At 67.8% G+C, this 57,671-nt stretch carries 42 protein-coding genes (1 of these 42 running past the window's edge); 17 read left to right on the forward strand and 25 right to left on the reverse strand.

From position 1 onward, the window contains the following. The 3 genes from ACRDPS_RS10220 to ACRDPS_RS10230 all read left to right on the forward strand — a co-directional run. Window positions 1-3,516 (forward strand): CDP-glycerol glycerophosphotransferase family protein (locus ACRDPS_RS10220; protein WP_431501526.1); only part of this gene is annotated, 3,516 nt, incomplete at its 5' end. Next, the gene (locus ACRDPS_RS10225; RefSeq protein WP_431501527.1) at window positions 3,507-4,604 is read left to right on the forward strand and encodes a glycosyltransferase family 2 protein; all 1,098 of its coding nucleotides are present in this window, start codon (window positions 3,507-3,509) and stop codon (window positions 4,602-4,604) included. The genes ACRDPS_RS10220 and ACRDPS_RS10225, both read left to right, overlap by 10 nt. A gap of 292 nt (window positions 4,605-4,896) precedes the next feature. Further along, window positions 4,897-6,945 carry a polysaccharide pyruvyl transferase family protein gene (locus ACRDPS_RS10230; RefSeq protein ID WP_431501528.1) on the forward strand — a complete coding sequence of 683 codons (2,049 nt, stop codon included), beginning with the start codon at window positions 4,897-4,899 and terminating at the stop codon, window positions 6,943-6,945. Between the two features lie 561 nt (window positions 6,946-7,506). Here the strand turns inward: ACRDPS_RS10230 and ACRDPS_RS10235 are convergent. Beyond that, window positions 7,507-8,448, reverse strand: a complete 942-nt coding sequence (locus ACRDPS_RS10235) for a GlxA family transcriptional regulator (protein WP_007079305.1) — start codon at window positions 8,446-8,448, stop codon at window positions 7,507-7,509. Window positions 8,449-8,555: 107 nt separating this feature from the next. On the opposite strand from ACRDPS_RS10235, the gene ACRDPS_RS10240 reads away from it, so the two are divergent. Beyond that, entirely contained in the window at window positions 8,556-8,867 is a 312-nt protein-coding gene (locus ACRDPS_RS10240; protein ID WP_006247389.1) for a putative quinol monooxygenase, read from the forward strand. A 1,025-nt stretch (window positions 8,868-9,892) separates the two neighbouring features. Here the strand turns inward: ACRDPS_RS10240 and ACRDPS_RS10245 are convergent. From ACRDPS_RS10245 to ACRDPS_RS10290, 10 genes are all read right to left on the reverse strand, one after another. Next, a complete protein-coding gene (locus ACRDPS_RS10245) occupies window positions 9,893-10,348 on the reverse strand; it encodes a hypothetical protein (RefSeq protein ID WP_431501529.1) in 456 nt (151 codons plus the stop codon). 2 nt (window positions 10,349-10,350) lie between these two features. Next, window positions 10,351-17,238 carry an RHS repeat-associated core domain-containing protein gene (locus ACRDPS_RS10250; protein ID WP_431501530.1) on the reverse strand — a complete coding sequence of 2,296 codons (6,888 nt, stop codon included), beginning with the start codon at window positions 17,236-17,238 and terminating at the stop codon, window positions 10,351-10,353. A gap of 137 nt (window positions 17,239-17,375) precedes the next feature. Further along, window positions 17,376-20,378, reverse strand: a complete 3,003-nt coding sequence (locus tag ACRDPS_RS10255) for a LamG-like jellyroll fold domain-containing protein (RefSeq protein WP_431501531.1) — start codon at window positions 20,376-20,378, stop codon at window positions 17,376-17,378. Window positions 20,379-20,631: 253 nt separating this feature from the next. Further along, window positions 20,632-23,511 carry a bifunctional glycosyltransferase/CDP-glycerol:glycerophosphate glycerophosphotransferase gene (locus tag ACRDPS_RS10260; protein WP_431501532.1) on the reverse strand — a complete coding sequence of 960 codons (2,880 nt, stop codon included), beginning with the start codon at window positions 23,509-23,511 and terminating at the stop codon, window positions 20,632-20,634. Window positions 23,512-23,786: 275 nt separating this feature from the next. Then, window positions 23,787-25,904: an acyltransferase family protein gene (locus ACRDPS_RS10265; RefSeq protein WP_431501533.1), complete on the reverse strand. Its 2,118-nt coding sequence runs from the start codon at window positions 25,902-25,904 to the stop codon at window positions 23,787-23,789. A 342-nt stretch (window positions 25,905-26,246) separates the two neighbouring features. After that, on the reverse strand, window positions 26,247-28,292 hold the full coding sequence (locus tag ACRDPS_RS10270) for an acyltransferase family protein (RefSeq protein ID WP_431501534.1): 2,046 nt from the start codon (window positions 28,290-28,292) through the stop codon (window positions 26,247-26,249). A gap of 30 nt (window positions 28,293-28,322) precedes the next feature. Next, complete coding sequence (locus tag ACRDPS_RS10275) at window positions 28,323-28,691, reverse strand: hypothetical protein (RefSeq protein WP_431501535.1); 369 nt, start codon at window positions 28,689-28,691, stop codon at window positions 28,323-28,325. Further along, on the reverse strand, window positions 28,691-29,443 hold the full coding sequence (locus ACRDPS_RS10280) for an SDR family NAD(P)-dependent oxidoreductase (protein ID WP_431501536.1): 753 nt from the start codon (window positions 29,441-29,443) through the stop codon (window positions 28,691-28,693). Before ACRDPS_RS10280 ends, ACRDPS_RS10275 begins: the two co-directional genes overlap by 1 nt. Beyond that, on the reverse strand, window positions 29,436-30,653 hold the full coding sequence (locus ACRDPS_RS10285) for an AMP-binding protein (RefSeq protein WP_431501537.1): 1,218 nt from the start codon (window positions 30,651-30,653) through the stop codon (window positions 29,436-29,438). Before ACRDPS_RS10285 ends, ACRDPS_RS10280 begins: the two co-directional genes overlap by 8 nt. Next, window positions 30,650-30,901: a phosphopantetheine-binding protein gene (locus ACRDPS_RS10290; protein ID WP_431501538.1), complete on the reverse strand. Its 252-nt coding sequence runs from the start codon at window positions 30,899-30,901 to the stop codon at window positions 30,650-30,652. The genes ACRDPS_RS10285 and ACRDPS_RS10290 overlap by 4 nt, the downstream gene beginning before the upstream one ends. Window positions 30,902-31,009: 108 nt before the next feature. On the opposite strand from ACRDPS_RS10290, the gene ACRDPS_RS10295 reads away from it, so the two are divergent. The 3 genes from ACRDPS_RS10295 to ACRDPS_RS10305 all read left to right on the forward strand — a co-directional run bounded on the left by ACRDPS_RS10295 (window position 31,010) and on the right by ACRDPS_RS10305 (window position 33,318). Continuing rightward, complete coding sequence (locus ACRDPS_RS10295; RefSeq protein WP_431501539.1) at window positions 31,010-31,570, forward strand: GNAT family N-acetyltransferase; 561 nt, start codon at window positions 31,010-31,012, stop codon at window positions 31,568-31,570. After that, window positions 31,567-32,622 carry a pseudaminic acid synthase gene (gene pseI / locus ACRDPS_RS10300; RefSeq protein ID WP_431501540.1) on the forward strand — a complete coding sequence of 352 codons (1,056 nt, stop codon included), beginning with the start codon at window positions 31,567-31,569 and terminating at the stop codon, window positions 32,620-32,622. The genes ACRDPS_RS10295 and pseI overlap by 4 nt, the downstream gene beginning before the upstream one ends. Window positions 32,623-32,688: 66 nt before the next feature. After that, window positions 32,689-33,318 carry a class I SAM-dependent methyltransferase gene (locus ACRDPS_RS10305; RefSeq protein WP_431501541.1) on the forward strand — a complete coding sequence of 210 codons (630 nt, stop codon included), beginning with the start codon at window positions 32,689-32,691 and terminating at the stop codon, window positions 33,316-33,318. Here the strand turns inward: ACRDPS_RS10305 and ACRDPS_RS10310 are convergent. Together ACRDPS_RS10310 and ACRDPS_RS10315 are read right to left on the reverse strand one after the other, a co-directional pair. Further along, complete coding sequence (locus ACRDPS_RS10310; RefSeq protein WP_431501542.1) at window positions 33,287-34,549, reverse strand: lipopolysaccharide biosynthesis protein; 1,263 nt, start codon at window positions 34,547-34,549, stop codon at window positions 33,287-33,289. The two genes, ACRDPS_RS10305 and ACRDPS_RS10310, sit on opposite strands and share 32 nt — an antisense overlap. After that, window positions 34,546-36,759 carry a hypothetical protein gene (locus ACRDPS_RS10315; protein ID WP_431501543.1) on the reverse strand — a complete coding sequence of 738 codons (2,214 nt, stop codon included), beginning with the start codon at window positions 36,757-36,759 and terminating at the stop codon, window positions 34,546-34,548. The genes ACRDPS_RS10310 and ACRDPS_RS10315 overlap by 4 nt, the downstream gene beginning before the upstream one ends. Window positions 36,760-36,821: 62 nt before the next feature. Between ACRDPS_RS10315 and ACRDPS_RS10320 the strand changes: the two genes are divergently transcribed. From ACRDPS_RS10320 to rffA, 5 genes are all read left to right on the forward strand, one after another. After that, window positions 36,822-37,511, forward strand: coding sequence for a WbqC family protein (locus ACRDPS_RS10320; protein WP_431501544.1), 690 nt, complete (start codon window positions 36,822-36,824; stop codon window positions 37,509-37,511). Further along, complete coding sequence (locus tag ACRDPS_RS10325; protein ID WP_431501545.1) at window positions 37,508-38,449, forward strand: glycosyltransferase family 2 protein; 942 nt, start codon at window positions 37,508-37,510, stop codon at window positions 38,447-38,449. The genes ACRDPS_RS10320 and ACRDPS_RS10325 overlap by 4 nt, the downstream gene beginning before the upstream one ends. Continuing rightward, complete coding sequence (locus ACRDPS_RS10330; RefSeq protein WP_431501546.1) at window positions 38,446-39,501, forward strand: sulfotransferase; 1,056 nt, start codon at window positions 38,446-38,448, stop codon at window positions 39,499-39,501. Before ACRDPS_RS10325 ends, ACRDPS_RS10330 begins: the two co-directional genes overlap by 4 nt. Further along, entirely contained in the window at window positions 39,498-40,334 is an 837-nt protein-coding gene (locus ACRDPS_RS10335; protein ID WP_431501547.1) for a class I SAM-dependent methyltransferase, read from the forward strand. Before ACRDPS_RS10330 ends, ACRDPS_RS10335 begins: the two co-directional genes overlap by 4 nt. A gap of 239 nt (window positions 40,335-40,573) precedes the next feature. Then, the gene (rffA, locus tag ACRDPS_RS10340; RefSeq protein ID WP_431501548.1) at window positions 40,574-41,731 is read left to right on the forward strand and encodes a dTDP-4-amino-4,6-dideoxygalactose transaminase; all 1,158 of its coding nucleotides are present in this window, start codon (window positions 40,574-40,576) and stop codon (window positions 41,729-41,731) included. A gap of 1 nt (window position 41,732) precedes the next feature. Here rffA and ACRDPS_RS10345 read toward each other — a convergent pair whose 3' ends face one another. Further along, window positions 41,733-42,719 (reverse strand): PseG/SpsG family protein, encoded by a 987-nt coding sequence (locus ACRDPS_RS10345; protein ID WP_431501549.1) that lies wholly within the window; start codon window positions 42,717-42,719, stop codon window positions 41,733-41,735. Window positions 42,720-42,891: 172 nt separating this feature from the next. Here ACRDPS_RS10345 and pseB point away from each other — a divergent pair, with 172 nt between their 5' ends. The 5 genes from pseB (at window position 42,892) to ACRDPS_RS10370 (ending at window position 49,558) form a co-directional block, all read left to right on the forward strand. After that, window positions 42,892-43,926 carry a UDP-N-acetylglucosamine 4,6-dehydratase (inverting) gene (gene pseB / locus ACRDPS_RS10350; RefSeq protein WP_431501550.1) on the forward strand — a complete coding sequence of 345 codons (1,035 nt, stop codon included), beginning with the start codon at window positions 42,892-42,894 and terminating at the stop codon, window positions 43,924-43,926. 9 nt (window positions 43,927-43,935) lie between these two features. After that, window positions 43,936-45,057 (forward strand): UDP-4-amino-4,6-dideoxy-N-acetyl-beta-L-altrosamine transaminase, encoded by a 1,122-nt coding sequence (pseC, locus tag ACRDPS_RS10355; RefSeq protein ID WP_431501551.1) that lies wholly within the window; start codon window positions 43,936-43,938, stop codon window positions 45,055-45,057. After that, on the forward strand, window positions 45,054-45,776 hold the full coding sequence (locus tag ACRDPS_RS10360) for a cytidylyltransferase domain-containing protein (RefSeq protein ID WP_431501552.1): 723 nt from the start codon (window positions 45,054-45,056) through the stop codon (window positions 45,774-45,776). Before pseC ends, ACRDPS_RS10360 begins: the two co-directional genes overlap by 4 nt. A 118-nt stretch (window positions 45,777-45,894) precedes the next feature. Further along, window positions 45,895-48,267, forward strand: a complete 2,373-nt coding sequence (locus ACRDPS_RS10365; RefSeq protein ID WP_431501553.1) for a hypothetical protein — start codon at window positions 45,895-45,897, stop codon at window positions 48,265-48,267. 130 nt (window positions 48,268-48,397) lie between these two features. Beyond that, window positions 48,398-49,558, forward strand: coding sequence for a putative sugar O-methyltransferase (locus tag ACRDPS_RS10370; protein ID WP_431501554.1), 1,161 nt, complete (start codon window positions 48,398-48,400; stop codon window positions 49,556-49,558). A gap of 64 nt (window positions 49,559-49,622) precedes the next feature. Here the strand turns inward: ACRDPS_RS10370 and ACRDPS_RS10375 are convergent, their stop codons facing one another. The 11 genes from ACRDPS_RS10375 to ftsH form a co-directional block, all read right to left on the reverse strand. Further along, entirely contained in the window at window positions 49,623-51,449 is a 1,827-nt protein-coding gene (locus tag ACRDPS_RS10375; RefSeq protein WP_431501555.1) for a hypothetical protein, read from the reverse strand. Beyond that, the gene (locus tag ACRDPS_RS10380) at window positions 51,446-52,321 is read right to left on the reverse strand and encodes a hypothetical protein (RefSeq protein WP_431501556.1); all 876 of its coding nucleotides are present in this window, start codon (window positions 52,319-52,321) and stop codon (window positions 51,446-51,448) included. Before ACRDPS_RS10380 ends, ACRDPS_RS10375 begins: the two co-directional genes overlap by 4 nt. Continuing rightward, window positions 52,308-52,691 (reverse strand): hypothetical protein, encoded by a 384-nt coding sequence (locus ACRDPS_RS10385; RefSeq protein WP_431501557.1) that lies wholly within the window; start codon window positions 52,689-52,691, stop codon window positions 52,308-52,310. Before ACRDPS_RS10385 ends, ACRDPS_RS10380 begins: the two co-directional genes overlap by 14 nt. Further along, entirely contained in the window at window positions 52,688-53,368 is a 681-nt protein-coding gene (locus tag ACRDPS_RS10390) for a hypothetical protein (protein WP_431501558.1), read from the reverse strand. The genes ACRDPS_RS10385 and ACRDPS_RS10390 overlap by 4 nt, the downstream gene beginning before the upstream one ends. Before the next feature lie 353 nt (window positions 53,369-53,721). Further along, window positions 53,722-54,315, reverse strand: coding sequence for a hypothetical protein (locus ACRDPS_RS10395; RefSeq protein ID WP_431501559.1), 594 nt, complete (start codon window positions 54,313-54,315; stop codon window positions 53,722-53,724). Window positions 54,316-54,330: 15 nt separating this feature from the next. Then, on the reverse strand, window positions 54,331-54,768 hold the full coding sequence (locus ACRDPS_RS10400; RefSeq protein WP_431501560.1) for a DUF3180 domain-containing protein: 438 nt from the start codon (window positions 54,766-54,768) through the stop codon (window positions 54,331-54,333). Between the two features lie 82 nt (window positions 54,769-54,850). Then, window positions 54,851-55,417: a 2-amino-4-hydroxy-6-hydroxymethyldihydropteridine diphosphokinase gene (gene folK, locus ACRDPS_RS10405; RefSeq protein ID WP_431501561.1), complete on the reverse strand. Its 567-nt coding sequence runs from the start codon at window positions 55,415-55,417 to the stop codon at window positions 54,851-54,853. Next, window positions 55,414-55,830 carry a dihydroneopterin aldolase gene (folB, locus tag ACRDPS_RS10410; RefSeq protein WP_431501562.1) on the reverse strand — a complete coding sequence of 139 codons (417 nt, stop codon included), beginning with the start codon at window positions 55,828-55,830 and terminating at the stop codon, window positions 55,414-55,416. Before folB ends, folK begins: the two co-directional genes overlap by 4 nt. Then, window positions 55,827-56,657 (reverse strand): dihydropteroate synthase, encoded by an 831-nt coding sequence (gene folP, locus ACRDPS_RS10415; protein WP_431501572.1) that lies wholly within the window; start codon window positions 56,655-56,657, stop codon window positions 55,827-55,829. The genes folB and folP overlap by 4 nt, the downstream gene beginning before the upstream one ends. 23 nt (window positions 56,658-56,680) lie before the next feature. Next, window positions 56,681-57,319 (reverse strand): GTP cyclohydrolase I FolE, encoded by a 639-nt coding sequence (gene folE / locus ACRDPS_RS10420; RefSeq protein WP_431501563.1) that lies wholly within the window; start codon window positions 57,317-57,319, stop codon window positions 56,681-56,683. An 11-nt stretch (window positions 57,320-57,330) separates the two neighbouring features. Continuing rightward, a protein-coding gene (gene ftsH / locus ACRDPS_RS10425) for an ATP-dependent zinc metalloprotease FtsH (protein WP_431501564.1) crosses the window boundary here: on the reverse strand, window positions 57,331-57,671 show its end. The gene runs 1,699 nt beyond the window's last position; the window shows 341 of its 2,040 coding nt (coding positions 1,700-2,040); the start codon falls outside the window, past its right edge; the stop codon is at window positions 57,331-57,333.

Below are 57,671 nucleotides of genomic sequence, written 5' to 3' on the forward strand. Positions count from 1 at the left end.
CTCGACCGCACGATGCACGTCGACTCCCGGCGGATCGCCCGTGCGGCCCGCCGCGAGGGACGCCGTGCGAAGTACGCAGTCGGGCTCGGTCCGAAGCCGATCCTCAGCGTGGTCATGCCGATCTACAACGTCGAGCAGTGGGTCGGGGCCGCTCTCGACAGCATCCTGACGCAGTCGCTGCAGGCGCTCGAGGTCATCGTCGTCGACGACGGCTCTCCCGACGGCTCCGCCGAGGTCGTACGCCGCATCGCCCGCCACGACCCGCGGGTCAGGATCGTCACCAAGGAGAACGGCGGCCTGGGCGCGGCCCGCAACACCGGCCTGGAGCACATCCGCGGTGACTACGTCGCCTTCGCCGACTCCGACGACATCATCCTGCCGGGCTCCTACGAGGCCATGGTGGACCTGCTCGAGCAGACCGGGTCCGACTTCGTGACCGCTGCCTTCGAGCGCGGCGAGCAGGGCCGGGCGACCCGCCCCAACTGGGTCAAGAAGCTGACCCGGGTGACCCGCACCGGGCTCACCATCGAGGACGAGCCGCTGGCGCTGCTCGACATCACCTCGTGGAACAAGGTCTTCCGCACCAGCTTCGTCGACGAGCACGAGCTGCTCTTCAGCGAGGGCGTGCGCTACGAGGACCAGGTGCCGATCACCCGCGCCTATCTCGACGCCACCTTCGACATCCTCGACCGCTGCGTCTACCTGTGGCGTACGAGGGACGACGGCACCTCGATCACCCAGCAGAAGGCGACGCTGCACGACCTCGCCGACCGCATCCTCAGCCAGGACCGCTGTGCCGAGCTGGTGCAGGACGCCCCGACCGAGGTTCGCAACACCTGGTTCGTGAAGCTGCTCGACTACGACTTCCCCAACTACGTCGAGGCCGCGATCGGCGCCGACAACGCCGAGTACGCCGACGCCGTACGCGAGCGCCTCGCCGTCCTGCGTGACGAGATCCCCAGCGAGATCTGGGCCCGGGTCCAGTTCCGCAACCGGGTCGTCTCCTGGGCGCTGAGCCACGACGACTTCGACCTGGTCGACGACCTGCGCGGCTGGTTCCAGCGGTTCCAGTCGGGCCGACCGATCGGGGTCGTCGACGGTCGTCCCGTCTTCGTGCTGCCCGAGGGGCTCGACAAGCGCGGCACCCTTCCGCCCGACACGCTGCGGGTCGAGGAGGTCGACCTGCTCCCCCGTGTCCAGCTGACCTCGGCCGCGTGGGACGGCGCCGACCTCGTCCTGCGCGGCTCCGCGTTCCTGCAGAACCTCACCGACGCCTACGCACCGCACCTGCTTCGCCTGCACGTGCGTGGCGTGGGTGTGGACGTCGAGATCCCGGTGACCCGGTTCACCGACCCGTGGCTCGACGAGGTCGCCAACCGGGCCTACGAGGACCGCGCGGCCGCCGGTTTCGAGGCCCGCATCGACGCCCAGAAGCTCGCCGAGGTGACCCCCGCCGGCCAGCATGATCTGGTGCTCGACTTCGAGCACACCCAGGGCGCCTTCACCCGCGTCTCGGGCCTCACCGGCCAGGTGCCGTCCGGCCCGGCCGGCTTCCGCGAGGGCCACGTGCTGGCCGACCGGCTGGTCCGTCTGGGCGGCAACGGCGCCAACGGCTTCCGCATCCACGTCCAGGACGACTGGGCACGCACCGCCGGCCACCAGATCAACCCCGACGGCTCCGTCGAGCTCACCGTCGTCGGCCCGCAGCGCAACCCGATCACCGGCACCGACTTCGGCAAGGTCGTACGCCGTGCCGCCGACGGCACGATGACCGTCCAGCTCCAGCCGCGCCGATCGCGCGAGCTCGAGGCGAAGCTGACCTCCGGCGGCTATGTCCCGGTCCGCTGGGCCGAGGAGGCCAACGTCCTCGGCGCCGAGGACGGCAACGGGCCCGACAGCGAGCCCCGCGACGAGCCCGGCCGGGCGTACGTCGTGCGCAGCGGCGGCAACACCGTCCGGGTGACCAACCGGCAGCCGTCGGTGGACATCACCGCGATCGACGCGACCGAGGAGCGGCTGGTGCTCCGCGGCGTCAGCCTCGGCGCCGCCGGCCACCGCCTGCAGCTCTCCTCCGAGCGCGTCGACGCCGTCGCGAGCCACGCCCTTCCGGCCGGCGAGTTCGAGATCGAGGTGCCGGTGGCGCGCGACGCCTGGCAGCTCGGCCGCACCGCGCTGCCGACGGGCCGCTACGAGCTGCGGCTCCTCGACGAGTCCGGCGTGGTGCGCGAGTTCGCCCACCTGAAGGTCGCCACCTCGCTGCGCGCGCACGGCCCGATCGACATCGAGATCAACGACGCCCCGGTGCGCATCGGCACCAGCAACTCGTGGAGCCTGATCGTCATCTCGCACGCCCTGCCCGTGGACGTACGCTCCGGGCGCAGGCAGCAGCAGCTGCGCGAGCGCTACCTCGAGCAGCGCCACGAGGAGCGCCTTCCGGTCGCCCTGCTGGAGACGTTCAAGGGCAAGATGGCCGGCGACTCCCCCGCGGCGATGGCGCGCGAGCTGCTGGCCCGCCACCGCGCCGGCGAGGGTCCGGAGCCGGTCTACAGCGTCAACGACCGCTCCGTGCTGGTCCCCGACGGGGTCCGGTCGGTCGTCCGCTTCTCACCGGAGTGGTTCGAGCTGCTCGCCCGGGCGCGGTATCTGGTCACCAACGACAACTGGCCGTTCTTCTTCGAGAAGGCCCAGGGCCAGGCGTACGTCCAGACCTGGCACGGCACCCCGCTCAAGCGCATCGCCAAGGACATCACCGACCCCAAGGGCGGGCTGTCGGTCCTCTACATGAGGACGATGGACGCCGAGGCGCGCGCCTGGGACCGGCTGATCAGCCCGAGCCCCTACTGCTCCGAGATCCTGCCGCGCGCCTTCGGGTTCGAGGGCGAGGTGCTGGAGTCCGGCTACCCGCGCAACGACGTCCTCGCCGCCGATGACCGCGACGAGGCCCGGACGGCCATCCGGAAGCGGCTCGACATCGCCGAGGACCAGCGGGTGCTGCTCTACACCCCGACCTGGCGCGACTCCTTCTCCAAGGTGCTCTATCTCGACCCGGCACAGGTCGTCGCGGCGCTGCCCGACGTGACGGTGCTGGTCCGTGGCCACGTGAACACGTCCACCGGCGCCTCGGTCGCCCCCGAGCTCGCCGGCCGGATCCGCGACGTCACCCTCTACCCCGACATCAACGACCTGTTCCTGGCCGCCGACGTGCTGGTGACCGACTACTCCTCGGTGATGTTCGACTTCGCGATCCTCGACCGGCCGCAGGTGTTCCTGGTCCCCGACCTGGCCGAGTACGAAGCCTCGCGAGGGTTCTACTTCGACTTCGCCGAGACCGCTCCCGGGCCGCTGTTCGGCGACAACGACTCGCTGATCGCACACCTGTCGGCCGGCCCGGCCGCTGACGAGGCCTATGCCGAGGCCCGAGCCGCCTTCCGGGAGAAGTTCGCTCCCTGGGACGACGGGGCCGCCGCCGCACGAGCCGTGGACGCACTGCTGTCCGCGGCCGAGGCATGCGACTGACCCGGAGGCGGCCGTTGCTAGGCGTCATCGTCCCTGCCTACAACATCGCGCCGCTGCTCCCCGCCGCCCTCGACAGCATCCTCGGGCAGACCTACAAGAACCTGCACGTGGTCGTCGTCGACGACGGGTCGACCGACATGACCGGCGTGATCGCCGAGGAGTACGCCGACCGCGACCCTCGCGTGAGCGTCCGCCGCACCGCCAACCATGGCCTCGGCGCGGCCCGCAACACCGGCCTGCGGCACCTGGCCGGCGCCGACTACATCACCTTCGCCGACTCCGACGACGTCGTCCCGCGGGCTGCGTACGCCACCATGGTCCGCACCCTGGAGAAGACCGGCTCCGACTTCGTGACCGGCTCCGTGTTCCGCTGGGAGGACGGCGAGCTCATCGAGCCCGTGTGGATGCAGAACTTCCACAACCCCGCTCGACTGGCCACCACGGTCGCCGCCGACCCGCGCATCCTGGGCGATGTGTTCGCGTGGAACAAGGTCTACCGGCGTACGTTCTGGGACGCGGCCGGGCTCTCCTGGCCCGAGGGGCTGCGCTATGAGGACCAGCCGACCCTGACGCAGGCCTATCTGGCGGCGACCACCTTCGACGTCATCCCCGAGGTCGTCTACCACTGGCGCATCCGCACCGACGGCACCTCGATCACCCAGCAACGCTCCACGGTCGCCGACCTCCGCGACCGCCACGTCACCAAGAAGATGTCGTTGGAGACCGTGCGGAAGTACGTCGCCGACGGCGGTGACCCCGAGGTCCTCGAGATCTTCCTGAACAAGACCCTCCCAGGCGACATGCGCCGCTACTTCGCCGCGATCCCCGAGGCCGGCGAGGAGTGGTGGGACCTGCTCGTCGAGATGGTCCGCGACATCTGGTCCGAGCGCACCCTCGCCGACACCAGCCTCCCCCCGGGCCAGCGGCTCATCGGCTGGCTCGTCGAGAACGACCGCCCGACCCAGGCCCGGCACGTCGCCGCCTGGATCGCCGAGCACGGCCGCGTCCCCCGCAACGAGGACGGCACCGCCCTCGACGTCCCCGAGCTGGACCTCTCCGGCATCGACCCCTACGCACTGCGTACCTGACCCCCGTCCCACCTCCGCTGGTCGAACCTGCCGAGACTCAACGCGTTGAGCCACCGACAGTCCCCGGCCCAAAGTGGTTTCAGACGTACGGGCCCGTTACCAGCCGGTATAAGGGCTCGCACGTCTGGGACTAGTTCTGACCTACTTGCTGGGGATGGTCCGCACACGACCGCCATCAGGCCTGGCCCTGGCCGCGCACCTGATTCGGCTGCCGATAGACTCGGCGGGCTCGCGGCGGGGACGAGCCCAGTTCTCTCGGGTTGTGTTTCCTTGTCCGTGAAAGTAGCCGTGCGTGCAGAACACCATTCGACGAGTCGTGGGCGTCTCACCCCTCCGGCTGGGTGACGCCTGGCCCGTCCACCGCGACCCGCCCCGCCCGGCCGAGCTGCGTCAGGCCGACTACCTCGACAAGTTCGACCACGACACCCTGGTCTACGACGCATTCCCCGTCGGTGACACCGTCCGGCTCAGCGGGCCGCCCCTGCTCAACCTGGCCACCGGTTTGGCGGAGTCCGTGTGGCGTCTCGACGGTGCCGAGGTCACCGCGGACCTCCGTGACCTCGACCGCACCCAGGGTTCCTGGCTCAGCGCCTCGGCCGCCGGGGGCGAGAGGCTCACGGTGACCCTGGGCGAGGCGACCTGCTCAGCCGAGATCTCCGGTAGCGGGGTCGACTGGTTCCGCGGCCGGTCGGTCCTCGTCACCAAGTCGAGGAACAACGACCTGCGGTGGATCACCGACTGGGCCCGCTTCCACGCCTCGAAGCAGGGGGTGGACGCGGTGCTGTTCTACGACAACGGATCGGATCGCTACCGCCCCGAAGACGTCCTCGCGGCCCTCGACGTCGCTGGCATCGACGTCGCCGTCGTCGTCACCTGGCCGTTCAAGTTCGGCCCGCAGGGCGGCAACTGGGAGGGTCTGACGGCCGCGCCGTGGGACTCCGACTTCTGCGAGTACGGCATTCTCGAGCATGCCCGGCACCGCTTCCTCTCCGAGGCCGCCGGGGTGCTCAACCAAGACATCGACGAGCTCGCGGTCTCCGAGGACGCCGCCGGGGTCTTCGACCTCCTCGCCTCCACCGAGTCGGGTGCGATCCGCTATCCCGGGCGCTGGATCGAGAATCCCCGGGCGACCGACCGGCAACCGCCGCACTTCTCGGACTTCACCGTCTATGACAGCACCCGGAAGCCGAGCACCAGCAAGTGGGCGATCGACCCGACGCGTACGCAGCATGCCGAGCAGTGGAAGACCCACAGCGTCCGCGGCGTCACGATGACGACCACCACTCGCATCCGGCACCGCCACTTCGCCGGCATCACCTCCAACTGGAAGTACGACCGCGGTGGCACCGCTCCGGTCAGCCCCACAAGACACCGCTACGACGGACGTCTCTCCGAGGCCATGTCCGACGTCTTCGGCACCGACTCGGTCCACCCGGTGCCCGGCGTCGCCGTCCTCGACGAGGCCGTACGGCAACCGGCCCGCGCCGTCGCCTCCTACTGGCCCGACCAGCCCACGACCTTCGACGGCCAGCTCGCCCCATGGCTTCTCGAGACGATCACCGGCCTGCCGTCCTACAACACCATCGGGCAACCCGACGCCGGCAACGCACTCATGGCCGGCGGGTCCCTGGTCGGCAAGATGCAACGGCCCGGGATGACGATCTGGGGCTCCGGGCTGGCTGCTCCGCTGGGCAAGGCCGCCATCGAACGCCTCCGCGACCGCAAGCCCCGCGAGATCCTCGCCGTCCGCGGCGTACGCACACGCAACCAGCTCATCAAGCACCTCGGCTGGGACGTACCCGAGGTCTACGGCGACCCCGCCCTGCTGATGCCGTACGTCCTCCAGCCCGGCGAGCGCCCCAGTGGTCGATCCGGCCTCAGCGTGATCCCGGGCCACGCACAAACCCGCATCATCACCGAGTCACTCATCACCCGTTCCCGCGGACACCACGTCGACGTGCAGCGACCGGCCGAGGAGGTGGTCGAGGAGATCGCCCAGTCCGAGGTCGTCGTGTCGACCTCTCTGCACGGCCTGATCATCGCCCAGGCGTACGGCATCCCCTGGGTCTGGCTACGCGTCGACGGCACCGGCGTCGCCGGTCACCGCTTCAGGTTCTCCGACTTCTTCACGACGTTGGAGAAGGCCGACGTCGTGACCGTCCCGGTGACCGCGGAGACCGCCCCCTCGCTCGACCTCGCCCAGATCGCCTCCTCGGCCAGGCTCCCGGGATCGAGGTTCGACCCACGGGCCCTCCTCGGTGTTCTCCCCTACGACATTCGCGACGACTTCCGTCGCCGCCTCCCCCGCCCCCGCCGCAGGTGGCTGCGTGGACTCATCTGACAAGCCCGACTTCCCGAGGATCCCGCCGGATGTAGGGCACCAGGGTCTCGGCGTAGGCGATGGGTTGACGTTGGCGCCGCCGATGACCGCAGGGCACTTGTCAGCTCGCACAGCGAGGTCGCCGGCCGATATCACGGTCTCATCTCCGGCAATGTCGCCAGGAAAGGGGCTCTTCCCAGATGAGGGTGTAGGTCGGCCGGGCGCGTCGGTCCGCAGATAGACGTCGAGGTCTCCCGACGATGGAGGTTCCTACGCCATCCATCCGAAAGACCTCGACGTGACCGACGCTACCCCGCCGGCCGGCCTCGGCCGCCCTGACCTGACCGCCTTCGCGTCTCATCCCAATCGACCCTGATCGGGTCTGCTGACCCCCTCGACGAGAACGCAGCGACATCACAGCCACCCAACCCCGACCGGCCGGGAAGCCGGGGCACGTCACATGGCCTGTGCTGCGGGCGTGTCGAGTGGGTCGTCCAGGGGCGACGCAGGAGCGTCGACGCGACGTGCTGAGAGGTGGTTCCAACCGGGCGCTAGGACACCGGCTACAGGCATGGCGATAGGTCAGGAACGGCGTCGCTCCCTGCGCAGGAGGGAGCGCAGAGTCTCGGCGTTCGCGTAGCCGACCCGTAGCGCGATCTCGGCGGAGGTGAGGTCCGTGGTTGCTGAGAGGTGCCGAGCTCGTTCGATGCGAAGCCGTTGGACGAAGCCGAGCGGAGTGAGGTTGAGCGCCGCACGGACTCGTCGTTCGAGGGTGCGCCGGCTGGTGCCGAGCGACTGCGCGACGAAGGCGACGTTGAACGGTTCGTCCAGGCGGGCGCGCACGAAGCGTTCGAACTCGACGACGATCGGGTCCTCGTGCCGGAGATGTTCGTAGGCGACGAAGGCCGCCTGCGACGGACGCTCGTCGATGATGAGGAGCTTGGCGACATGTTGGGCCAGGTCGGGGCTGATCGATCGCACGAGTGAGAGCGCGAGGTCGATGTGGGCGAACGCGGCGCCGGCGGTGACGAGGTTCCCGTCCACGACGACCATGGTGTCGAGATCGAGGGCGACGGTCGGATAGCGCTTCAGGAACTCCGGCCCCAGGAACCAGCTGGTCGTCGCCCGCCGATGATGCATCCGTCCGGTCTCGGCGACGGCGAACACGCCGGTGCACGCCGCGGCGATCCGGGTGGTCGCGTCGTCGAGGCGCCCGAGCGAGGCGATGACCGAACGAGCATCTCGGCTCTGGAGGGCGTCGTTGGTAGCGGCGGCCGTGAGGGTTCCAAGCGCAGGGACGACGACCACGTCGAACTCTCCGGACTCCGACAGCGGGTGGTCAACCGACAGGGTCATCGATGCCGTCGTGGTCACTCGCCGTTTCGGTCCGAGGATGGCGAGTTCGATCGGGTCGATCCGCGGGTCGATATCGCCGCGGGCTCCGTCGGCCACCCGCACGATGTCGATGACCGACGCGACAGCCGAACCGAAGCAGCCGTCGATCGCGATCAGTCCGATACGCATGGCGCGAACAATAGCAATACTGTCGTATACGCCACTCCCCATCGGCCCTCGCTCGTCATACGCTGAACTCGCCCCACGAAGAACCCCGACTTCAAGGAGAACCCCTCATGTCCACACCCGCATCACTTCCGTATGCCTTCGTCGCCAAGATCGTCGCGGCCGATGGACAGCACGACGCGCTCGCCGATCTGCTCGCCGGCGCTGTCGCACTCGCCAACGAAGAAGTGGGAACGATTGTCTGGTTCGCGGCTAGAACCCACGCCGACACCTTTTGGATCTTCGATGCATTCCCCGACGAGGCCGCTCGCGACGCCCACGCCAACGGCGCCATCGTCGCAGCCCTGATGGCCAACCAGCACCTCCTCGGCGCAGCACCCGAGATCCTGGCGGCCGACGTCCTCGCGTCCAAGCTCCCGTAGTCCGCCAACGCACGAGACGATCGCGCCCCGCCGAGCCGTCGGACCCGACCGCCTCGACACCCGCACCACGTTGACGATCCCCGACGGGCCGATCACGAGGGGGGCCAGGCAACACCAGGCGCAAGCCTGGAGCGGCACTGGTTCACCGGTGGTCATCGAGAGAGCCAGCGCGGTTCCATGGCAGCGCAACTGTGTCAACTTGCCCTCCGTCCCGCTAGGCGCCGTGGGCGGGTCTTGGTTGCGATCCGTTGCCGTGACGGGAGACGCGTTGCGCGTCGCAGCGATGACGGGTCGTTGGCGTTCCGGGGCGTTGCGTTCGTGCGCGTCGCCCGTGCGGCATGGAACATCTCGCTGCGCACACAACGATCGCTGCGCCGACGCACCGTTGACACCTCGCACGTCCAGGTCGCGACACAACGCCACGCCGCGTTGCCGAGCGGAGCGAGGCCTATCGGCACACGGACAGGATGCCGGCCGCGAGCGCTCAGCCGGCGAGGGGTCCGTCGCAGAGGAGAGCGACGTCGGTGTCGGGCAGAGCCGTGAGGCCAGCGCATCGCGCGACCACCAGAACCGAACCGCCCCTGCCCTGCGCTTCCGCAGGTCAGGGGCTGTTCGCCAGAGCCGCCTGTCGGAATCGAACCGACGACCTAATCACGTCGGCTTTGCGTCTATCGCTTGATGCGCCCACTGGGCGAACGAGCCGCTGACCTGCGCAAACGCCGAGAGTGGGGGGCGCCGCCATCCGGTGGTGACCGACGACGACCGACCAGTACCGACCGTTTCACCGGAGCTTGCGGCGGCGTCGAAGCCGAGCAAGCTCCATTCTTTTAGCTCACCGCGCCCTCCTCCTAGTCGGTCCCGTCGTCGTCGAAGACGGGAAAGGGACAGGGCTGTCGCAAGGATCAGGTATGCCGTGCCGCACATCCCCGCAGCAGTCCCAACAGCGCCGCTGACGTTATCGGCGCCCACCGACCAGACAATGTCTCCTGACCACCCGTATCAACGGGGCGCAACGACTCGCGACATCATTCGAGCTCAACGTCCAGGACGAGGTCGTCGAAGTTCGCCTCGCCCTGCCCATCGCTGCATCGAAGTCGGAACGAGTCACTGGCGGGATCGCCCTCGACTTGAATAGCCGAGTTTCCCAACCAGGCCTGCGTGACGTCGTGACCGCCCCGCCACACGTTCCACAACTTCAGACTCGTCTTACCCCGCCCTCGTCGGCGCACACTGACAACGACCGAGGACGGCGCAGAATCGCGCCAGAGGACGATGTCTTCTCCTTCGACGCCGTTCGCCTCCAGCACCCCTCCTCGTATCCGGAGCTGGACTCCTTGAACTGGCGATTCCGCCGCCGAAGCGAACGTAAGACGGACGCCGGTCGGCACCTCGTTGAACTCGAACAGGCCGTAAATCACCGTTCCGTTCCAGTCAATGACGTTGGTCTGCTGCTCAGCGAAGAGCTCGGACAGGTCGGTCACGATCAGTACCCCGGGTGTCTGTAGGGATCAACGGCAGCGTGCTCCTGCGGCCACCGAGGAACGACTTCGGTGCCCCCGTCACGGTACGGGATGGGTTCATGGCTCAGTTCCATGGACTCCATACCGCCCTTGTCACGGTTGTAGCGCTGTGGCGCAAGCCCTCGACGCATCCGGGCGATGTTGGCTTCACTCCAACTGTCGATCTGCGAACTCGCCGCTTCATTCTTCCAGAAGCGGCCTCGGACGGTTGACCACGCAGGCTTGTTCCCCGCCTTGGTCAGCGCATAGATGTCATCGCCAGCCTTCCATCCGAGCTTCGCTCCAGCGTTTGTGGCGGCCCGGCTGGCCATGGCGGCTTCTTTGGCCTTGAGGATTTTCAATGCCGGGATGGCCGCGGCGACCTCGAATATGCAAGCCGCTCCGAGGTCCTTGCAGGCTGATGGGTCGCCCACGAAGAGGATGAAGGCGTCCTTGGCGCCCTGGTTCGATCCACATGCCCATCCATCGCAGTCCATCGACGCTTTCGCGCAGTGCTGGTCTTTGAAGTCGTCGTCGCCACGGTCGCAGGCCCAAGCGATGCGGGTCAGCGCAACGTCAATGGGGGATGACAGTTCCAATTCTTCGGCGACCATCTCGTCAATCTCGTCACCGCTGACTCCCGGCTGGGCGTAAAACTCCTCACCGGGAAAGCTGCTGATCACGGTTATCGGGTCCGGAGGAGGGGGTGGAGCCGTCAGACGTGCTCTGGTGATCGCGCGGTTGGTCCCATGGTCAGGCTTGCGGTCGTCGCCGATGGCGTACAGACCCGTCGGATCACTGAAGGTGACCGGATTCTGGTTCGCATACGAGTACGCGTTCAACGACGCCGGGTCGGACAGATCCACGATCGGGTCGGTGGTCACGAACAGCCCTAGCACTGGGTCGTAGGGGCGGGCACCGACCTGCAGCAGGTCCACGCCCTCGTCGCGGGTTGACCCGACGAACCCCTTCTCCCCTGGGAACGCGGCCTTGTCCGGGTGCGTGCCTCGGTCGGCACCGAAGGGGCGCTGGCGGCGCTGCGGCACGGACTCATCCTCCGCCGACGCAGCCGCGGTCTCGGCGTTCCCCAGCGCGTACTCCGGGGTGCCCTGGGCATCGACCGACCAGGTCGTCACATCGGCCGGGTTCAGCCCGGTCCGGGTCGCGATCAGCTGGCCCGCGAACGTGTAGTCCCGCCGCGGCGCCACCTCACCAGCCTGGAGACCGGCGCCGGTGTCCTTGGCGCTGTCGTGGACCAACTCCACACCACCAGGCAGATAGACAGTGGTGACCGTGCTGGCTCCTGGGTCGGTGACCCTGCGCAGCACCCGTGCCCCAGCAGTGTCATAGACCGCTGTCTGAGCTGCGGCCGTCTCACTGGCCGGGTCGACACCAGCGAGGTGGTGCTCGGGATCCCACTCCAGACGCTGCATATCACCCTTGACCGGACGACCCAAGAGCTCGCCGGCATCGCTGTAGGTGTACGTGCCCTCGATCCCCGTCAGGGCCGCATCCGCAGTCCCCGAAACCGTGTCGACCGCGACCGTTCCCGGTGCATGCGCGGGCCCATCAGCCGGGTAGGAGTAGGTGGCGCGGGTGGTGCCCTCAGCTGTGGTGTACGTGTCGGTGAGCCGGTTGTTAGTGGCGTCCTCGAACGTCCACGCCTGGGCAAACCCATGCCCCGAGGGCAGATCACCCGCGGCCGGGGCGGTCTCGCCACAGGTCTGGGCGGTGCCCGACCAGGCCGTCTTGAGGCGGTTCAGTCCGTCGTACTGATAGCACTCGGTCTCCTGCCACGACGGATCCGCGGCACCGGTGGCCTGCTTGTCGGTCTGGACACTGGTTACGTTCCCGGCCAGGTTGTAGGCATAGGTCTGGAGCTGGTCGAGCTCGGGGCGGGTCTGGCGGTCGACCTGCTGCTCGGACAGGCGGCCGGAGCCGGGCTGGTAGCGGTAGGACTGCCACGACATGTGCCCGTAGGTGTTCCCGAGCGCGAGCTGGTCGAGCTGGCTGTAGGCGGAGTAGGCGGTCGCGATCACGTACTGGCCCATCGAGCCACCCATCCGGATCGGGCGGCCGAGGTCGTCGTAGTCGTGGACGACCTTCTCTGCCGGCAACACCGGCGTGGTCGCTCCCGTCGGGGTGATCGGGTAGTAGCTGGTCGCGGCGACCTGCCCATCGAGTCGGTAGGACTGCTTGGTCCGGTAGGTGCCGGCGACCTCGCCCGGCACCAAGCCTGCCGTGGCGGCGAGGGTGACGTGGCTGTCAGTGGGCTGCCCGGCCGGGTTATAGGCATCGATCGCCTGGGTGTAGAGCGCAGCACCGTCGCGGTAGCGAGTGGTCGAGGTCAGCTGCCCGGTCTGGATTGTGTCGTAGACCCAACCTGCGACCTTCTCGCGCGTCCCGTCGCCGGCGACCTCCTCGAGCGCCGTCTGGCGGCCCATCGCGTCATAGCTGGTCCGCAGCTTCGTGCCGTTGGCGTCTACCGACTCGACCGGGCGACCCAGGTCGTCATAGGTGGTGGAGGAGTCCCCGGCATCGGGGTCGCTGGTGGACAGGCGATGGCCCAGCTCGTCATAGGTATAGGTCCAGGTGTTGTCCTTCTCATCCTTGACCGTCTCCAGGAGCCCGGTGGCGGTGTAGCCATAGCTGGTGACGACCTTCGTGCCGTCACCGGCGTCGCTGTTCGCTCCGCCGTCGGTGTGCTTCCACTGCTCGCTGCTCCGCCCACGGGCATCAGCCACGACCGTGGTCGCGACGCCACCATCGGGCGGGTTGGTGTGAGTGAGGTTGCCGTCGTAGGAGTACCGGGTCACCGGGTCGGCATCGGTCCCGACCCAGTTCGTGGTCTGCGTCATCGGCCGGGAGGCACCGTCATAGGTGGTGAGGACCGACTCCGGAGCCGCATCGACCGGATCCACGAACGTAGTTGTCGGGAGCCCGGCGGCCAGGACCTGGTTGTCGACCTGGGCGACCCTGCCGGCGGTGTCGTAGTTGGTGATGGAGACGACCCGACCCTTGGCGACCTTGTTCTTCTCATCGGTCCACCGGGTCTCGGCCTGGGACTGCACCTGGCGTCCCAGCGAGTCGAACAATGCGGTGCTGGTCACCTGGCCAGGCGCAGAACCGGCGGTGCCACCGGTGAGGGTCTTGGTGGTGATCGCGTTGGTCTTCGCCCCACCGGCCCCACGCAGCTGGTAGGTGTAGGCCAGGTCCGCGACCCCGCTGTTGTTCCCGGGCAGCTTCACGCTGACCAGGCGCCCCAGGCTGTCGTAGTCGGCGGTTGTCGTGCCTCCCGCAGGATCGGTCACGGTGGTCGGGAGCCCCCACTTGGGCTCATTCACCGTAGTGGTCTGATGCCGAGCCAGCGGGCCTGCGCCATCGGGGTCCGGACTGGTGGAGACCACCTTGGTTGGGGTGCGGCCGGCTTCAGGGGTGTAAGCGATCGAGGTCGCCGCGCCGGCGGCGTCGGTGACCGTCTTGACCCGCCCGTTGGCGTCGTAGGTGGTCGCAGCGGTGGTCTGCCAGGCGTCATCGACCACAGCCTTAGTCGTCGTCACCAGACCCTTGGTAGGTGCCTGGCCGACGCTACCCCCGTCGTACGCCCACTGTGTCCCCTCGAGCAGGCCCGCGGCAGCGGGCGGCTCAGCACCGCAGGCACCTTCAGCCTTGCGGGACTGGGAGGGATAGCTGGTCAATCCGCCCACGACGGAGCCGGGGTAGGTGGTGTAGAGGCAGGTCCGGTCGGTCGTGTCGGCGGCCGCGGCGTCGCTGGTCTTGGTGTAGGCGTGGTCATCACGCTCGACCTCACGACCCCGCGAGTCGTAGTCCATGGTGACCTTGACGTACTGGCCCCCGCCGCCGTCAGCGCTCGCGCGCGGACTGGCGGTCAGGGTGCTGGCGGTCTGCACTCGCCTTGGGTCACGGTCAGCGGTGTGCCCGGCGGCTGCGGGAATGACGTCGTAGCTGGTGGTCTGCTTGGAGACCACGCTCTCGCCTGCATAGGTAGTGGTCGAGGTCGGCACACCGGCACGTGCCCTCGCCTCGGGGTCCAGGCCGGTTCCGTCCGACCCCATGCCCCGGTCGAAGGTCGCGACCGTCTTGGTGCGCGGGTGGCCGGTGCCATCAGCTCCGGCCTCGCCGACGCGGGTGGTGACCTTCGCGTATCCGCGCCATTGGTTCCACCGCTTCTTGCGATCCAGCGCAAGTGGGTCATCCGAGCGTGCCCAGGCACCGTCAGAGTCACCAGCAGAGGTCTCGGAATCGCCGTAGCCGTAGGTGGTGCGGACCTGGAACCCGATGCCGGGGTCTTGAGTGACGGCGGTGACGACGTACTTGTAGAACCAATGGTTCTCTTCGGGGAAAGTGTCGTAGTGCGCCTCATCGGGGAAGCACCGTTGTGTGTTGTTCGACGGGGCGGGGAACGCGCCGTCGACCTTGCACGCCGGCGGGCTGTAGGCGACGCCAAGGACCGAGCCGAGCTCGTCGATGATCGACGTGATCCGCGGCCGGTACATGGGCGGGAGGTTGTCGGTGGAGGTATCGACGCGGTTCTTCATCGGTGTCGAACGGAAGATGGCCTTGCCCGCCAGCGTGCCGGAGCCCGGCGTGGCCGCGCCGGCACGGTGGGTGATCGAGGACAACCACAACGTCACCTGATCGCGCGGGTCTTGCTTCTTCGGGAAGACATAACCCAGCGTCCACTCGTCGACCGGCTCGAACCCGTCATCGGGACCATTGCCCGTGTAGGTCTGGGTCCGCACGCGGGTGAGCTGTTTTGTCGTGAAGAAGGTCGGCGAGAACTGCGTGTCCAGGTCGCAGTCACCTGAGGTGCAGACCATGTCGAAGGGGACGTCGGGCCACTGGTTGGCGTTGTTCGCGTTCAGCGTGTTGCCGCTGCCAGTGCTGCAGTTATAGGAGTTGCGGCATCGCTCGGACACGTCGAACAGGACCCGCGCCGGGGCGGCGCCGGTGGACCCGGACTTGGTGCCGTAGGTGACCTTGGTGAGGTAGCCGCCACGGTCATAACCGGTCGCAACCCCGCCGCGGTCCTCGTCCGGAACCGCGCCGATGTTCTCGTTGGCGCGATAGCGGTTGGTCTCCTTCGCCCAGTGATAGGTCACCGTGTTTCCGACCGGGTCGGTCACTTCGGTCAGGTTCCAGCGCCAAGCCGCGTCCTGGCTCGATGAGCCGAACGTCGCGGCGTGGCCGGGCTCCCCGGCATGGTTGCCGTAGACCGGAACCCGCAGTGACGAGTTCGCGCCGGTGTCGGCGTCGGTCTGACCGAAGAGGTATCGGGTGCCGTCGGGGGTGGTGACCTGGAACCGCTCGAACTGGCCACCCTTGACCCCCAGCCGGGTGATCACCGAGCCGTCGTCGGTCCGCAGCCGGAAGTCGCCGGCACCACCGGACGGGTCCTTGACGAGCTCACCGGCGTGCGCGCTCAGCGAGAGGTTGAGCGCCTCGCCACGCCAGCACAGGTCGCCGGTGTCACGGTCCTTGTTGTTCGCCGCGCCTGGGTCATCGGCCTGGTCCTCGGCGCACGGCGCGTAGCTGCGTTCGATGAACCCAGGCGCCAGGTCCCATCCGAGACCGGCCCAGGAGGCCTGTACGTTGCCCGAACCGATGACGCCATCGACCGAGCCGGAGTCATAGGTCAAGCCGAGGCCCGGCTCCATCCCCGAAGCGACCGGCGGGGTCTGCAGCGGGTAGGACCACGTGAACGAACCGCTGGATCCACCGCCCGACCACGACGCCGCCGTCCCCAACGACGTGGCCGTCCAGTCACCGTCGGCACCGGTCGGGGTCGTCTCGGCCATCAACACCACACCGGCCGCCGCCGGCTCAGCAGCAGCCTCAGCGGACTTGGCCTCGGGAGACTCCTCAGCCGCCTCCGGCTCGTTGGAGCCGTCTTCGACCTTCGATGCGGCGGACTCAGACGCTTCAGGCTCAGCGGGGGCCGACTCGGCGGTCCCAGACTCGGTTGCCTCAGGATCAGCGGTCTCGGACTCGGTCTCCCCGGGCTGGTTCGTCTCAGCCTCGGGGGTCTTACCTGGGTTCTTGGACTGCTCCGGGGGAGCCACGTTCGGGGCAGGCTTGCTGAGAAGATCGCCGGGGAGAGTGGCGCTCAGGCGGCCCTTGCTGTCTCGAGTCGTGTCCAGCCACGTCGAGACCTGACAGGACTTGTTCTTGGGAGTGGTCAACACACACGCCGGGTAAGCGACCAGCCGCAGCCGACTCTCCCAGCCGCCACCCACCGGCGTGCTGGCCCGACTGTAGGCGGACACGTCCATCGCGACCTTTACAGGCGCCACCTCCGGCGGTGCTGCCGATGACGAGGCGCCCGCACCCGCCACCTCCTCCGGGGTGACCCGAACCACGGGACCCGACGCCCCTGCACGGCCACGAGCCGCGTCCGCCGGGTCGTCGCCCACGACCTCGACCTCGACGTTCGGAGCCTTGCCTGCATCGCCATCGTCGGCTTCGACCCACACTGGGAGATCGTCGGCCTGGGTCAGCTTCTCGGTCGGACTCACGGTTGCAGTACCGACGGTGGACTTCTCCGCGGCGGCGGTCTCAACTGGGACCGGGTCCGGGACAGTGTCCTCCTCCTCGACCGGGACCTCGACCTCGCCCGGGGACGCATCGGTCACCTCCCCAGTAGCCTCTGGTGCCAGACAAGGAGCATCGAAGGTCGTCGCGCGTTGCGACTGCCCCGCCTCATCTCCACAGACCACGCCATCAACGACCCGCAGCAACGGGACCGTGATCGGCACCGAGCTGGTCAGCATCCCCGCCAGCAACGTCACCGCCAATGACAAGGCCACCCCGAGCCGAAGTCCCAGCCGTACGCCGCGGCCGCGGCTTGCCATCGCGGCACCCGGCCCCGTCAGACGGCGCGATGCCCAGCGCAGAAGGTGGGGGAAGCGAAGGTTCACTGCAGCCGTCCTAGTCCGAGGCTTTGATCCGAGGTCGCCGTCTGGCGAATGGTCATCAGGGCGGTGCGTGCTCATGGCGTGTTCCGAACTTCGTGCGCCACCAGGTAGGCACCGGTCGGGTCCAACGGCCCCGAGTAGACCCGGACCTCATCCACGACACCGTGGAAGAACCCGCTGGGTGCGCTGCCCCCGTTCGGCGAGGCGCCGAGCAGCAGCGGACTCAACGCATTCGCGTTCTGATCGACGGACCCACTGACCGGCGCGGATCCGGCCTCGATCCCATTGATGTAGAGCCGGATTCGACCCGGCGAAGGTTCATAGACGCCTGTCAGGTGCACCCAGCCACCAGTCGCCTGTGCCAAGGACAACTCCGGGGAGAGCACATTGACCCAGCCCACGTCAGCAACCCGGAGCGAGAACGCCCATTGGTCGTAGTAGAGCCCGACCCGAGCACGCGCCCAGTTATCCGAGGAGTCCGGGAACGCTGAGATCAGCGACCACTTCCCGAACTCCGCAGGATCCGCCTTGACCCAAGCCGAGACGGCGAAACCTTCGGAGAGCTTGACCAGGTTCGCATTCGCACCCGACGAGGTTGCGTACTGGCCGGACCCGTTCAACGAGAGCGCCTTGTCACCTGCGGCCCAGATCTGATTGCCCGACCCGACCGGGTCGTAGTCACGATCGTGACCGTTGACCCAGGTCGGCGACCCCGACAGCGCAAGTGTCGCGGGCTCCTGCTCCGCAGGAGCCTCGTCGGCACCATTTCCGTCCAGATGCCACTGATGCGAGGTCGAGGCACCCATCACCTTGAACTTCAGCTGTTTCGCGGTCGACACGTTCCCGGCAACATCCGCAGCAGTTGCTGTGATCCAGTCCGGGCCCATATGCCCGGACCGAGTCACCGACACCTTCGCCCCTAGCGAAGAAGCTTCCTTCGAGCTCGGGGTCGCCGAGGTCAAGAACCCATAGCGGTAGTACCGCACATCCGTCGACGGCGAGTCCATCGAGATCGTCACACCCTGGCCGTAAGAACCCACCTTGGGCGCCGCGACCACTGGCGGATCAGGACGGACCGTGTCGATCACCAACGACACCGGTCCCCACGCCGGCCCCTGAAGGCCATAGGAGTCGATCCCGTATACCTGCCACGTGTAGTTCCCATCGGGGAGGTTCTCGGTCAACGTGATCCCCGCGCGCGTGTCCGATGGATGAAATGCGTTCCTACGGTCCACGACGACCTTGCCCGAGGAGTTCTTCACGATGAACCGCTGCTGTACCTGGTTCCCGTCCGGATCCGTCGTGGTCGCGAACAGCACCGGCTGGCGCGTCCGGACGTAATACTTGCCGCCGTAGTGCACCGCAGCATCGGTGCTGGTGTTTCCGTTGTACCGCTTCGAAGGCTCGTTCGGCGGCCGGTTATAGGTCACCAGCAGCCTCGGATAGGCACCATCCGAGGCGCCGTAGTGGCGCCAGGAGTACTTGTTGGTCTCGTCCTTGGCGAACATGCCCAACCGCATCCGGTCGTAGCCGTGGCTCAGATCCGAGATCAAGCCGGACTTCACGTTCCACTCGTTCGTGTAGTTCGACGAGCAGTAGTCCTCATGCCCGCGGGCCTTGTAGTTGGTCGACTGATGGTCGATCTTCGCCGGCCCTGGCCACCGCGTCCCCGAGTTGAACGCCTCCACCGTCCACACCTCGATCCCAGCACCCGTCGTGTTGCACGTGTGCTCGGGCGAATGGAACTGGTTATGCCAGAACGTCGCCGACTGGATCTGGGTCCCCTGCAAGCTCTCGATGTCGAACTTGTAAAACGAACGCGCCCTCTTCGTCGCCGAAGACCAGCCGTCATACCCAGCGCGACCCAACGCCACATCCCCGTACCAGTGCTCGCCACTCGACCAATACATCCCCCACTCAGCACCCAGGTCAGGACGTTCCAGCGGAGGGTCGAGAACAACGGGAAACGTTGTCTCCTCCGCCAGCAACATCGACACGTCCGGACGCACGTGCAGCTCCGCAGCAGTCTCACCGCTCTCGGCCCCGCCTGCCGCGGCCCCCCGCTTCGACTCAGCCCCGGCGGATGCAGGCTCGAGCGACATGGTCATGGCCGCCGACCGTGAATCGTCGGGGCGTTCTACCAAACGCCTGATCTCCTCCGTCGACGGCGCATCTGACTGGTCGATCGTTGCGCCCTGCTCCGACTTACTCGGCCCGGTGTTCGTCGAGTCCGGGTCAGCAGCGTCACCGGCATCCCACTGCTCTGGATGACGTGACGCGAAGACCACCTCACCGGTCCCGTTGGTCGCCTCCAGACCACCCTCGCCATCGTCGGCGACATCAACGCCGGAAGCGGTCAGATCGAAGTGGAAGTCAGCCACCTGCGGGAGCTCAGCCGCAGCACGATCGTGCAGCACCAGATAAGTCTGGAACCCGGCGACGCTCGCGCCGACCACCAAGTCGACCTGACCGCCCCAGACGCCGGTAAAGGTCGCTAGGTTCCCGTCCACCCTCGGAGCCGGAAGGTCGCCGTACTCGGCCGGCCACGACAGAGCGATCTGTTCACCGCTGGGGCCCTCAAGCTCCGCCAGCGGACCCGTTCCATCGGAGGTGATCGTGAACTCTGCCGGCGCAGTCACCGGCGCCAGCCGACCAGCTCCATCCGGTTCCAGCGATGCATCGATCTCGTGCCAGCCGTCGCTCTCGTGCACCCGCACTGGTCCGGGACTGATCTCTGCGACCATGCCCTGGTCCGGCACCGCTCGCACGATCTGAGTGGGCGTGGTCAAAGTGTCCACAACCGTGGGTTCGCCGGTTTCCTGCGCCTGCGCAACCGCCTCTGCCTCGGTCAGCAGCACCTCCGGCGGCGCCGGCGGGACGATCGCGGGCACGCCGGCGGCCGCCTCCGCCAAACCCATCGCGGGCATCACGCACAACCCACCCGCCAGCAACAGGGTGGACGTAAATGCCACCGCTACATCCAGAGCGCAGGGGAACTTCAACGTGGACTCCTCCAGAGCCGACCCGGACAACACATGTCTGTTTGCCGCCGTCGGCTCCGAGGGCGCGATGGGCATGCGACAGAGACAGTTGCATCGCTCTGCGCTCGCAGGGAGTAGAACTCAACCGGTGTTCCACTCCCGTGGACGTTCCGTTACCCATACGGGGCACGGTATAGTCCATCCGAACTAGGCCCTGCCATCCGAACTAGTCATGGATCTCGAAGCGGTCCGACGCCAATACGGCATGGGGTGAGTCCACAAATTCATCCGGCACCTGCGAACAGGCAAGGATTGGCGCAACCGCACACACTGCGGGCACGGCACGCCACTATCGGGTCGTCGACTGGTCGTGCTCCATCGGCGGGTCCAAGATCTGACCATCCGGTCCGGTGACCGCCACGCTCGAATCCAGCGCATCGACGGCGAGCAACAGCGCCTCGACTGCCTGCTCAGGCACCCGCGCAGACTGCTCCAGCGCCTCGACGGCAACGCTTAGAGGGCCCGGGCCCGCGGTCGATGTCTCCTCCTCGGCCCCTTCCACCACCTCGGGGCGATCGACGACCGAGAGCCGGTTTCGCAGCGGTTTGTTGATCCGCCGGATCGCCTGCACGGTCCGCTCGCTGTTGTGGGTGTCGCGGTGAGCGAAGACGTGCTCGATCCGGTCTGCAAACGGCTCCACGAATTTCTTCGGCGACTCTATCGCCGCGATGACCTCACTGATCGCCGCCTCGGCGTCCTCGACGACCGGGCCGAACCCGTCCTCCGGGTAGGAGAAGTAGCCCTTGCGGTAGGCGTGCGCCCCCGCGAAGAACTCCTCGCGGTCGAACTGGAAGTAGACCGACGGCGTATGCACGTACGCGGCGTCGAAGGCGAGTGAGGAGTAGTCCGTTACCGCGAGCGTCGCCCGCGCGATCCACGATTTGATGTCGTCGTCGGCGTAGGACACCAAGTGGACCCAGTCGGGAACATCACCCGGACCCAGGAGTCCCTGGAGATTCGGATGCGGCGCGAAGGCCACCTCAACCCCGGCTCGTGTCGCTGCATCGCGAATCTGCGGACTGGACAGCACCTGGATCCAATTCTGGAAGTACGCCGTCTCGTGGAAACCTTCGGCCAATGCACGCTGGTTGCTACTGGTCGTGTCGCTCGTGAGCAGGTATTGCCGCCATGTTGGGATGATCAGCACGACATTGCGGTCATCGTTCGGCGTCGCGTCGAGCAGCCGTTGGAGGTCGTCGTGACGTGGGAACCCAGTGACCTCGACCTCGCGGCTGGTCAGCTTGTACGGCGTCTTGTCACTCACGAACGACGCATACTCGGCCTCCCCGGTCGCCAGCATCAGGTGCATGGTCTTCGAGTTGAACCAGTGCGACAGGTCGTCCTTGGTCACCCCGTGCTGAAGGAATGTGAAGCGCCACCACTCGCGGCCGTAGCGCGCGAAGTCGTACGGCGTGACGATGTAGCGATCGATCTGCGAGGAGATCAGGTGTGCGGCGTTTTTCATCAGGAGCACGTGCTCTTGGGTGCCGTACGCCACCAACCGGAACCCGTCCGCTTTCAGGCGTGACCAGTCTGGGCTGGACTTGCTGAGCACGAACCAGGCGTTGACCTCCGGGTGAGCCTCTCGTAGGTGCCGGTATAGCGTCTCGGCGTTGTCGCGGGCCATGGTGTCGCGGTCCATCAGCACCCACGCGCGGTGATACTTCTTGCGCACCTTCTTCGAGCGGGCCAGCTTCTTGACCCGCTGTGGTTCGCGTACGCCATGGCGCTTCGTCAGCTCGCGCTGGAGACGGCCGCGCGCCCGCCGCCAGAGGCTGCGGTGCTTCGGCTCTTCCCAGGGAGCCGGGGCCGGCAACTCTGGACGTGGTGTGCCCCTGCCCCGAAGCCGGCTCCAGACCAGGTCTGAGTGGGCGTATCGCGAAGGTACGTCGTGCGAGGAGAAGACGATCTGGGCCGGGGTCGTCTGACCAGGAAGCACCATCGCCCAGTCCTGCTGTGCGTCGACCCAGCCAATCCGCTCGTAGACGAAGGTGCGGCCGAAGTAGTTCAACGCCCGGGACTTTGCACCCATCGCCGGGGTAGGGATGCCTCGGACGAGCAGAGTCTCGGTCTCCTCCGGATCCGTGAGGTAGTAGGTGAATCGGGTTGCACGCTGTTGGGGGTCGACGTGGTCGACCCGGACGCGCTGCCCAGATGGCACGGAACCGGTGCGCGCCGAATACCAGGCCATCCGAAGGTCCTCGGGCATCCAGGTCAGGTCATAGTCCAGGAACGACCTCGGGTCGATTCTGCCGATGAGGCGGTCAACCAACTGGTGGAACTCGACAAGGACTTCCTCAGGGACAGAGGCGGTCACCGATCCTGAACGCGCGTCATTCTTGAAGTACCACTGAAGGTCGTAGAGCGACATGAACTGCAGCCAGGTCGGAGGGGTGTTGTCGCCGAACCGATCCATGGCGGTGATGAAGCCGTGACGAAGAACAGCGGTGTAACGGTCGTGATCGGCCCAAGCCTTGTCCACCAGCGAGGACCCGTCACCACGCTTGCGGTAGAAATACATCGACTCGGCGATGAATCCCACCCGTCGTGACGGTCTCGCAGCGAGGTAGTGCGCCGTGTAGACCCCATCCTCTGCGACCGGTCGAACCCGGGCATCGAAGCGCAAGCCCTCCTCCCGGATGAACTCCAGGCGCCCGAAGCTGTTGTTGACCGAGAACGGGAAATAGCGCGGCTCGAGGTCGAGGTCGACCGTCCGAGTGCCGGGCTTGAAACGGAAGGACAACGGATGGTCGTCCTGCGCGGTGGACGGGTCCTCCCCCGAGAAGGGCATGAACCTACATGCGACGTAGTCCGGCTCCTCGCCGGTCGCCAGATAGTCGCGTACGCCTTGCAGGTAGTTCTCGTCGAGCGCGTCATCGGGATCGGGGAAAGACACCCAGGTCCCGGTCGCGCTGTCGAGACCGGCGTTGCGAGCCGAGGACAGTCCCCCGTTCTCCTTCACGATCACCCGGGCGGTGGCGACGTCATGATCGGTGATCCAGCGCCGGATCAGCTCCTCGCTTCGGTCGGGCGAGCCATCCACGACGAAAATCAGCTCGGCGTCTCCGAGACCACCGACCTGACGCCGCAGACTCTCCAAGAAGGTCCCGATCCACGCCTCGACCCCATAGGTGGGGACGACCAGACTGAAAAGAGGGGTCGACGACAACGCAGGTACTCCGGATCGGGTTCGTGGCGGGCGCCCGATATCGCCGTGCCTGTTGGTTCTGAACTGCCAGCGCGCAGGCGCGCTAGCACGGCACCGTGACGGTAGATGTCACAGACCGAGTCGCACCACGAAATTTGACGGCCCCTCCCGGACCAGCCATTGCGACAAGTTCAATGTTAACCGAACCGAAGAGCCCAAAACACCAAACCCGGCAGATCTGGCAACCCTTAGCAGATCTGTAATAAACCGAGCTCGCCGCTTTGGCCGGCGCAGGCCTACGGCCTGAGCGCGGGCTGCTTCTTCAGCGCATCGACCAAGTGCGATCCAGCGGTCATCCCGTAGGTCTTGGTGATGTGGTGGGAGTCGATGTAGACCACGATGTTGCCCACGACCGGTCGGCACCATTTCGGCCCGCAGAGATGATCGTTGAGATCGACGTAGGTCGCCTGCGGCACCTGCTTGGCGGCAGCTTCCACCGGCATACCCTTCCCGATGGCCTTCGAGCGCTTCCTGTCGCAATCGGACGGTTTGGCTCCGGGCTTCGAGAGGCAGTCGGGAATGTCCTTCCCCATCTCCGGCGTCTCCTTGATCGCAACGACGCCGATGTCGTGCGCGATCAGCTTGCGCCAGTAGTCCGCCATGCCATCGCCGATGGCCTTCCACGAGGTTTCGTCCAAGGCGCGATGGTCAGGAGTTCCGAGTGTCGGGCGCGTGGTGGTGATCACGACGTCCGGCTTGATGTCGTTGATGACCTGGTCCAGGACCTTTACGCCCCACTTGTGGCAGGTGACGTAAGGACCGTCCTCGCCAGGGATATCAGCCATCGTCGAGCCCCAGGCGCAGATGCTGTGGCGCATCACGACGATCGCGTAGTTCTTCTTCTCAGCCCACGCCTTGACCGACCAGAAGAACTGCGTCGTCTTCGAGTCACCGACGAAGGCGATCGTCTTCCGAGGCTTCTCCGTCTCGCCGAACCAACAGGTCTGGACCTCCGACTCCATGATCGGTGTCTGGCAGGTGTCGCCGAGGCCTGGCCAGTCGGACGCCGCCGCGGCGGGATCCGGGATGGCCTCGACGTCCGGTACGCGGACGGATGGGTCGGCGAGGGCTGCGGCACCCGGGTAATCACGAGTGCCGGCCCTGTCGGCAGCAGAGTCTGCCGTCGGCGCAGACCACATGCTCACCAAGGCGACAGGAATGACGGCGAGCAGGAGCGTCGCCAGCGAGCGGGACGTGCTCTTGGAGATAAAGGCGTTCTTCCGGAACGGGTCTTCGACGAACCGCTTCGTCAGCCACGCGAGAAGGATCGAGACCGCCGCGATGGCGGGTCCGTCGATCCATCCGATCTCGTCGACCGTCCAGGTCTTCCAGAGCACGATGACCGGCCAGTGCCACAGATAGAGCGAATACGAGATGTCACCGAGGAAGACCATCGGTCGGGTCGACATCAACCTGTTGGTGCTCGCTTTGCCGGCGCCACAGGCGATCATCAGAACCGCGCCGCTGATAGGCACGATCGCGATCGCTCCGGGGAAGGCCGCGGAGTCGCTGATCAGGATTGCCGAGGCCAGGATTGCTCCGAGACCGATCCAGGACAGCGATCCGAGTGCGCCCAGACGCTGAGTGACCGCGACCGGAAGCAGCGCCAAGACCCCACCTGCCGCGAGCTCCCACATGCGCGTGGTCGTGACGAAGTACGCGGCCGCCGGGTCATTCTTCGTCTCGACGATCGACCACCACAGCGAGAGCGCCAGAACCGCGACGGCGAGAGCCAGCATGACGCGGTTGGCGAGCAGTCCTCGCCCCGACGGCTCGACAGCGCGGCGAACGAGAACAGCGATCCCCCAGGCGACCAGGAACAACAGCGGCCAGACGACGTAGAACTGCTCCTCGACCGAGAGCGACCAGAAGTGCTGGACAGGGCTCGGTGCATTGTCGGACTTGAGGTAGTCGACGGCATTGCCGGCAAGGATCCAGTTCTGGAAGTAGAGCGTGCTGGCGCGCACCTGCTCCGCCGTGTCGGCGAGCCTGGTCGTCGGCAGGACGAGCTTGGAGACGAGCCACGTCACAGTCAGCACGAGGATCGCAGCCGGCATCAGCCGGCGCGCGCGACGACCGTAGAAGTCGATCAGGGAGATCCGGCCGCCGGCGTTGCGCGAGGTGGAGACCAGGTGACTGGTGATCAAGAAGCCGGAGATCACGAAGAAGACGTCGACACCGATGTATCCGCCACCGAGCCAACCCCCCGGGAACAGGTGGTAGACGAGGACCGTGCCAATCGCGATGGCACGTAGGCCTTGAAGATCTGGGCGGAAAGAAGACTTGGCGCCGGACTTGCTTACGTGAGCCACCGGCTGGGGAGCCACTACGGTCATGGGTTGCGTGGGCGTCATGCGCCCGTTCCTCCGCTCAAAGCTTTTCGGGCGCGAGTCCATGAGGCCAGGCGACCGAGAGGCTGGATATTTTCTATCCGCCAGACCACTCGTAGCCGACGAGCGACGGCATCACCCGGGTCGGGAAAGTGGCCCCACTCCCCGGTCTCAAAAACCACGCGGACATGAGGGGGCGACGACACGCAGGTGCTCCGAATCGGGCTTGAGGCCGCGCGCCCGATTCCGCAGTGGCCAGGTGATCTGACGAGGGCTCAGATTAACCTGACTCGCTCGGCTCAAATGACCAAAAGAGCCACGCCCGCCGAACCTTCGCAGATCCGTTATAATTCGAGCGCACGTCGCTCAGCCGCCCTTGACCAGCCCGAACTCCTGAAGGTCACGCCAGATGTAGGGCGCGAGGGTCTCGGCGTAGGTGATGCTGATGTGGTCGCGGTCGCGGTAGACGTTGACGCCACCGATGACCGCGGGGCACTTGGTCTCGTCGCAGAAGAAGTCGGTGTTGTCGATGAAGTGGGCACCCTTGGCCTGCTTCGCCGCCGGGCCGAGGGGGTCGAATATCGAGTCGTAGGACTTCTCGCGATCCAAGCTGCATTCCTCGTTCGCACGAGAAACACCGGCCTCCTCGACGCACGCCGGTTGGTCCTCGCGCGTTCTGCCCGAGGTGGGGTTGTCGCGCACCGCGACGACCGGGACGTCCTGCTTCAGGACCGGCTTCCAAGCGTCCTTGACGGCCTTGACGCGCTCGGGCTTCGGACCGGTGATCAGCTTCGACCACGCCGTGGTCATGACGATGTCGTAGTCCTTGGCGTCCTTCTCCAGCTTGGTGTTGAGGTCGTCCTTGAGCGAGCGGCACTGGTCCTTGAACTCGGTGGTCTTCACGTACGGCTCGCCGGCGGTCCACGAGCAGCCACTGCCCCAGAACAGCTCGGCCGAGAGCATGCCTCGGTCGGCCAGGGACTCCAGCGACGCCATCAGCACCCGGCTGTGCGAGTCGCCGATCACCGCGATGTGCGGGCGCCCGGGCGCCCGCTCGCCGACCGCGCAGCCCTTCAACGGCCGCTGCTGCAGCTGCTCGTCGCAGCCGGGGTAGTCGGGCCAGTCCTCGCGTACGCCGGCGGCGGTCGGGATCAGTACGTCGTCGAGCTCGGGGTTGGGGCAGTCCTTCGCACCCGGGGCGCGCGAGGCCGCGCCGAAGCAGCGCGGAGCGTCCTCGGTGATCGCGGCGGCGAGCGCGGCATCCTCACGGTTCTGCTTCTCGACGTAGCCCCAGCCGGTGCCGCTGGCGCCGACGAGCAGGACCGCGGCGATTCCGGTCGCGATCAGGCTGCGGCCAGGGTGGTGGACGAGCTTGCGATGCGTACGGATCGGGTCCTCGACCCAGACCTTGGTCGCCGTCGCGAGCAGGACGGACGCGACCCCGATCAGGAGCCGTTCGAGGAGACCGAGGTGTTCGACCCCGAGGGCGTACGGAACCAGGATGATCAGCGGCCAGTGCCACAGGTAGAGCGAGTAGGAGATCTCACCGAGCCACTGCAGCGGCCGCAGGTCGCCGATGCGGGTGGGCGACCAGGCGGTGGTGGGGTTGCCGGCCCAGATCAGCGCGGCGGTCGCGACACAGACCACGACCGCGGCGAAGCCGGGCATCGGCGTCGCCGGGCCCATCATGAAGCAGGACGCCGTCAGCACGGCCAGCGAGACCCACGAGACCGCGGCCCGGAGACTGTCGCGGCCGGCGAGGACAGGGACGAAGGCGAGCATCGCGCCCAGCCCGAACTCCCAGGCCCGTGCGGGGGTGATGAAGTAGGCGGTCTCCGGCGAGGCGACGGTCCACCAGAGCGCGAAGGCGAGCGAGGCGGCCGTGACCGTGCCGAGGACGATGGCGACGGTCCGGCGCGGGTTGGACCCGCTGCGCGTAGCGATCCAGCCGGAGAGCAGCAGGAGCAGCGGCCAGATCAGGTAGAACTGCTCCTCGCCGGAGAGCGTCCAGTAGTGCTGCACCGGTGAGGCAGCGTGCTGGGCGGCCAGGTAGTCGACCGAGTTGCGCGCCAGCTCCCAGTTCTCGACATAGACCGCGGCCGCGCCGATCTCCAGGAAGAACGTCTGCCACTGCACCTTCGGCACCCACAGCAGCGTCCCGATCGCGGTGGCGGCCAGGACGAGGTACGCCGCCGGCAGCAGCCTCCGCGCCCGCTTGGCCCAGAAGTCGGCCAGGCTCAGCCGGCCCTTCTCCTGGCTGCGCAGCAGGTGAGAGGTGATCAGGAACCCCGAGATGACGAAGAAGACGTCGACGCCGATGTAGCCCCCGGGAAGTCGGTTGGGCCACAGGTGGAACAGGACGACAGCGCAGACGGCGAACGCCCTCAGCGCCTGGATCTCGGTGCGAATCACCCGAAGGAGTATGACGAAATGGCGAACGGATCAGAAACTCAGGGCGCCGTCGAGTCGTCCGATCGACACCACGATGCCGCCCGGGAGACGTGCCGTGGTCAGGCGTACACCCGCGTCCGGGCCCGGGTCGTCGGCCGCCATCAGGTTCATCAGGTCGACGACGCCGCGGCCGGTGAGCTTCGCGACGCACTCGGCCCGGGTCCATCGCTCCCAGAACCTGTGGGTCCCGAAGCGTCTCCCGAGAGCTGCCGGGACCGCCCGCTCGACCTCGCCGTCGATGGCTACCGGGACGTCGTAGGACCCGGTCCAGGCGAGCACCCGGCCGTCGTGGAGATGGCTGCGGGCACGGTAACCGGCGAGCTCGATATCGCTGCCGACGCGGAGCCGTCCACCGGGCATCAGATCGAGCCGCCTCCGTCGATGACGATCGACTGGCCGTTGATGTTGGTCTGCTCCAGCAGCAGCATCCGCACGGAGGGGAGAACGTCCTCGGGCGTGGTCATGTGGCCCGAGGGGGTACGCCGCAGGATCGAGTCCAGCTGGGTCGAGCCGAGCACCGCCGACATCTCCGAGGCGAAGAACCCGGGTGCGACCGCGTTGGCGAGCACCCGGCCGCTGAACTCACGGGCCAGAGATCGCGTCGCCGCGTCCAGCCCGCCCTTGGTGGCGGAGTAGGCGACCAGACCCGGATATCCGCGCTGGCCGCAGATCGAGGTGACGTTCACTACGCGGCCGCGACGCCCCTTGGCCAGCAGCCGGCGCAGCACGAACCGGGTCAGCACCAGCGGCGCGGTCAGGTTCGTCTCGATGATCTGGGCGATCCGGTCGGCGGAGGTGTGTACGTGCAGGGAGTCCTGCCCGATCGCGGCGTTGTTGACCAGGCCGTCGACGATGCCGAGCTTCGCCTCGACCTCCTTGACGAAGGCCTGGGTGGCGGGGCCGTCGGTGATGTCCACCGAGCCGAAGTGCGTAGCGTCGGGATACTTCTCGGCCAGGGCCCGAAGCTCGGGCGTCACGGTCCGAGCGAAGGCGGCGACCTTGACGCCACGGCCGAGCAGGTCGGCCACGATGCCGAGGCCGAGGCCCCGGGACGCGCCGGAGACCAGCACCACGGACGCGGGCGGGACATTGTCGATAACGGGGTCAGACATCGCTCTTCAGAGTCTCCTTGGCCGGGATCTCGGGCAGGACTTTGATGCGCCGGGGGACGGCGTACTCGGGCAGTCGCTCGGCCGCCCAGCGGATCAGCTCCTCCGGCGTCACCTCCGGGGCGACCACGTCGGCGACGACCATGGTGCCGACCAGAGGCGCCTTCCGGCCGCGTACGGACGCCCACGCCACATCGGGGTGGGACTGCAGCAGGTCACGGACGGCGCTCGCCGAGACCTTGGAGCCGCCGACGTTCAGCTCGTCGCGGTCCAGGCGGCCGGTCACCAGGACGCGGCCGTCCTCGACGCGTGCCGCGTCGCCGGTGCGTACGGCCCCGGCCATCTCGTTTCCGGAGGCGTCGGTGCCGTGGTGCGGCGAGGTGATCACCAGCTCGCCGTCGACGACCGCCAACCGCGGCCGGCCGGGCACCTCCCGCTCCAGCCACTCGACCGGGAAGCCGGCCCGGCCGTCGTGGACGACGATCGAGGCGCCGACCTCGGAGGAGGCGTAGATCCACGACACCCTGGCCTGGGGAAACGCCTCGCGGAGCTGGTCCAGGACGGCCTGGTCGACCGGCTCACCACCGAGGGTGACCTGTGCCAAGGCCAGCTTCTGCAGGTCGGCACCGTGGCTCATCAGCGTACGCCGCCAGAAGGTCGGGGTGCCGGAGGCGGCGGTGACACCGTGCTCGATCGCCGGCTCGACCCAGCCGTCGAGGTCCGCGGGATCGACCAGGACCAGGTCCTGGCCCGGGACGGTGAGCCCGAGGGTGACCACCTGCCACCAGGCGTACGTACCGGGCGAGTAGGGGCACAGCCAGGTCCGCGGCGGTAGATCACCGGTCACCGTGGCCAGGGACTCCAGGGTGTGCCCGACCCGCTTCGGGCGGCCGGTCGACCCGGAGGTCAGCAGCCAGACGCGCCCGTCCTCCGCTTCGCGTGGCGAGCTCGCGGGAACCTCGCCGCCAGAGGCGGAGATGTCGAAGCCCGCCCCGCCCAGCTCGGCACGCAGCGACTCGTCCAGCCGGGACTCGGCGACGACCAGCAGCTCGCCACCCGCCGGCAACGACGCGACGGCAGGCAGCGCGTCGATGCTCCTACCGACCACGTACGCCGTCGGCGACTGTCGCGGACCGGCGGAGCGTGCCGCCAGCTCGCCCCAGGTCGTCCGGGTGCCGCTGCCCGCGTCGGCGACCGCGTTGTCCGCGATCACTGGCTCTGGATCTCCACGAGCAGGTCGAGAACGTCGGCCACGGTTTCGATGGAACGCAGGCCCGCGGCCTCGAAGTTCAGCTCGTCGCCCGTCTCGTCCTCGATCCGGAGCGCGAGCTCGGAGAAGTCCAGGGATCGGAAGCCGATGTCGGCCAGCTTCGCGGTGTCGTCGTCGGGCAGGGTCTTGCTCTGCACGGCCAGGACCTCGCCCATGAGGTCGCGGACGGCAGCGCGGTCGAGGGTCTCCATGGTGCGGGACCATACCGTGGTTCCATGACGGATCTGATGACGCGTCACGCTCGTGGAACGTGCGGGTAACGTACGCGCCGCCAACCGAAAACGCCCGAGGAGACACCGATGCTACGACCGGCGACGGACGCCGATCTGCCGTTGATGCTGGCCTGGCGAAACCAGGACGCGAACCGTTCAGCCAGCATTCATCAGCACGTCATCAACGCCGACGAGCACGCCGCCTGGTGGTCGCGTGTCCAGCAGGACCCGACCCGTCGGGTGCTGATGTTCGAGTACTCCGGCCAGCCGCTCGGCGTGGTCACCTTCTTCGACCACTCCGCCGAGACCCGCACCGTCTCCTGGGGCTTCTACCTCGACCACGACGGCACCACCGCCGCCGGCACCGCCCTGCTGGCCTGGACCAAGATCATGCGTGAGGCCGTGGCGTACGCCTTCTCCCCCGAGCCCGACGGTCTCGGCGTGGACGTCCTCGAGGGCGAGGTGCTCCCGCACAACGAGTCCGTACGCACCATGAACCGTCGCCTCGGGTTCACCGAGGGCGACCCGGTGGACCAGGAGGTCGGCGATAGCGTCGTCACCGCCATCCCGGTCCGTCTCCGCCGCGAGGACAGCCGGACCACACGCACCCAGGCTTCGACCGCCGGACCTCACAAGGAGCAGTCATGACCGCTCGTCAGATCAACGTCGGCGGCCGGCCGATCGGTCCCGGCCACGAGCCCTTCGTCATCGCCGAGATGTCCGGCAACCACGGTGGCGACCTGGAGCGAGCGCTCGACATCGTCCGCGCGGCGGGCGAGGCCGGCGCGCACGCACTGAAGATCCAGACCTACACCGCCGACACGATCACCCTCGATGTCGACGCCCCGGCGTTCCGGCTCTCCGCCGACCACCCGCTGTGGCCCAACCGCCGCCTCCACGAGCTCTACCAGGAGGCGCACACGCCGTGGGAGTGGCACGAGCCGATCTTCGCGCTCGCCGATGAGCTCGGCATGGTGCCGTTCAGCGCTGCCTTCGACCCCACTGCGGTCGACTTCCTGGTCAAGCTGGGCATCCCGATCATCAAGTCCGCCTCCTCCGAGATCACCGACCTGCCGCTGGTGCGCGCGATCGCCGAGTCCGGTCTGCCAACGATCATCTCCACCGGCACGGCGACGCTCGGCGAGATCGATGCCGCGGTGCGTACGGCTCGGGAGACCGGCAACGAGGATCTGATCGTGCTGGCCTGCACCGCGAGCTACCCGGCGCCGCCGGAGGCCTCGAACCTGCGCGGCATCCCGATCCTGCGCGACGGGCTCGACGTGCTCGTCGGCCTCTCCGACCACACGCTCGGCATCGGCGCGTCGGTCGCCGCGGTGGCACTGGGCGCGTGCGTGATCGAGAAGCACATCACCCTCTCCCGCGAGGACGGCGCCGTCGACTCCGACTTCTCGTTGGAGCCCGGCGAGTTCGCCGCGCTCGTGCGGGAGACCAGGATCGCCTGGCAGGCGCTCGGCGAGGCCCGGATCGGCCCGAAGACCGTGGAGAAGGAGGGCCTGCGCTTTCGCCGCTCGCTCTTCGTCACCCGAGACGTGCGCGCCGGCGAGACTGTCGGCCCCGACAACGTGCGCTCCGTACGGCCGGCCGACGGGCTGCCCCCCGTCGACACCGAGATCGTCTTCGGCCGACGGTTCACCGCCGACGTCGCGGCGGGCACGCCGCTCAGCTGGGACATCATCTGAGCCTCGCTGGGTGTCGAGCCGGGTCGCGACGCGAAGTCGGGCCGACACCTGCCTAACATGGTCGCCATGGCTCAGGTGACCACCGGAATCCGCTCGGTCCTCAACAACCCACGGGTCTACGACACGTTCCAACGATTGGTTGGATCGGACCGCGCCAGGGACGAGTTCATCGGTGGTTACATCCGCCCCGAGCCCGGGCTGCGGGTCCTGGACGTCGGGTGTGGCCCGGGCAGGCTCGTGAGCCAGATCCCGGACGTCGACTACACCGGCATCGACCTCAGCGAGAGCTACATCGAGTCGGCCCGGGAGACCTACGGTGCCCAGGGCCGGTTCCTGGTGGGCAAAGCCGACGAGATCCCTGCCGACGAGCTCGGCACCTTCGATGTCGTCGTTGCCAAGGGACTGCTGCACCACATCGACGAGCACGAGATCCTCGACCTCTTCTCCACCACCCGACGCATCCTCAACCCCGGCGGCCGGCTCGTCACGCTCGACGCGACCTTCACCGACGACATGCCCCGCGCAGCCCGCTGGGTCGTCTCGCGCGACCGCGGCCAGAGCGTCCTGACCCCGGAGGGGTACGAGGCGCTGGCCAAGCGCTACTACGGGTCAGTGCGCGTCGGCGTCCACCACGATCTGCTCAACATCCCCTACTCCCACGCCCTCATGGAGCTCTCCGACCCGCTGCCGGCCTGAGCCCGGTAGCGAGCAGGACCGCGAAGGTCACCGCCTCGGCCAACAAGAAGCCCGCCGCGATGCGGCCGAGGGCGCTGAGCCCGGTCACCAGCACCACGGACGCGCAGGCCATCCCGCAGAGCCAGGAGAGCGCTGCGATCCGGGAGTGCCCGTGGGCGAGGGCGAGCACCGCGGCGACCAGGTTGGCCACCGCGAAGACGCTGCCGGCGGCGAGCAGGGCGCTCGCGGTGGCGGGCACGATGACGTCGGAGCCGAACACGGCGCGAATGAGCGGTGGCCCGATCCAGATGCCGACGGCCACCGCACCGGCAGCGAGGACCAGGGTCGCCGCGGTCAGCGTCTGGCGTAGCCGGGCCAGCTCGCGGTGGCGGCCCTCGACGACGAGTCGGGTCACCCGCCCGGTCACCTGCGGGACGACGCCGACCGCGACGATGTAGGGCGCACGGTAGACCGAGAGAGCAACGAACAACGCCGTCACGGTGCTGGGAGCGCCGCCGAGCAGGGCCAGGATGACCGGGCCACCGGTGAGCACGACCTGGCCGAGCAGCTGACCGCTGGAGACCCCGGCCAGCAGCGCGAGCACGGCTCGCCGCCCACCTTCGGCGAGGGCGCCGGTCGCGGGGAAGTCCAGGGCGCCGGGCCAGACCAGTCCGGTGAGCAGCCCAGCGACGATCACGGCCCCGTACGCCGCCGAGTCCTCGACGCCTGCTGCCCAGAGCGCGCCCACTCCGATGCAGCGGGTGCCGTTCTCGGCGAGCAACGTCAGTGCCAGGACACGGAATCGCCGACGCGCCCCGAGGCAGCCGCGTACGACCCCCATCAGGGACGACCCGATCGTCAGGCAGGCGACGAGTATCGGAAAGGCCGCGCCGTCGCTGTGGAAGAGCTGGTCCCGGACGAGCCAGGTGACCGCACCCACCGCCATCGCGGCGGCCACGGTCGCCACCGCAAGCGGCAGCAGCGACGTACGGACCACGCCGAAGCCTCCGTGCGCTGCGACGGTACGGGTGATCCAGTGCTGGACCGGGAACGTGATCGCCGCTGCCGACAGCCCCCACCATGTCCACAGGACCGACACCGGACCCGCTCCCTCGGCGCCGAGCGCACGGGTGACGATGGCGAAGACGACGTACGCGAGGGCGCCGCTGACCAGCGAAGCGGCGGCGAGCGAGGTGGCGTCGCGCCGGTGGTTGTCGGCCGGCATCGGCTTGCCGGTGTCCGCCTCGGTCACTGCGGCTCGACCATGCGGTAGACGGTGGTGGTGGTGCCTTCGTGGACCCTTTCCGCGTAGGGCTCGAGGGTCTCGGCATGTGGTGCGCCGTCCCACACCACGACCCAGCGCACGCCCAGCTCCCAGAGCTCTTGAGCACTCTTTGCGGAGGGATCCTCGATGAAGCCGTCGTTGAGCGCCAGGAGCTCCTGGTCCCAGAACTGGGAGTCCTTGAAGTGGGAGGACCCGTAGTCCGCGTACAGCTTCGAGGCACGCCTGTTGTAGGTCCAGCCCTCGATGAGGACCTGCCGCTCGGCGTACGCGGCGACGAAGAACCGGCGCCGGTCACACGGGTCGGCCTGGCCGCGCCAGCAGTGGTTGTTGGTGATGACCCGGTCGTCGGCGTCGGAGTGGTCGCGCAGCCAGTGCAGCGCGTCGACGTCGCCGGAGTGCAGCGCGCCCGGCTTGCTGTCCGGCGTGACCCCGCTGGCCGGGGGCACCCACGCGAGCAGCCCCTGAGCCGCCGGGACGGCACCGGCGGCGAGCAGAGCGACCGCACCCGCCGCCACCAGGCCCGTGGCACGCGTACTCGTGAACCGAGCAGTGAGGAACGCACCGATCACGACGAGAATCAGGAGCACGATGGCAGCCAGCACGGCACCACCGACTCCCGGCGCCGCATCTCGGTCGAAGACCAGCATGGTGACCGGCAGCGCGACCACACCAGTCGCGACACCTCCGAGGAGCACCTTGCGTCGCAACCGAGTGCGACCAAGCAGTACGACAACGCCCCAGACCGCGGCGACCGCGATGAAGGGCTCGGCAGCGCGGTAGAAGTAGATCTGCGACAGGCCCGGCTGGGTCAGCGCGACGAGGCCGCCGATGCCGGCCGCTCCTGCCCCGAACAAGAGCCACGTCAAGGGGTCCCGACGTGTCTCCCGTATCGCAAGCAGGCCGAACGCGGCGGCGGGCGCCGACAGGTAAACGAGAACGCACAGTGCGCCGACGACCACACCGAACGGACTTGCCGGCTCGAACGGCTGGCCCACGATCGCGGCGCCTCGACCGGCGACGAAGTCGTGGCCGAAGTCCAGGCTGCCCCCACCGCTTCCGCCGCCGAACATGAACACGCTCAGCAGCACCAGGACGAGACCCGTCAGCAACGTGTCCAGGCCCACGACCCACAGCCGAGCCCGAGATCTGAGCAGGAGCATCGCCGCACAGGCCAGGAGGCCGCCCATCAGCAGCACCGGCAGCGTGCTGCCCTTCGAACCGCCGGTGATCACCAGCAGGAGCACCAGCAACGGAAGGGCCCAGCGAGAGGCCTCGCCGCGCCACCGGATCGCGATCAGCACGAGCAGGACACCAGCCATCATGGTGGCGAACTGCTGCGTCGGCGACATCGGGGTGGTGAGCGGGGTGGCCATCCCTCCGCGCGCCCACGGGATCACGTCTGGCAGCAGATAGGCCATGAGTGCCGCCGCAGGGCCGGCCCAGACGTGCCCGGAGATCCGCATCGCCGCTATCGCGATGACCAGCGGCGCCACGATCATGAGCAGTGCGGGGTTGAAGCGCCAGAGCAGCACGTCGATGGCGGTGTCCGAGATGGTGGCGACCTGTGCGGTCCAGGCGTGAGCGAACCAGTGGTACGTCAGAGGCTCGAGTGCGACCTGAGGGTAGTGGGGCGGCACCCGGGTCATCAGCTCGCCGGCCAGCGCCTGCTGGAAGGGCACATCGACGTAGAGCGTCGCCCAGCCTCGCCACCGCAGCGGCTGGGCGAACATGCTGAGCACAGCGAGCAGCGGGCCGGCGCTGCTCAGCGCCGTCGCGACACCCCATGCCCAGGGCAGCGGCTCGAGCTCGCGGGACCGGATCCGTGCGCGGGTGGCGGGCACGGACAGCAGCACTGCGGCGAGGCCGACAGGCAACAGCAGATCGAGCCAACGTACGCCGATCGCGACGGTGAGGAGATGGAACGGTATGGCGATCGCGGCACCGATTCCGAGCCCCATCACCAGATCTTCGACGAGCCAGCCACGTACGGGCCGAACGAGTCGCCAGACCAGCGCACCTGGCACAACCTGTGTCGCCAAGACGACCAGGCCGGCGAGCGCCAGCTCGACATGGCCGGCGCCGTGACCGGTCGCGATCTGCAGGACCAGCAGGAGGAACACGACGGCCGGAGCCAAAGTCGCGACCTCACGCTTGAGGCTGGTGTGTGGTGAGGTCATCGCGTGGCAGTATGCCACCGGCGCGGCCCGCGTCCAGGCAACCCGGAGTCCAGGGAGACCCAGTGAGCACGATCGCGATTCTGCAATCGAACTACCTGCCGTGGAAAGGCTACTTCGACCTCATCGACTCGGTGGACACCTTCGTCATCTACGACATCGTCCAATACACGAAGAACGACTGGCGCAACCGGAATCGGATCAAGACTCCGACAGGCTCCCGCTGGATCACGGTCCCCGTCCGCCACCTTCACCTCGGCCAGCCGATCGACGAGGTGGAGGTCGCCGATCGCGGCGTGTTGTGCAAGCACTGGATGACGATCACCCAGAACTACCGCAAGGCCGCCGGGTTCCGAGAGATGAAGCCTGTCCTCGAGCCGTTGTTCGACCGCGAGTCGCCCGAGCTGCTCAGCGACCTCAACGTCGACCTGCTGCGCGCCTTCACCGATCTGCTCGGCATCGACACCGAGATCCTCAGCGCCGCGGACTTCACGCTCGGCGAGGACCGCAACGAGCGCCTGGTCGAGATCTGCGACCAGGCCGGAGCGAGCCGCTATCTCTCGGGACCGGCGGCCCGGTCCTACCTCGACGAGCCGCTGTTCGAAGAGGCCGGCATCGACGTAGCGTGGATGGACTACGAGGGGTATCCGGAGTATGACCAGCCACACCCGCCCTTCGACCACTACGTGAGCATCGTGGACCTGGTCCTCAGTGCTGGATCCAGCTCGGCCGACCTGATACGAAAGAAGCGATGACCGACGTGGCTCCAGAGATCAGCGTCGTCGTACCGACGTTCCGCAGCAAGATCGCACTACCCGAGCTCCACCGGCGGCTGAGCGAGTCGCTGGACGCGATCACAACCGACTGGGAGGTGATCTTGGTCGACGATGCCAGCAACGACGGCACCTACGAGGTGATGGAGTCGGTGCACCTGAAGGATCAACGGTTCAAGCTGATCCGTTTCGCACGCAACCTCGGTCAGCACCAGGCCACCCTGTGCGGCCTGCAGCATGCCTCCGGCAGATACGTCGTGACCCTCGACGACGACCTGCAGAACCCACCGGAGGAGATCCCCCGTTTCCTCGCCAAGATCGAGGAGGGGTACGACCTCGTGATCGGCCGGATCGATGGTGAGAAGGCACACTCCCCGGGACGCAACCTGTCGAGCTGGCTCGTCCAACGCTGCGTGGGCGCGATCCTCGGCAAGCCGAAGGACCTTCAGCTCACCGCGTACCGAGCCATGACGCAGCGGGCCGCCGCACAGATCGCGTCCTACACCGGGGCCCATGCCTATCTGCCCGCACTCATGCTGGGCTCGGTGCCGCTGGACCGCATCACGAACCTCACCGTCGAGCACCATGAGCGAGCCTCGGGGGCGAGCACCTACAACCTGCGCAAGCTGGTGAAGCTCTTCTCCTATCTGCTGATCAACCACTCCTACGTGCCGCTGCGGCTGGTGACCGGCCTCGGCCTCCTGCTCTGCGTCCTCAGCTTTGGCTACGGCATCTTCGTCACCGCGGTGGCTGTCTTCGGATCCTCCGGCGTGCCGGGTTTCCCGACGCTGGCGATCTTGCTGTCGTTCCTCTCCGGCGCAACCCTGCTCGGGCTGGGAATCATCGGCGAGTACGTCGGCCGCCTGGTCGAGGAGAACTCACGAAGCCGGCAGTTCCCCATCTTCGAGGAGCGATGGTGACCGACGATGTCTTCGTCACCGGGATGATCCGGAGCGGCACCAGCCTCGTCCAGGCGCTGCTCACGAACCATCCCGACATGACGGTGATCTACCAGCCGTTCCACCAGCTCTACGTATCGACCAAGTCCAGGTTCCTCCGCGAGTCCGGCATCGAGCGGCTCTTGCCGATGGGCGACGAGCACGACGCCGACCCGGCAGAGGCCGAGGCGTTCCGGTCGTGGTTGAGAACGCGTCGCTTCGACCAGCAGGAGGCGGACGAGATCGCGGTGGAGGCCGTGCAGGGCAAGGGCGGGTCGGTGCCCGATCTCGCCGGTCTGCTCGAGGCTCCGACAGGCACCTTCCACGAGATCAGGCGCTCGCTCCTCGACCAGCTGATGGCCCGTTTCGGAGGCGCCGGGACGGCCGCCACGGGCAGCAAGGAGGTGCTCTGCGAAGAGTACGTACCCATCCTCGCGGCCGAGGGCTCACGTGTCCTGGTGGTCGTCCGAGACCCGCGCGCAGTCGTCTCGTCCGCCGACAAGGGCAGCTACCTCGCCATGGTCGGTGACCGATACCCGGTCCTCATGCTGATTCGGCTGTGGCGGAAGAGCGCCCGCGCTGCCCTGGCCGCCCGGGAGTCACCCCAGGGCACCTACCTGCGTTATGAGGACGTCGCGACGGATCCCGCGGCCTTTCTCGACCCGGTCGCGACATCGCTCGGGCTCGACCCGTTCCCCGGCGGCCTGTCCGAGCGTCCGTTGCTCGACCACCGCGGCGAGGTCTGGTCCGGCAACTCCTCCTTCGGCGAGAAGTCGGGCGTCGACACCTCGAGCACCATGGCGTGGCGGGACCTGCTCGATCCGCAGGTGGCGGACTTCATCGAGGCATGCTGTCTGCCCGAGTTGCAGTCGTTGGGCTATCCGACCAACATGACGGGGGATCGCGCACGCCGAGCGATCGAGGGCTTCACCGAGGACGAGACAGGCGTACGCCCCTCGTACCTTGCTTTGTACCGGCTCGACGACGAACGTCGAGCACAGGAATCAGCACGTTCGGAGCTTCAGGCCATATGACCATCGCGCCACAAGACTTCATCACCAACCTCGCCGTGGGCGAGAACGGGTTTCTGCAGGCAGCGGATGCCAGTGACGTGTCCTACCCGGAGGACGGGCACGACATCTGCCACGCAGTGGAGAACACGTCGTTCTGGTTCGGGCACCGCAATCGCGCGTTGCGCGCGGTCATGCAGGCATTTCCCCCCGCCGAGGATCGCCCGTTCGTCGACGTCGGCGGCGGCAACGGGTTCGTCGCTCTGATGGTTCAAGAGCTCGGCCACCACGTCGTCATGATCGAGCCTGGCGAAGCGGGTGCACGGTTCGCACGTGATCGAGGGGTCGCCGACATCGTGCAGTCATCGATCGTCGACCTCGACGTGACCCCGAACAGCGTCGGCGGGATCGGTCTCTTCGACGTGCTCGAGCACATCGACCACGACGTCGACGCACTGCGCCGGATGGGCGAGATGCTCACCGACGACGGGCGGATCTATCTGACGGTCCCGGCACATCGTGCCCTGTGGTCCTCCATCGACGTCCAGGCCGGCCATTTCCGGCGTTACACGCGCAGGACCCTGTCCCGGACCCTTGAGCTGGCCGGGCTCGACGTCGACTTCGTGTCCTATTACTTCTGGCCCCTTCCGGCGCCGATGTTCCTGCTCCGCTGTCTGCCCGAGCGGCTCAAGCTGCGCAAGGGCGAGTCACGGGCTGCTCGCGTGTCGAGGGAGCACGAGCAGGACAACCGGCTGGTCGAGCGAGCCCTGTCCTATGAGCTGCGACGCTTCTCCGCCGGGCGCTCGATTCCCATCGGAGCCAGCTGCGTCGCTGTCGCCCGCAAGAGGACGAGCTAGCGAACACCGACACGCGACGGCGGCTGAGATTCTTGGTCGGCACGCCCGCCGCAATTGGTGGCGGGGACCTCGAGGCAGCAGTTACCGTGGGTTGCCATCCCACCCCATCCCTACACCTAGGTGGATCCGATGTGTCGGACGCCCGATGGCCCCCTCTCTGACGACGTAGCGGCCAACATCAGCCTTTTCCATGAATCAGGATCGAGCCACTTCACCCTCCCCGACAGGGGAGGGATCCGATGACCAGTGCTTCGATTCCGTTCAACTCTCCCTCTATCGAAGGCCACGAGCTGGGGTATGTCCGCTCCGCGCTCGACGGTGGCCACACCTCGGCATCGGGGCCGTTCTCCAAGAAGGCCGGCAACCTGTTGCGCGAGGCGTCCGGCGCCCAGGAGGTGCTGCTCACCACGTCGTGCACGGCGGCGCTGGAGCTCTCCGGAATGCTGACCGGGATCGGTCCCGGCGACGTGGTCATCGTGCCCGACTTCACCTTCTCCACCACCGCGCTCGCGTACGCCCGTGCGGGAGCCACGTTGCGCTTCTGCGACATCGAGCCGCGCACCCTGGGCATGGACCCTGCCCATCTGGAGACCCTGATGGACGAGCGGGTCAAGGCGGTCGTCCCCGTCCACTACGCGGGAGTGCCCTGCGACCTCGACGGCATCGGCAAGGTGCTCGCCCAATGGCCGGGCGCCACGATGATCGAGGACAACGCCCATGGGCTGTTCGGCAGCTGGTCCGGGCGGCCGCTCGGTGGCTTCGGCCGCTTCGGCACGCTCAGCTTCCACGAGACCAAGAACTTCACCTGCGGCGAGGGTGGCGCACTGCTGATCAACGAGTCCGCCGATGTCGACCGGGCCAGGGTTCTCTACGACAAGGGAACGGACCGCCAGGCGTTCTTCCTCGGCCAGATCGACAAGTACTCCTGGAAGGACACCGGCTCGTCCTTCGGTCTCTCCGACACGCTGGCCGCACAGCTCTTCGGCCAGCTGGAGGTGCGTGAACAGATCCTCGCGAAGCGACGCCGGGTCTGGGAGCGGTACGACACGCTGATGCGGCCGCTGGCCACCGAGTTCGGTCTCACGTTGCCGCAGGTCCCTGACGGCGCCGAGCAGGCCTACCACATGTTCTACGTCCTCCTGCCCGAGCACCACCTACGCCAGAGCGCACTGGACGGCATGTCGCGTCGGGGCGTGAGGGCTACCTTCCACTACGTCCCGCTGCACACCTCCGACGCCGGCCGCAGGTTCACCGACCATCCCGGCGGATGCCCGGTCTCGGTCGACATCTCGGGTCGGCTGCTGCGGCTGCCGTTCTTCAACGGCCTCACCGAGGAGCAGGCGGTCCGTGTGGTCGACGCACTTCGAGCCTCCCTGGAGGACGTACGCGCCGGATAGCTCACCCGGCCGGGTCGACGAGCAAGGCGTCTGCGACCCGAGCCGGACCGCGCCCGTCGACCTTCGCCCAACAGGCCGCGCGCAGCCGCTCCCGAAGGCGTACGTCGCCGAACAGCTCGCGCAACCGCGGCCTCACGCCCGCGTCGTCACCTTCCAGCTCGGCGAGCGTCGCGACCCCGACGGCGAGACCCTCCTTGCCCATCCGGGTGTACGCAGCCGCCTGGTTGTCGGCGACGCAGACGAACCCGACCGCGGCGCCGAGGCAGAACAGCTCCCAGGCCGAGGTGCCAGCCGCACTGAGCACCAGGTCGGCCTCGGCGACCAGCGCCGGCAGGTCGTCGGTGGGTCCGATGACCTTCACCGTCTGACCCGGGGCCGGCTCGACCGCCTCGATCTGCTCGGCGAGCGCCGTCGTGGCAGCGACGACGGTCAGCGCACAGGGCAGGCCTGAGGCCGCGACCAGACGAGCGACCCGCGGCGCGACGCCGTAGGCGTCGGTGCCACCGAAGAACGCCAGCACGGACAGCGGGTCGTGCTCGTCTGCCGCGATCTTCGGTGCCGCTGGGCGCTGCTTCACGATGTCGCGGCGTTGCTGGGCATAGTCGAGCCCACCGAGAAACCTCGTGCCGTCCGGCAGCGGGCCTGCCGAGTCCTCCGCGCCGAGATTCTGGTCCAGGTAGATGTCGGCCGCCCGTCCCCGAGGATCACCGTCGACGAGGGCCAGAAGTGGCCAGGAGGCCTTGAGGGCGACATACACCTCGTCACCGAGGAGATAGGAGTCGACCACCACGGCGATCGGCCCGACCGCGGCGACGGCGTCCCAGACGGTCTCCCCAGGTGAGGGCGGCCGCACGACGATCCCACGACGGCGTACCTGCTCCTCCGCCCACGGCACGCCCACGAGGTCCGTGACCAAGACGACCGCCAGCCCCCTCTCGAGCAGCTCCTCGGCCAGCGCCAGGCATCTCATCACGTGTCCGATCCCCACCTCAGGACCCGCGTCGCAGACGAAGACGACAACTTCGAGAGTGTCAGAGTCAGGACATGTTGCGGACATACGTTGATAACCTTTCAGGAACTTGTCGGATGCCGTTGAAAGGCAGGGTTTCCGAGGCCTGTAGCCACAGACACATGTGGAACCCACACTAGAGAGCCATCCCGTGACCGTACTGATCAGTGACCAACATGAGGCCGCCGCGCCGAGGAGCCACCCGCTCAGGGGGGCAGACATCCTGGTCACCGGCGGAACCGGATCGTTCGGCAAGGCGTTCATCCGGTACGCCCTCGACCACCTCGAGCCGAATCGCGTGATCGTCTACTCGCGCGATGAGCTGAAGCAGTTCGAGACCCGCCAGCTGTTCGAGAACGACCCGCGGCTGCGCTGGTTCATCGGCGACATCCGCGACCGCGACCGCCTTCATCGCGCGCTCCACAACGTGGACTACGTCGTGCACGCCGCCGCGCTCAAGCAGGTCGACACCGGCGAATACAACCCCTTCGAGTTCATCAAGACCAACGTGCTCGGCTCCCAGAACGTCGTCGAGGCTTGCATCGACGCCGGTGTGAAGAAGGTCGTCGCGCTCTCGACCGACAAGGCGTCGTCGCCGATCAACCTCTACGGCGCGACCAAGCTCACCGCCGACAAGATCTTCATCCTCGGCAACAACTACGCCGCGTCGTACGAGACGCGCTTCGCGGTCGTCCGCTACGGCAACGTCACCGGCTCGCGCGGCTCGATCATCCCGAAGTGGAAGGCGATGGCCGAGCGCGGCGAGAAGCTGGGCATCACCGATATGCGCTGCACCCGCTTCCTGATCACGCTGCCCCAGGCCGTGCAGATGGTCGTGGACACCTTCGCCATGATGCAGGGTGGCGAGCTCGTGGTCCCCCACATCCCGAGCCACCGGGTCGTCGACCTGGCCAGGGCCGTCGCGCCCGACGCCGAGCTCGTCGACATCGGGCTGCGTCCGGGCGAGAAGCTCCACGAGGAGATGATCTCCCCGGAGGAGGGCCGCCGGGCGGTGATCATCGAGGACGGCAAGTACTACGTGATCGAGCCCGAGACCCCGCAGTGGGGATACCAGCCGCTCGAGGACGCCAAGCCCGTCGACGAGGGCTTCCACTGCGCCTCGGACAAGAACGACATCTGGTACGACGCCGAGGACCTGCGCAAGGTCCTCGAGTCGGGTATCTAGGCGGTGGGAATGCTTCCCTACGGACGCCAGTCGGTCTCCGATGAAGACATCAAGGCAGTCACCGAGATCCTGCGCGGAGACTGGCTCACGACCGGACCAGCGGTCGCGGCCTTCGAGGAGGCGATCTCTGACCTGGTCGGTGGCCACCGTGCCGTCTCGTGCACCTCGGGCACGACGGCCCTCCATACCGCGTACGCGGCAGCAGGTGTCGGCGCGGGCGACGAGGTCGTCACCACTCCGATGACCTTCGTCGCCACCGCGTCCAGCGCCTCCATCCTCGGAGCGAAGGTCGTCTTCGCCGACATCGAGGAGGACACCGCCCTCATCGACCCCGCTGCCGTCGACGATCTCGTCACAGAGCGCACCAAGGTGATCGCTGCCGTCGACTACGCCGGCCACCCGGCCGACTACAAGGCGCTGCAGCCGATCGCAGACCGTGTCGGCGCGCTGACTCTCGATGACGCCGCCCACTCGGTGGGCGGCTTCTCCGATGGCCGGCCTGTGGGCGGCCTGGCCGACCTGACGACGCTGTCGTTCTTCCCGACGAAGAACCTCACCACGGCCGAAGGCGGTGCGGTCGTCGCCAAGGACGCGGCGATCGCACAGCGGGCGCACGAGTTCCACGTCGTGGGGCTCATGCGCGACCCCGACCGATTCCGGATGAAGGACGAGGGACCCTGGCACCAGGAGGTCCACGAGTTCGGCATCAACTATCGGCTCACCGACCTGCAGTGCGCGCTGGGGCTCTCCCAGCTCGAGCGGCTGACGTCCTTCAAGGCCCGTCGCACCGAGATCACCGCCCGCTACAACGAGGCGCTCGCTGGTGTCGACGGGCTGCGTACGCCGGCCCAGCGCGACCACGTCGACCCTGCCTGGCATCTCTACCCCGTGCGGATCCTCGAGGGCCGCCGCCGTGAGGTCTTCGAGAAGATGCGCGCCGGCGGCATCGGCGTACAGGTCAACTACATCCCGGTGTACTGGCACCCCGTCTACGCCGATCTGGGCTACCGGCGCGGTATGTGTCCCAACGCCGAAGCCTTCTACGCCGAGGAGCTCTCGCTCCCGCTCTACCCGGACCTGACCGACGCCCAGGTCGACCAGGTCATCGAGACCCTGATCGGAATCCTGTGAAGACTCTCGTCATCACACAAGCCCGAATGACCAGCACGCGGCTTCCCGGCAAGGTGCTCCGACAGGTCGGTGGGGTGACGATGCTCGAACACCATCTGGACCGGCTCTCCGCGGCCGGGCTCTCCACCGTCGTCGCGACCACCACCAACCTCGACGACGACCCTGTCGCCACGCTCGCCGACAAGCTCGGCGCCGGCGTGGTGCGCGGCAGCGAGCACGATGTGCTCTCCCGCTTCGCGCTGGCCGTGCGCGAGTTCGCTCCGGACGTCGTCGTACGCGTGACCAGCGACTGCCCGCTCATCGACGGCGAGGTCGTGCGCCGAGGGGTCGAGGCCTGGGAGGCCGCCGGCGATCCGGCGCTCTACGCCAGCAATGCCCTCGAACGCACCTACCCTCGTGGTCTCGACTTCGAGGTCTTCTCCGCCTCGGCGCTCCTCGAGGCCGATGCGAGGGCGACCGAGAAGCCTCACCGCGAGCACGTCACTCCGTGGCTCTACGCCGACGGCTCCCGCCCCAAGCTCAACCTGCCGTGGGAGCGGGACGCCTCGGCGTACCGGATCACGCTGGACACCCCCGAGGACCTCGAGCTGCTGCGCCTCCTCGTCGAGGACCACGACGCTCAGCGGCTCGACACGGCGGGCCTGGTCGCGCTCCTCGACGCTCACCCCGAGCTGGTCGCCATCAACGCCCAGGTCGAGCAGAAGAAGCTCGGCCAGTAGCCGTCTCGCCTCGAGCAGGGTCTCCGTCGACACTTGAGTTTTGACCGGATAGCTGGCTCCCGGCTGGTTAGTGTCACTTTCATCCTTTACATCCCGACTGACCTCAGTGAGCCAGCCGATGTCCATCACACCTCCCCCGTCCTCGCCCGACGTCTCGACCGGAGAAGCAGCATCAGGGACTCGGCTGCGCGGATCCGTTCGGCTGCTGCGCTCCGCGCCCCTCCGTGCCAGCTCCGTGCTGGTGCTGGCGGTGCTGCTGGGCAATGCTCTCTATCTCCTCGGCATCCGCACCGGCGACGCCCTCGTCTACTACTCCGGCCTGGCCAGGCCGGAGTACGGCATACTCCCGGGCGGCGTCAACATCGATCCGAACTACGGGTGGACCTCGCAGGCGCTGGGACACCGGGCCGCGCTGGACTGGCTGCACGGGGATCTGCCTCTGTGGAACCACTACGAAGGTCTGGGGCAACCCCTCGTCGGCGAGATGCAGTCGGGAGCGTTCTTCCTGCCCTTCATCCTGCTGCAGGCTCTGCCTCAGGGAATCCTCTACTTCCACGTGGCCCTGGAGCTGTTCGCCGGATTCGGGATGCTGCTCCTGCTGAGATCGTTGAAGCTCACCTGGACCGCGGCAACCACCGGCGCGGTCCTCTTCGCGCTCAACGGCATCTTCTCGGTGATGCTCAACGCGCCCTTCAACCCGGTCGCCATGCTCCCGTGGATCCTCTACGGCGTGGAGCTGACCGCCAAGGCGGTGAGCGAGCAGCGACGCCCGATGCCGGGGGTCTGGATCACGGTCCTGTCTGTAGCCCTGACGCTCCTGGCCGGTTTCCCGGAGACCGCCGCCCTGGAGCTGGGCCTCGTGGCTGTCTGGGCTCTGGTACGTCTCGCGAAGATGCCCGAACGCCGGGTCCGCTTCGCCGTGTGGAGCATCTCCGGGGCACTGGGAGGCCTCGTGGTCGCTTCGCCGGCGTTGGTGGCCTTCCTGGGCTTCCTCACCTTCGGAGACACCGGTCCCCACCAGGTGGGATCCGGCGGTGTCTCGTTCCAGCGCGGATTCCACTACCACCCCGAGAACATCCCGTCCTTCCTCTTTCCGTATCTGCACGGCAAGTTGGCGCCGGCCACCAGTCAGATTGTGGGGGTGCTCGCCGGCTACCTGACGCTGTCGTCGGTCGCCGTCGCGGCCATCGGCCTCCTGGGCTCGAGATACCGTCTGCGCAACGCGGTGCTGGCGCTGCTCGTCGCCGTCCTGCTCCTCAACCAGTTCGGCGCCACACCCGTCTCGCAGATCCTGAAGGTGATCCCGGGCGTGGACGCGGTCCTCGTCGCCAAGTACGCCATCGTGCTGATCGAGCTCGTGGTGCTCCTTTGGGCTGCCGAGGGCATCGATCTGCTCCAGCGCCGTCGGGTGCGGTGGCCCGCTGTCGCTGCGGTCTCCGGGGTGGCACTGGTCGGCATCGCGGCAGCCGTCGTCGTCCTCCGGTACGGCGACCACCTGGTGTCACCAACCGCGTTGCGGACCCCGAACGCGGTGCCAGGGAACGTCACGGTGGCGATCCTGACCGTGACGTTCAGCGCGGCTGCGACCGTCCTCGTCCTCGGCGCGGTGCTCGCAGCTCGGCGCGTTCAGACCCGCAGGACGATGATCGCTGTCGCAGCAGCAGTGATCGTCGCCGTGGAGGGCATCGGCATCTTCGCGGTCCCGCAGCTCGCCGCCAGCCCGCCGGTTCCGGTAGACACCGCTCCGGTGAAGTACCTCCTCGCCAACCTCGGCAACTCGCGTTTCTTCACCCTCGGCCCCATCCAGTCGAACTATGGCTCGTACTTCGGTGCGGCTGAGCTCAACTTCGTCGACCTCCCAGCCCCTCGAGCGACCACGGCGCTCTTCGAGAACGAGCTGAAGACGGCCGCGACGAAGGACTACTTCGTCAATTCCTACAAGCCGATCACGCGGAACCTTCCGGTCAAGGACCAGAAGCAGATCCTCAAGGGCTACTTCGCGCGGCAGAAGGTCTACCGCTCACTGGCGGTGAAGTATCTGGTCACCCGGCCTGGCGTGGTCACGCCCCGGGATGCCGCCGCGCACAGACTCACCAAAGTCTTCGAGAACCCGACGGCAGTCATCTGGCACGACACCGGTGCGAAGCCCTTCTACAGTGTGGTCCGCGGGTCATGCCGGCTCAGTGATCAGACCCTGACGTCCTTGTCGGCGGACTGCACCACACCAGCGACGTTGGTACGGCGAGAGCTCTACGCCGATGGCTGGACGGCAGAATTCGAGGGTGATCGACATCCCGTGGAAGCATCTGGCCCTCGCTTCCAAGAGATCGAGCTGCCTTCTGGAACGACCGAGCTCGACTTCTCCTACGTTCCTCCGTACTTCCTTCCCGCCGCGATCGCCGCTGTCGGTGTCTTGCTGCTAGGAGCAGTGACGGGCGCCTTGGCATTGCTGGGGCGGCTCCGGACCGGGAGAGCCGCAGCCAGACCATGAATCGGTTCAAGCGCCGCCCGAGGGTCCGTTCCTGGTTCCTGCCGGGGTCGGCGAGGAACGGCAGATGTTTGCCTACGCGTTACGGCGAAGCCCCTTCCTTATCTCCGCCGAGCGCCTAGGATCTGCGGGCATGGTCTTCAACCGCCTCCGTACGAAGTCCGCCAGTGCCGAGGAACCCGCGCCGGCAGAGGAGCCAGCGGGGTCGGCAGATCCCGAGGCCACGGTGGCAGATGCGTCGGTCGGACATCCCGACGACGATCCGCGCTGGGCGCGGCTGACCAGCCGGGCGCTCGGCGAGCTGGCCGAGGCGCCCGAGATCTATCGACCGACGAGCTTTTGGGGTCCGGGCCTGGACCAGCTCCTCAAGGACATGCGCGAAGGCGGGCTGGCCAACTTCAAGCGCTGGCCGACCGCGCCGTTCTGGTTCCTGCCGCGCTACGGCTCCGTGTTCACGCAGGCCACGCTCGGCAAGGTGATGGCGAAGATCCACGAGGTCCACCCGAACGCCAAGGAGCACTTCGTCAAGCCGGCCCTGTTCGGGGTCCACCACGCGATGCGTGACATCGATGCGGCTCGCCTCGCCTGGAACCACAGCGCCTGGCCCACCGACCTCGCCGAGCGCGGCGAGAGCAGCATCGGCAACGCCAACCAGGCGTTCTCGCTGGTGCCCGAGGACCCCTCGGTGAAGTTCGGCAAGGCCTATCTGAACTACATGCTGGTCATGACCGCATTGAGCCGCCACATCGACGCTCCGCCGAAGTCGGTGCTCGAGATCGGCGGCGGTGCCGGACATCTCGGCGAGTTCCTGATGAGCCGCGATCCCCAGGTCAGGTACGTCGACGTCGACCTGCCTCCGCTGGTGACGGTCGCCTCCTATTATCTGACCGAGCTCTTCGGCGACCGGGTCCTCACCTATGACGACCGCATCGCCTCGACCGGCCCGATCGATGTGCCCAAGTCCGCTGTCCTCCCGAACTGGCGCCTGGGGGATCTGCAGGGACCCTTCGACGTGGCCGTGAACTGCTTCTCCTTCCAGGAGATGGAACCGGACGTCGTCGAGCACTATGCGGCGCGCATCTCCGACCTGGATGCCGAGTACGTGGTCTCGTACAACAGCCGGGCCGGTAAACGAAAGGCCACCGAGGACAACAAGATCGGTGTGATCGTCCCGGTCACCTCCGATCGGATCGTCAAGATGTTCGAGAGCCACGGCTACGAGCTGTTGGAGACCTACGGTCGCCCGCTGGTGCATTCCGCGGCCAACCTCGTCGTGATGCGCCGCCCTCGCTGAGAAACGGACCGCGGCCGGCGACGGAAGTCTCCGTGCCGGCCGCGGACCGTCTGCCTGCCGTGGGTCAGATGGTCGGGCCCGACGGCTTGTAGCCCGGCGGCAGCAGGTCCGGCTCGACCGGGACCTGCTCGCGCTCCACCTGCGGAGCCTCGCGCCATTCGCCCTCAGGAGCCGCGAGCGCGGGAGGCTCGCTGAGCCCCAGCTTCACCATGACCTTCCGGCGTGCCGAACCGGCCATCGCCCGGAGCTTCAGCATCCGTGCACCGAGCCGGTACTCGGGCGATCGTTCGAGCCTCCAGATCCGAGCACGGAGCCTCCGGGCCAGCCGCTGGCGGTCATGGACGTTGCGGACGAGCCATTCGAGCTGCGCCTCGGCCTCGACCTGCCCACGCCGGAGCCGGTCGAGCTCCTCGAGCGCCTCCGCGTACGCCGGCCTCGCCGGGGCTCTCGGGGCCAGGCCGAGCTTCTCGCCGAGTGCCTCGGCCGCCTTGAGACCGCCTGCGTCGAGCTCGGTCCCGGCAGCGGCGACGAGGCTGCGAGTGAGGTCGGCCGGACCGTAGGTCTGCGGCCAGGCGTGCGGGGCGCCGGAGGCGAGGAAGTCCCTGGCGAACGCCAAGATGGTGCGGGTGACCACGTCGTCGACGGACGCCTCGACCCCCGCACGCAGATGTGGGTCGAAGGGCACGAGACCGTCGCTGGTGTCCACCAGGTTGTCGAGCGTGACCGCCACCTTCTCCGGCGCGACGGTGCCGTCTCCACCACCAGCGGCCGCCCACGTACGGTAGCGCCTCACCAGTACGCCGGCGCCGGCCATGTCCTGGTCGCGGCAGCAGTCTGCGAGCAGGTCGGCGAGCAGCCGGCCGGACGGGACGTGGCCCTCGAGCAGAGCCGGGTCGGCGACGACCGCGCTGGAGAGCGGGCGGGCGCCCTCGCCAAGCGGGCGGCGGGCCCAGTCTGCCGTGATCGCGGTCGGTACGTCCGAGGCGAGAGCGAGAAGCACAGCGTCGTCCATCACCGGCCCGGACTCAGATGAGCCCGAGCACCCCAGCAGCCACAGCGGGGCGGCGTCCAGGCCACGACCGCTCATCACCATCGTGCGCGCGACCGCGCCGATGTCTCGGGTCGTCGCCAGGCCCGGCTCGAGCTCCCGAGCAGCCCGTTCGACGAGCGTCGCCAGACGCGGGTCCTCCGCCTCATCGCTGATCACGCTCTCGGCGGCCACGAGCGCCGGAGCCGACCGGCGTCCGAAGGCAGCCCAGGTCGTGACGTGTGCGGTGGTGGCCGAGGCTGCGAGGGCCCTGTGGATGCTGTGGAGCCCAGGAACGGCGGCCCCCTCGACGGCAAGACCCGCGGGCCAGGACTCGTCACGGTCGAGGTTCTGCGGATCGACGGCGAGGAGCCGGTCCAGGCCGAGACTGTTCCCGACGGCGAGCAGCAGCCGACCGCCGTCGCCAACCTGGCCGGAGACGCGGTCAAGGAGGTCGGCCCAGCCGACCGGTGCCTCCTCGGCGCTGGCCACACGGTCCAGGCCGTCCAGCACGACCACCAGATCGTAGGCGCCGCGCTGCGCCAGCCTGCCGAAAGCCCCGCACAGGAGCGTGATGTTCTCGGGCAGCTCCGCGCGCAGCGTCTGGGCATCCGGGAGGGACCGGACGTGGACGTCGACGGCGTCGGCCAGCGAACCCACGACGGTGATCAGTTCGCGCGAGTGGGGTCCGACGACCAGAGCTCGTCGGGCCCGCTCTCCGGCCAGGTGGCGCCTTACGAGCTCCTCGAGCAGTGCCCCGCCGGCCGGTCCGCGCTCACTGTCCAGATCGGACCAGGTGAACATCTCCGAGCCGAGCAGGTTGATCCCCTCGGGTGCGTCTGGCGCCTCGGTAGGCGTCGTCATGAGGTGCCTTTCTCCGCCAGCTGCCACGCCGGCCGGGTCCAACGGAACAGATCCATGATCTCCGCGGTGGTGCGTACGTGGCGCGAACCGAGCTCCTCGGTCGCGACCTCGTCGGCGTAGTCCCGCGGCACGACTTCTTGGTGGTACTCGGGCCAGTTCCGCTTCTGTCTCTCGATTCCACCGTAGATCGAGTGCTCACCGCTGAGGAGCATCGGGTCGCCGTACACGCCCACCTCGCAGCCGACGGAGGCGCCGTAGAGGACCGCGGAGCTCATCCGGTTCGAGACGACCCGGCGGTGAGACATCAGCTCGGCGTACTGCCTCCAGAGGAAACGGGTCTCGGTGCCCCGGAAGGCAAACCCGCGCATGCCGTGGGTGATGACTCGACAGCCACGCTCCTCATATGCGCGCCGGATCTCGGGAATGCGGTGCTCGGTCCAGTAGAGGCAGACGGTGATGTCCTCGTCGCCTTCGACCTCACGGATCTGGTCCAGCATGCGATGGTGGTCGCCGATGATCGGCTGCGCCTCCCAACCGTGGAACGGGTAGAAGATGGTGCCCTTGCGCTCCTCCGGGGGCGTCCAGTCCTCGAGGTTGTCCCCCGTACGCCCCTGCTTGACGAGCTCGAGCAGGTAGGCCCAGGCCGAACCGATGACCGCGTAGTTTCGCTGACCCATGCCCCAGCCGCGTCGTAGCACGGCATCGGACCAGATCAGTCGCGTCGCTCCCGGCTGGAAGGCGGTCCCGACCGCGAACCCGTCGTGCAGATTCCAACCGTGCTGGAGGTAACCCCAGATCATCGGCGGGAACGGGATGTCGACGTAGTCCGCGAAGATATGCGCGTGCCCGTAGTAGTGATTAGCTGTGTGCACGTTCCTCTTCCAGCTTGCGTAGCCGCTCCTCGAAGCGGGTGGCCGCGGCGAGACGCGCCCTGACCTGCTTCTGCTGACGCTTGAACTCTTCCCTGAACGACTCAGGATCTTGGGAGCCCACGCTACCGTCCGCAGAACGACTGCCCGGAGACGCGGCGGGGGTCCCCTCGACCTTCTCCCGCAGCGTCTCGATCCGCGCCTCCAGCGCGGCCACCTGCGGACTCACGCGGGCGACCTCGCGCTCGAGGTCGCCGATCCGGGTCCGCTGCTCGGCGACCGTAGCCCGCAGGGCCTCGACCTCCGCGTGGGCCTCGTCAGCACCGGCAGCGGAGCGCAGCCGCGCCTTGGCTCGCCCACGAATGCTCTTCATTGCCACAGTCTCACTCGCTCCTGGTCGATCCACTCACGCATGACCCGCGCCTCGGCATCGATCCTGTGCTCGGGGCCGACTGGCGAGGACCCGCCGGCCTGGTAGGTCCATTCGGTCTGGCCGGGGTTGTTGACGAACGAGTACCCGGCAAGGTGTACGTCCGCGGCGGGGAAGAGCGTCATGGCGAGCCATGCGGCGGTGAAGCCGGTCGTCGGCGCCAGCTGCTCGGTCTTCCACGGGATCTCGAGCTCCTCGCCGATCCGGGCGAGCACCTCACCGTTGGGAAGAGGTACGAAGCCGAGGTCCTCCGGCCAGGACATCGGCCACACCTCGGGGCGCCCGTGCGCTCGCATCGGCTCGGCGAGGAGGTAGAGGCGCTCGCGGTAGCGATCGAAGGTGAAGCGGGTGGGGCTGGTGATCCGGTTCCAGACGACGACATCGGCCCGCGCTCCCTGCGCACGAGGACCGCCGGGCTCGTCGAGGACGAAGCTGTTGACGCGAATGATGAGATCCGCGGAGTCGATGGCGTCGGCGCGCTCCTCGCTGGGATCCAGCGGAGCGTTGCCCAGAGCCGCGACGGTGCGCGGCGGCGTGCGTCTCGCGTACGCCTCCATCAGGTCACGCAGGTAGGCGAGACCCTCCGGGACCACATGACACTGGTCCACCGTTAACGTCACCGGCACCCTTCTCAAGCGACCCCCATCCGTGCCGCCCCCGCAGATCACAGGAGCGTGACACGCAGGTTACCCGTCCGATCAGTGATGACGTGAACATGTCTGATGGCGTCACTACCTGCGATATCGGCGCATTATCGTCCCACAAGCCCGGCTTGGTGGGGGCTATCGCCTGAACTGCGTAGCCGACCGTCACCGGATTCGTACGTTCGACGCCGCAGGTTCACCTGATGGACGAATACATATCACCGAATATCGGTGATTGACCGACCCTCAGCCCGGGTCCACCGATTCGGTGTATCGAGCTTGTCGAGATGGTCGCCGTCGCGAGCAGGCGGAGAGCGGTGGAGCTGGGCTCAGGCGGATTGAGCCCCGGTCCAGCTGGTGCGCTCGACCTCGAGCTCGGCACGTACGACGTCCAGCTCGGACTCCAGCTCAGCGACGCGGATGGCCGCCTCGGCGGCGTCGGCCTCGACCGCTTGGAGCTTGGCCTCGAGCTGCTCGCCGCGCAGCTCGGCCTGAGCGGCCCTGCGGGCCTCCTCGCCACGGCGGCGTACGGCCTCGGCGGCGCGCTGGTGAGCGGCCGCCAAGGCGGACTCGAGCTCCTCGACGGCCTGGACGCGATCGGCGAGCTTGGCGTCCATGTGCTCGCGGAACTCGGCGTTCTCCTCCGCACGCTTGTCGGACTCCGCGCGGTGGGCCTGGGCCTGCTCGGCGCGGTCACGCGCCCAGTCGCGGCGCGTCTGGAGCAGCTCGGAGTGGGTGATCTTGGTAGCGGCAGCGCCGAAGGCGAGCCCGAGAACGGCAGCAACCACGACGAGCAGCCAGGACCCGGAGGCCACCGCTACGGCGATCGTGATGGCGGCCAGCGCCAGCAGGGCTACAGCAACCGTCAGGCGTGTGCTTCGCTGACGCCTGCGTGTGACTGAAGTTGCGGATGGGGAAGGCATGCTCCCACGGTACGGCTAGTCATCGTCGGGTTTGCGGACCCGGCAAGCGTGTTCTAGGAGTCGGCTGGCGATCACGATCACGATTCCTGCCACCGCTGCCACGGCCGAGCGCACCAGACGCTCGCCGGCGGCGGTGCTCGCGTCATAGCCCAGCCAGCTCACGGCGTACCCCAGATAGCCACCGGCCAGGAGCGCCCCGACCAGCGTGCAGGCGCGGGCGAGCACCAGACGGTTGACCGCCCGGTAAGCCTCGATCCGTTCGCCACCGACCTGCAGCTGACGATGGGTGATCCACGCCGTGACACCCAGCACCGCGGCGATCAGCAGCAACAGCACCGGCTGGGCCCAGGTGACCACCGGGGCCACCCCGCGCCATGCCTCCAGCACGGGGTGAGCCAGCCAGCCGCCGACGATCCCGATGACGGCCCACGCCGTGATCGCTCCGCCCGACATCGGGCGGAGCCGGCGTACGTCCTCGTCGGGATCCTTCTCAGGACCCTGGTGCGGGTCCTCGGGCGCGTTGCTCAGACTCGGCTCAGAGCTCGAGGACGAGGTCGTCGCGGCGTGTGATGCCGCTCTGGTCGGACTGCTCCAGCAGCTCGGCGATCGGACCGACGCCGGGGAGATCGGCGCTCGGCTCGAGGTCCAGCCACGGCTTGAGCACGAACGCACGCTGATGGGCGCGCGGGTGCGGAAGCGTGAGCGACTCCTCCTCGAGGATCTTGTCGCCCACGGAGATGACGTCGATGTCGAGCGTGCGCGGCTCGTTGAAGATGCCACTGCGCGAACGGCCGTACGCATCCTCGATGGTGAGCGAACGCTCGAGCAGACGCGCCGGGGTGAGGGTCGTGTCGGCAAGGATGATCGCGTTGAGGTAGACCTCGGCGCCCTCGGGCGAGTCGACCGGCTCGGTCTCATAGACCGGGGAGATCGTGGTCACCCAGACGTCCGGGGTCTCAGCGAGAGTGTTCAACGCGTCCTGCAGGTTTGCCAAACGGTCCCCGAGATTGGAGCCCAACGACAGAACCGCCCGCCGAATCGGCCGCATCTCCCCGGTGAGCGTGTCGGCGTCGATGATGTGGGGGTTGGGTACCTCTGTCACGTGCTCTGCCTCCGGGTGATCGTCATGGTGACGTCTTTGAACGTCGCTTCGATGGGCGCCCCCGGTTTGTGAACCGTAACACGCACCCAATGGGCGCGGGTGTCTGCAAGGCAAACGTCCGCGATCCGCTGGGCAAGCGTCTCGATAAGGTCCACCGGGTCGCGCTCAACACTAGTTTTGACCGCCATCGCGAGACTTCCGTAATCGACGGTGTCATGCAAGTCGTCCGTGGCCGCGGCCTTACGGGAGTCGGTCCCGATGACCAGGTCGATGATGAAGTTCTGCCCCTCGCGGCGCTCATGGTCGAACACTCCGTGGTGGCCGAAACATTCCAGGCCCGCGATCTGGATCTCGTCGGAGGGTCCGCTGAGAGGTCCGTCGGTGGGTCCGCCGAGGGGCTCGGTGTGGTTCATCGGATCGTCTCCTCGCTCCGCTCGGCCACTTCCTCGAGCTTCGAGGCCGCGGCGAGGGCATCGCTGGCGGCACGTACGTCATGTACACGCGTCGCCCAGACTCCGCGTTGCGCCAGGAAGACGGTGATCGCATCGTGGGCGCTCTCGCGTTCGGTCACCGGACGCAGCTCACCATCGGCGGTCGCGAGGAGGTGGCCGAGAAAGGTCTTGCGGCTGGCGCCGATGAGCACCGGGAAGCCGAGCTTGTGGAACTCCTCCACACCCGCGAGCAGCCGCCAGTTGTCGTCGGCCGTCTTGGAGAAGCCGAGCCCCGGATCGACCACGATGTTGTCGTCCTGGATCCCGGCCGCGCGCGCCGCCTCGATCCGCTCCTCCAGCTCTGCCCGGACCGTGGCCACGACACCGTCGGAATAGACGAGATGGTCCTCGTGCTGCATCTCCGCGCCGTGCGCGCGCCAGTGCATCACGACGTACGTCGCATCGTGCTCGGCCGCGACCTTCAGGATCCCGGGGTCGGCCAGACCGCCCGAGACGTCGTTGATGATCTTGGCGCCCGCCTTCACCGCCGCCGCGGCGACCTCGGGGCGCATCGTGTCGACCGAGAGGGTCGCACCCTCCTCGGCCAGGGTCGAGATGACCGGCACCACCCGGGCGAGCTCGTCGGCGACCAACGGCCGGGTCGCGCCCGGACGGGTCGACTCACCACCGATGTCGAGCAGGTCGGCGCCCTGGGCGAGCAGCTCGTGCCCGTGCGCCACCGCGTCATCGGTCGCCAAGAACCGTCCGCCGTCGCTGAACGAGTCGGGCGTGACGTTGACGATCCCCATGACCTTCACGGGGACGACCCTACCTACCGCGTTCCGCCCCGGATCAGGGCCATCGCCTCGGCGCGGGTGGTGGCGTTGGAGCGCATGGTGCCGCGTACGGCACTGGTGATCGTGCGCGCACCTGCCTTCTTGACTCCCCGCATCGTCATGCACAGGTGCTCGGCCTCGACCACCACGATGACGCCGCGCGCCTCGAGGAGCTCCATGAGCGCGTCGGCCACCTGGGTGGTGAGCCGCTCCTGGACCTGCGGTCGCTTGGCGTAGACGTCGACCAGCCGAGCGAGCTTGGACAGGCCGGTGATCTTGCCGGTGGCTGCCGGGATGTAGCCGACGTGCGCGACGCCGGTGAACGGCACCAGGTGGTGCTCGCACATCGACCACAGCTCGATGTCGCGGACCAGGACCATCTCGTCGTGGCCCAGGTCGAAGGTGGTGGTGAGGACGTCCTCGGGCGTCAGGTGCAGCCCGTGGGTCAGCTCCTGATAGGCGCGGGCGACCCGGGCGGGGGTGTCGAGCAGGCCCTCGCGATCGGGGTCCTCCCCGATCGCGTAGAGCAGCTCGCGTACGGCCGCCTCGGCCCGCTTCTGGTCGAAGACCGGAACGTCCGCCGCGTCCCGTTCGGGGACGCGGACGGGCGCTACCTCGTCGAAGGTCTCAGACATGTGATCCGGATTCAGGCGGGAGGGGTGGCCTCGGGCGGGCCAGCCTGCTCTGACGGCTTGGAGAGGTCGACGCCGTTGACGGCCTGGCCGGCGGCACGGATCGCCTTGGCGAGGTTGTCCTTGTCGCGGTCGACGATCCACTGCGGGATCTCGACGGCCGGACGATCGGACGGACGACGGGTGTCCGAGCCGGTCCAGGCCGGACGCGGGTCGCGGCGACGCAGCGACTCGAAGACCTCGGCGACCTCGTTCCTGGAGAGGGTCTCCTTCTCCAGCAGCTGGAGGACCAGGTTGTCGAGGACGTCCCGGTTCTCCTCGAGGATGTCGAAGGCCTCCTGGTGCGCGGTGGCGA

Source organism: Nocardioides sp. (genome assembly GCF_050699375.1).
Classification (GTDB): domain Bacteria; phylum Actinomycetota; class Actinomycetes; order Propionibacteriales; family Nocardioidaceae; genus Nocardioides.

Excerpts from the sequence above, each read along its gene's own strand:
- ACRDPS_RS10235 (WP_007079305.1), bottom strand. The coding sequence starts at position 8,448 with ATGCGTATCGGACTGATCGCGATCGACGGCTGCTTCGGTTCGGCTGTC.
- ACRDPS_RS10395 (WP_431501559.1), bottom strand. The coding sequence starts at position 54,315 with ATGCCTTCCCCATCCGCAACTTCAGTCACACGCAGGCGTCAGCGAAGC.
- ACRDPS_RS10375 (WP_431501555.1), bottom strand. The coding sequence starts at position 51,449 with ATGACGACGCCTACCGAGGCGCCAGACGCACCCGAGGGGATCAACCTG.
- folE (WP_431501563.1), bottom strand. The coding sequence starts at position 57,319 with ATGTCTGAGACCTTCGACGAGGTAGCGCCCGTCCGCGTCCCCGAACGG.
- ACRDPS_RS10370 (WP_431501554.1), top strand. The coding sequence starts at position 48,398 with ATGGTCTTCAACCGCCTCCGTACGAAGTCCGCCAGTGCCGAGGAACCC.
- ACRDPS_RS10290 (WP_431501538.1), bottom strand. The coding sequence starts at position 30,901 with ATGGAGACCCTCGACCGCGCTGCCGTCCGCGACCTCATGGGCGAGGTC.
- pseC (WP_431501551.1), top strand. The coding sequence starts at position 43,936 with ATGCTTCCCTACGGACGCCAGTCGGTCTCCGATGAAGACATCAAGGCA.
- ACRDPS_RS10365 (WP_431501553.1), top strand. The coding sequence starts at position 45,895 with ATGTCCATCACACCTCCCCCGTCCTCGCCCGACGTCTCGACCGGAGAA.
- ACRDPS_RS10325 (WP_431501545.1), top strand. The coding sequence starts at position 37,508 with ATGACCGACGTGGCTCCAGAGATCAGCGTCGTCGTACCGACGTTCCGC.
- ACRDPS_RS10295 (WP_431501539.1), top strand. The coding sequence starts at position 31,010 with ATGCTACGACCGGCGACGGACGCCGATCTGCCGTTGATGCTGGCCTGG.
- ACRDPS_RS10275 (WP_431501535.1), bottom strand. The coding sequence starts at position 28,691 with ATGCCCGGTGGACGGCTCCGCGTCGGCAGCGATATCGAGCTCGCCGGT.
- ACRDPS_RS10385 (WP_431501557.1), bottom strand. The coding sequence starts at position 52,691 with ATGAAGAGCATTCGTGGGCGAGCCAAGGCGCGGCTGCGCTCCGCTGCC.
- ACRDPS_RS10225 (WP_431501527.1), top strand. The coding sequence starts at position 3,507 with ATGCGACTGACCCGGAGGCGGCCGTTGCTAGGCGTCATCGTCCCTGCC.
- ACRDPS_RS10280 (WP_431501536.1), bottom strand. The coding sequence starts at position 29,443 with ATGTCTGACCCCGTTATCGACAATGTCCCGCCCGCGTCCGTGGTGCTG.
- pseI (WP_431501540.1), top strand. The coding sequence starts at position 31,567 with ATGACCGCTCGTCAGATCAACGTCGGCGGCCGGCCGATCGGTCCCGGC.
- ACRDPS_RS10315 (WP_431501543.1), bottom strand. The coding sequence starts at position 36,759 with ATGACCTCACCACACACCAGCCTCAAGCGTGAGGTCGCGACTTTGGCT.
- ACRDPS_RS10250 (WP_431501530.1), bottom strand. The coding sequence starts at position 17,238 with ATGGCAAGCCGCGGCCGCGGCGTACGGCTGGGACTTCGGCTCGGGGTG.
- ACRDPS_RS10400 (WP_431501560.1), bottom strand. The coding sequence starts at position 54,768 with ATGTCGGGCGGAGCGATCACGGCGTGGGCCGTCATCGGGATCGTCGGC.
- ACRDPS_RS10265 (WP_431501533.1), bottom strand. The coding sequence starts at position 25,904 with ATGACGCCCACGCAACCCATGACCGTAGTGGCTCCCCAGCCGGTGGCT.
- folB (WP_431501562.1), bottom strand. The coding sequence starts at position 55,830 with ATGAACCACACCGAGCCCCTCGGCGGACCCACCGACGGACCTCTCAGC.
- folP (WP_431501572.1), bottom strand. The coding sequence starts at position 56,657 with ATGGGGATCGTCAACGTCACGCCCGACTCGTTCAGCGACGGCGGACGG.
- ACRDPS_RS10335 (WP_431501547.1), top strand. The coding sequence starts at position 39,498 with ATGACCATCGCGCCACAAGACTTCATCACCAACCTCGCCGTGGGCGAG.
- ACRDPS_RS10240 (WP_006247389.1), top strand. The coding sequence starts at position 8,556 with ATGTCCACACCCGCATCACTTCCGTATGCCTTCGTCGCCAAGATCGTC.
- rffA (WP_431501548.1), top strand. The coding sequence starts at position 40,574 with ATGACCAGTGCTTCGATTCCGTTCAACTCTCCCTCTATCGAAGGCCAC.
- ACRDPS_RS10255 (WP_431501531.1), bottom strand. The coding sequence starts at position 20,378 with ATGCCCATCGCGCCCTCGGAGCCGACGGCGGCAAACAGACATGTGTTG.
- ACRDPS_RS10305 (WP_431501541.1), top strand. The coding sequence starts at position 32,689 with ATGGCTCAGGTGACCACCGGAATCCGCTCGGTCCTCAACAACCCACGG.